At 45.3% G+C, this 57,671-nt stretch carries 42 protein-coding genes (2 of these 42 cut by a window edge); 33 read left to right on the forward strand and 9 right to left on the reverse strand.

Annotation, left to right across the window (positions count from 1 at the left end):
* Window positions 1–1,611: the 5' portion of a substrate-binding domain-containing protein gene (locus IEW69_RS06890; protein WP_188626110.1), read on the reverse strand. Its footprint begins 1,185 nt before the window's first position; the window shows 1,611 of its 2,796 coding nt (coding positions 1–1,611); its start codon is at window positions 1,609–1,611; its stop codon lies beyond the left edge, outside the window.
* A 307-nt stretch (window positions 1,612–1,918) separates the two neighbouring features.
* Here IEW69_RS06890 and IEW69_RS06895 point away from each other — a divergent pair, with 307 nt between their 5' ends.
* From IEW69_RS06895 to IEW69_RS06920, 6 genes are all read left to right on the forward strand, one after another.
* Complete coding sequence (locus IEW69_RS06895; RefSeq protein WP_188626111.1) at window positions 1,919–3,253, forward strand: sugar porter family MFS transporter; 1,335 nt, start codon at window positions 1,919–1,921, stop codon at window positions 3,251–3,253.
* Between the two features lie 30 nt (window positions 3,254–3,283).
* Window positions 3,284–4,204: a carbohydrate kinase family protein gene (locus IEW69_RS06900; RefSeq protein WP_188626112.1), complete on the forward strand. Its 921-nt coding sequence runs from the start codon at window positions 3,284–3,286 to the stop codon at window positions 4,202–4,204.
* Window positions 4,205–4,251: 47 nt separating this feature from the next.
* On the forward strand, window positions 4,252–7,332 hold the full coding sequence (locus IEW69_RS06905) for a SusC/RagA family TonB-linked outer membrane protein (protein ID WP_188626113.1): 3,081 nt from the start codon (window positions 4,252–4,254) through the stop codon (window positions 7,330–7,332).
* Between the two features lie 14 nt (window positions 7,333–7,346).
* Entirely contained in the window at window positions 7,347–9,065 is a 1,719-nt protein-coding gene (locus IEW69_RS06910; RefSeq protein ID WP_188626114.1) for a RagB/SusD family nutrient uptake outer membrane protein, read from the forward strand.
* 30 nt (window positions 9,066–9,095) lie between these two features.
* Window positions 9,096–10,610, forward strand: a complete 1,515-nt coding sequence (locus IEW69_RS06915; protein ID WP_188626115.1) for a glycoside hydrolase family 32 protein — start codon at window positions 9,096–9,098, stop codon at window positions 10,608–10,610.
* Window positions 10,611–10,758: 148 nt separating this feature from the next.
* The gene (locus IEW69_RS06920) at window positions 10,759–11,166 is read left to right on the forward strand and encodes an OsmC family protein (protein WP_188626116.1); all 408 of its coding nucleotides are present in this window, start codon (window positions 10,759–10,761) and stop codon (window positions 11,164–11,166) included.
* On the opposite strand, the gene ytxJ is transcribed toward IEW69_RS06920, so the two are convergent.
* From ytxJ to IEW69_RS06935, 4 genes are all read right to left on the reverse strand, one after another.
* The gene (gene ytxJ, locus IEW69_RS06925) at window positions 11,156–11,488 is read right to left on the reverse strand and encodes a bacillithiol system redox-active protein YtxJ (protein WP_188626117.1); all 333 of its coding nucleotides are present in this window, start codon (window positions 11,486–11,488) and stop codon (window positions 11,156–11,158) included. The two genes, IEW69_RS06920 and ytxJ, sit on opposite strands and share 11 nt — an antisense overlap.
* Window positions 11,489–11,521: 33 nt before the next feature.
* Entirely contained in the window at window positions 11,522–11,644 is a 123-nt protein-coding gene (locus IEW69_RS16970; RefSeq protein WP_262890746.1) for a hypothetical protein, read from the reverse strand.
* A 41-nt stretch (window positions 11,645–11,685) separates the two neighbouring features.
* Window positions 11,686–12,177 (reverse strand): 6,7-dimethyl-8-ribityllumazine synthase, encoded by a 492-nt coding sequence (ribH, locus tag IEW69_RS06930; RefSeq protein ID WP_188626118.1) that lies wholly within the window; start codon window positions 12,175–12,177, stop codon window positions 11,686–11,688.
* Between the two features lie 77 nt (window positions 12,178–12,254).
* A complete protein-coding gene (locus IEW69_RS06935) occupies window positions 12,255–12,923 on the reverse strand; it encodes a tetratricopeptide repeat protein (RefSeq protein ID WP_188626119.1) in 669 nt (222 codons plus the stop codon).
* Between the two features lie 203 nt (window positions 12,924–13,126).
* Between IEW69_RS06935 and recF the strand changes: the two genes are divergently transcribed.
* Together recF and IEW69_RS06945 are read left to right on the forward strand one after the other, a co-directional pair.
* Complete coding sequence (gene recF, locus IEW69_RS06940) at window positions 13,127–14,230, forward strand: DNA replication/repair protein RecF (RefSeq protein ID WP_188626120.1); 1,104 nt, start codon at window positions 13,127–13,129, stop codon at window positions 14,228–14,230.
* On the forward strand, window positions 14,223–14,513 hold the full coding sequence (locus IEW69_RS06945) for a DciA family protein (RefSeq protein ID WP_188626121.1): 291 nt from the start codon (window positions 14,223–14,225) through the stop codon (window positions 14,511–14,513). The genes recF and IEW69_RS06945 overlap by 8 nt, the downstream gene beginning before the upstream one ends.
* Here the strand turns inward: IEW69_RS06945 and IEW69_RS06950 are convergent.
* The 3 genes from IEW69_RS06950 to IEW69_RS06960 all read right to left on the reverse strand — a co-directional run bounded on the left by IEW69_RS06950 (window position 14,510) and on the right by IEW69_RS06960 (window position 16,001).
* Window positions 14,510–14,695 carry a hypothetical protein gene (locus IEW69_RS06950; RefSeq protein ID WP_229663545.1) on the reverse strand — a complete coding sequence of 62 codons (186 nt, stop codon included), beginning with the start codon at window positions 14,693–14,695 and terminating at the stop codon, window positions 14,510–14,512. The genes IEW69_RS06945 and IEW69_RS06950 overlap by 4 nt on opposite strands.
* 59 nt (window positions 14,696–14,754) lie before the next feature.
* Entirely contained in the window at window positions 14,755–15,477 is a 723-nt protein-coding gene (locus IEW69_RS06955; protein ID WP_188626122.1) for an FKBP-type peptidyl-prolyl cis-trans isomerase, read from the reverse strand.
* 104 nt (window positions 15,478–15,581) lie between these two features.
* Window positions 15,582–16,001 carry a nucleoside-diphosphate kinase gene (locus IEW69_RS06960; protein ID WP_188626123.1) on the reverse strand — a complete coding sequence of 140 codons (420 nt, stop codon included), beginning with the start codon at window positions 15,999–16,001 and terminating at the stop codon, window positions 15,582–15,584.
* 109 nt (window positions 16,002–16,110) lie between these two features.
* Between IEW69_RS06960 and IEW69_RS06965 the strand changes: the two genes are divergently transcribed.
* Together IEW69_RS06965 and IEW69_RS06970 are read left to right on the forward strand one after the other, a co-directional pair.
* Complete coding sequence (locus IEW69_RS06965; RefSeq protein ID WP_188626124.1) at window positions 16,111–17,121, forward strand: DHH family phosphoesterase; 1,011 nt, start codon at window positions 16,111–16,113, stop codon at window positions 17,119–17,121.
* A 138-nt stretch (window positions 17,122–17,259) separates the two neighbouring features.
* Window positions 17,260–18,207, forward strand: coding sequence for an FKBP-type peptidyl-prolyl cis-trans isomerase (locus tag IEW69_RS06970; RefSeq protein ID WP_188626125.1), 948 nt, complete (start codon window positions 17,260–17,262; stop codon window positions 18,205–18,207).
* An 89-nt stretch (window positions 18,208–18,296) separates the two neighbouring features.
* On the opposite strand, the gene IEW69_RS06975 is transcribed toward IEW69_RS06970, so the two are convergent.
* Window positions 18,297–20,477 (reverse strand): GH92 family glycosyl hydrolase, encoded by a 2,181-nt coding sequence (locus tag IEW69_RS06975; protein ID WP_188626126.1) that lies wholly within the window; start codon window positions 20,475–20,477, stop codon window positions 18,297–18,299.
* 437 nt (window positions 20,478–20,914) lie between these two features.
* Here IEW69_RS06975 and IEW69_RS06980 point away from each other — a divergent pair, with 437 nt between their 5' ends.
* From IEW69_RS06980 to IEW69_RS07090, 23 genes are all read left to right on the forward strand, one after another.
* Window positions 20,915–23,953 (forward strand): SusC/RagA family TonB-linked outer membrane protein, encoded by a 3,039-nt coding sequence (locus IEW69_RS06980; protein WP_188626127.1) that lies wholly within the window; start codon window positions 20,915–20,917, stop codon window positions 23,951–23,953.
* A gap of 11 nt (window positions 23,954–23,964) precedes the next feature.
* Window positions 23,965–25,608 (forward strand): RagB/SusD family nutrient uptake outer membrane protein, encoded by a 1,644-nt coding sequence (locus IEW69_RS06985; RefSeq protein WP_188626128.1) that lies wholly within the window; start codon window positions 23,965–23,967, stop codon window positions 25,606–25,608.
* A 309-nt stretch (window positions 25,609–25,917) separates the two neighbouring features.
* Window positions 25,918–26,928, forward strand: coding sequence for a LacI family DNA-binding transcriptional regulator (locus tag IEW69_RS06990; protein ID WP_188626129.1), 1,011 nt, complete (start codon window positions 25,918–25,920; stop codon window positions 26,926–26,928).
* 143 nt (window positions 26,929–27,071) lie between these two features.
* Window positions 27,072–28,490 (forward strand): glycoside hydrolase family 125 protein, encoded by a 1,419-nt coding sequence (locus IEW69_RS06995; protein ID WP_188626130.1) that lies wholly within the window; start codon window positions 27,072–27,074, stop codon window positions 28,488–28,490.
* Window positions 28,491–28,520: 30 nt separating this feature from the next.
* Window positions 28,521–29,393 (forward strand): ROK family protein, encoded by an 873-nt coding sequence (locus IEW69_RS07000; protein ID WP_188626131.1) that lies wholly within the window; start codon window positions 28,521–28,523, stop codon window positions 29,391–29,393.
* A gap of 17 nt (window positions 29,394–29,410) precedes the next feature.
* Window positions 29,411–31,684: a GH92 family glycosyl hydrolase gene (locus tag IEW69_RS07005; RefSeq protein ID WP_188626132.1), complete on the forward strand. Its 2,274-nt coding sequence runs from the start codon at window positions 29,411–29,413 to the stop codon at window positions 31,682–31,684.
* 51 nt (window positions 31,685–31,735) lie between these two features.
* Window positions 31,736–32,419, forward strand: coding sequence for a basic secretory protein-like protein (locus IEW69_RS07010; RefSeq protein WP_188626133.1), 684 nt, complete (start codon window positions 31,736–31,738; stop codon window positions 32,417–32,419).
* A gap of 35 nt (window positions 32,420–32,454) precedes the next feature.
* Complete coding sequence (locus IEW69_RS07015) at window positions 32,455–34,749, forward strand: GH92 family glycosyl hydrolase (RefSeq protein WP_188626134.1); 2,295 nt, start codon at window positions 32,455–32,457, stop codon at window positions 34,747–34,749.
* 80 nt (window positions 34,750–34,829) lie between these two features.
* Window positions 34,830–35,597: a TatD family hydrolase gene (locus IEW69_RS07020; protein ID WP_188626135.1), complete on the forward strand. Its 768-nt coding sequence runs from the start codon at window positions 34,830–34,832 to the stop codon at window positions 35,595–35,597.
* A gap of 6 nt (window positions 35,598–35,603) precedes the next feature.
* On the forward strand, window positions 35,604–36,632 hold the full coding sequence (locus IEW69_RS07025; protein WP_188626136.1) for an asparaginase: 1,029 nt from the start codon (window positions 35,604–35,606) through the stop codon (window positions 36,630–36,632).
* A gap of 57 nt (window positions 36,633–36,689) precedes the next feature.
* Window positions 36,690–38,105 (forward strand): MBL fold metallo-hydrolase, encoded by a 1,416-nt coding sequence (locus IEW69_RS07030; protein ID WP_188626137.1) that lies wholly within the window; start codon window positions 36,690–36,692, stop codon window positions 38,103–38,105.
* A gap of 7 nt (window positions 38,106–38,112) precedes the next feature.
* Window positions 38,113–39,084, forward strand: coding sequence for a YpdA family putative bacillithiol disulfide reductase (locus tag IEW69_RS07035; RefSeq protein ID WP_188626138.1), 972 nt, complete (start codon window positions 38,113–38,115; stop codon window positions 39,082–39,084).
* A 108-nt stretch (window positions 39,085–39,192) separates the two neighbouring features.
* Window positions 39,193–40,164, forward strand: coding sequence for a polyprenyl synthetase family protein (locus IEW69_RS07040; RefSeq protein ID WP_188626139.1), 972 nt, complete (start codon window positions 39,193–39,195; stop codon window positions 40,162–40,164).
* Window positions 40,165–40,179: 15 nt separating this feature from the next.
* A complete protein-coding gene (locus IEW69_RS07045) occupies window positions 40,180–41,196 on the forward strand; it encodes a LacI family DNA-binding transcriptional regulator (RefSeq protein ID WP_188626140.1) in 1,017 nt (338 codons plus the stop codon).
* Between the two features lie 424 nt (window positions 41,197–41,620).
* The gene (locus IEW69_RS07050) at window positions 41,621–44,569 is read left to right on the forward strand and encodes a SusC/RagA family TonB-linked outer membrane protein (RefSeq protein ID WP_188626141.1); all 2,949 of its coding nucleotides are present in this window, start codon (window positions 41,621–41,623) and stop codon (window positions 44,567–44,569) included.
* 13 nt (window positions 44,570–44,582) lie between these two features.
* The gene (locus IEW69_RS07055; RefSeq protein WP_188626142.1) at window positions 44,583–46,166 is read left to right on the forward strand and encodes a RagB/SusD family nutrient uptake outer membrane protein; all 1,584 of its coding nucleotides are present in this window, start codon (window positions 44,583–44,585) and stop codon (window positions 46,164–46,166) included.
* A gap of 20 nt (window positions 46,167–46,186) precedes the next feature.
* Window positions 46,187–47,197, forward strand: a complete 1,011-nt coding sequence (locus IEW69_RS07060) for a SusE domain-containing protein (RefSeq protein ID WP_188626143.1) — start codon at window positions 46,187–46,189, stop codon at window positions 47,195–47,197.
* Window positions 47,198–47,290: 93 nt separating this feature from the next.
* A complete protein-coding gene (locus IEW69_RS07065; protein ID WP_188626144.1) occupies window positions 47,291–49,141 on the forward strand; it encodes a glycoside hydrolase family 13 protein in 1,851 nt (616 codons plus the stop codon).
* Entirely contained in the window at window positions 49,141–49,815 is a 675-nt protein-coding gene (gene pgmB / locus IEW69_RS07070) for a beta-phosphoglucomutase (RefSeq protein WP_188626145.1), read from the forward strand. Before IEW69_RS07065 ends, pgmB begins: the two co-directional genes overlap by 1 nt.
* A 64-nt stretch (window positions 49,816–49,879) precedes the next feature.
* Window positions 49,880–52,198, forward strand: a complete 2,319-nt coding sequence (locus IEW69_RS07075) for a glycoside hydrolase family 65 protein (protein ID WP_188626146.1) — start codon at window positions 49,880–49,882, stop codon at window positions 52,196–52,198.
* A complete protein-coding gene (locus IEW69_RS07080) occupies window positions 52,195–53,937 on the forward strand; it encodes an alpha-amylase family glycosyl hydrolase (protein ID WP_229663546.1) in 1,743 nt (580 codons plus the stop codon). The genes IEW69_RS07075 and IEW69_RS07080 overlap by 4 nt, the downstream gene beginning before the upstream one ends.
* Before the next feature lie 8 nt (window positions 53,938–53,945).
* Entirely contained in the window at window positions 53,946–55,301 is a 1,356-nt protein-coding gene (locus tag IEW69_RS07085) for an MFS transporter (RefSeq protein ID WP_229663547.1), read from the forward strand.
* On the forward strand, window positions 55,301–57,671 hold the 5' portion of the coding sequence (locus IEW69_RS07090; protein WP_188626147.1) for an alpha-amylase family glycosyl hydrolase. It continues 230 nt past the right edge of the window; only the first 2,371 of its 2,601 coding nucleotides appear in the window; the start codon lies at window positions 55,301–55,303; its stop codon lies off the right edge, out of view. The genes IEW69_RS07085 and IEW69_RS07090 overlap by 1 nt, the downstream gene beginning before the upstream one ends.

The following is a 57,671-nucleotide window of genomic DNA, read 5'->3' on the forward strand; positions in this document are numbered from 1 at the left end:
TGATAGCAGGTTGAAGATCACTTTGTCCAGCATGTTCACATCAAACCAGACCAGGATGTCCTGCCTGGATGCTGTGAATTGAAGATTGATATTCAGCTTTTGTGCATTGAGCCTGAAGCTTTCGAGAATGTCCTTTATGAATTCAACAATGTTGTTGGGGGTAGCGCGGATTTGCACCTTTTCATATTCAATCTTCCGATAGGTGATCAGCTGGTTGACCAATCTAAGCAAGCGATAAACATTCTTATGGATGTGGTTCAGGTTTGTTCCAGCGAGTGTTCTGATTTTTTCATTGTTGAGCAAGTCCTGCAACGGTGACAGAATGAGGGTTAACGGTGTACGGAATTCATGGGATATGTTCGTGAAAAAATTGAGCTTTGCCTCCGTTGCCAGTTCGGCTTTAGCGGACATTTCCATCAACTGATTTCGCTGATCTAATATTTCCGCATTTTTCATGTTTAACCGCAGATTGATTTTCTTGTTTTCTAAAAGGGAGTAGAAGGCTAAGCCACCAAACACTACGGCCAGCACCAAAGCAATAACAGTGATGTTGAGGACCACCTGTTGGTTGCTGAAGAGTACTTCCTGATCTGCGAGCAAGCCTTGCTGGCGTTCTATATCCTGGTATTGACTCCGGACTTTCTCGACTTGTAGCTTCATCAACTCCACATTACTAGCGTCAATGACGATAGATTGAAGGATGTTTTCTTTGTTGAAAGGCTCCTTTTTTAAAATCTTTAAAGCGGTTGAAATTGCTTCTTTGCCTCCCGTGGGGTAGAGTAAGCTTGCGTCAAGGACCTTGTCGGACACCAGTTGTAATCCACCACCTTGACCAGGTAGCGCATCAATACCAAATACCTTTATGGATCGGGAAAGGTTAAGTTGTTTGATGACTTCCCTGGCACCACTAGCCATAACATCATTGTGTGCGAATATGGCATCGAGATCATTGAAGTCGCTTTTAATGCTTTTTAGTTGTTGTTCCGCATTATGCTTCAGCCAGTCCCCATACAGTTGATGTTTGATGTTTATGCCTTCAAATTGCTTGAGGCCTTCGGAAAATCCTCGTTGGCGCTCAATCGCAGGAGAGGAGCCAGGCAGGCCCATGATTTCGACGATATTTCCCTTCCCCTGTAAGGCGGTACCTACATAGGAACCCGCCATTTTGCCGATCTGGAAATTATCAGCGCCTACATAGGCTGTATAAGCATTGGAGGAGGTCTTTCGATCAAGGACAATAACTGGGATGCCTTTTTGGTAGGCCAGCTCGACCACGGGCGTGAGTGGCTGTGCTTCATTTGGGGAAATGATGAGCAAATCAATGTTCTGCTTTAACATCCATTTCACCTGTTCTACCTGTGTAGCACTGTTACCCTCCGCATCAGTATAAATCAGTTTAGCGCCAGGATGAAGGGAAAGCTCCATCTTCATCTCTGCAGACATGGCCTTACGCCACATATCTGCACCTGTGCATTGTGAAAAGCCAATGAGATATTCTGGGTGCTTTGTTTTAGAACCACATCCCTGAAAAATGAGGCTGATGAAGATGAAGGTAAAAAGCTTTACGGAGATCGATGATAATCGTCTCCAAGCCTTTTTTGGGTTATTCATTAGAAGTCCTTTATTGAAAATACAGATTGTGTTTATCTACAAACGCAATTAAAGATATGAAAATTTCAGTTTGCAACCAGTTGCACGAGCAAGGTGGAAATCTGCAGGCTAATAACCGTGAAATAATATTGAAGATTACCTGTAATAAAACTGTAAGTCAGCTTCAAAATTTATAATTCGTTGTTTTTAAATGCCTGAAATAGAGTTGGTTGAAAACTTTATGCTTTTCGAACCTATTTGAAACAAATCCGCAGGTCGAAAGCCTGTCTCCTGCATACTTTGCAGATGCTAACCAATATATATACTTATGAAAAATCAATCCGTCCTGGCCTGGTCCATGGTCGTAGCCCTCGGAGGCTTTTTGTTTGGGTTTGATACTGCTGTAATTTCCGGGGCAGAAAAGTCCATCCAACAATACTGGAACCTTTCAGTATTTGAGCATGGCTTTACAATATCCATCGCCTTAATTGGAACCGTAATCGGGTCCTTAGTTGGCTCTCGTCCTTCTGATCAATTTGGCCGCAAGAATACCTTATACTTTGTCGCTATTGCATACCTGCTGTCATCCCTCGGAACGGCGCTTGCAAACGATTGGTCGGTTTTCCTGATCTTCAGATTTCTGGGTGGCCTTGGCGTCGGCATTTCTTCTGTTACTGCACCAATATACATATCTGAAGTTTCACCAGCAGACCGTCGTGGCAGGCTGGTGGGCTTGTTTCAATTCAATGTTGTACTTGGAATTCTGATATCCTACCTGTCGAATTATCTAATTAGTCAGGGCGGTGAGTCATCATGGCGCTGGATGCTTGGTGTACAGGCATTTCCCTCCATTCTATTTTTAGTGTTGATCTACTTTATTCCTGAAAGTCCGAGATGGTTGATCCTTAAGAAAGGAAAGGATGCGGCCGCTTTGGAAATACTTCGCATTATCAATCCCCTTAATTGTGAGGACGAGTTAAAAGCGATCAAGGAATCGAAAGCCCTTGCGACCGATTCAAAAGGCATGCGCGCAGTTTTATTTTCAAAGAAATACAAAACGCCTGTCATTCTAGCGATGCTCTTTGCTTTTTTCAATCAGGTCTCCGGAATCAATGCCATTATCTATTACGCGCCGAGAATTTTTGAAATGGCCGGCTTGGGTGCACACTCATCTCTATTATCAACAGTTGGCATTGGTGTGATCAACTTCTCATTTACGCTACTCGCGATAAATGTCATTGACAAGGTCGGAAGGAAAGTGCTGATGCTTGTTGGGTCCATCGGTTTGATTATTTCTCTTGCACTGGTCAGCTATACTTTCTACCGTGGTGATTTAAGTGGTTTTGCCATACCGATCTACATGATGATCTTCATTGCCTTCTTCGCCTTCTCTCAAGGCGCGGTGATCTGGGTATTTATATCGGAAATTTTCCCGAATGAGGTACGTGCGAAAGGCCAGACACTTGGAAGTTCTACCCACTGGGTGATGGCTTCTTTAATCGCCTTTAGCTTTCCATATTTCGCCGAAAACCTCGGCGGTGGTACCACATTCCTGTTTTTCGCAAGCATGATGGTGCTCCAGTTAATTTTTGTATGGCGACTGATGCCAGAGACAAAGGGACGCTCGCTCGAACAAATCGGAACAAACATAGTGATGCATTAAGCTGCACGCAGCAATAAAACATAAATGGTGATGAAAACAAATCAATCGCAAATAGCAGTAGTGTGTTTTGGTGAAATTCTTTGGGACAATCTGCCAGGTGGAAGAAGGCCTGGCGGTGCCCCGATGAATGTTGCTTACCATCTGCATAGGCTTGGCCTGGAAAGTAAATTGGTCAGCAGCATAGGACAGGATGAGGCTGGCCGGGAATTGCTGGATTTTTTGAAAGCAATAGGCCTGGAAACTTCGTACGTTCAGGTGCATCCTGAACAGAAAACAAGTGAGGTACAGGCGAGTGTGAACCCGGAGAATCATGAAGTAACTTACGAAATACTAGCACCGGTGGCATGGGACTTTATTCGTCTTGAACCGGCATTAGCATCTGTTGTAGAAGACGCACAGGCATTTGTGTACGGCACCCTAAGTGCGCGGAACACCGCTTCAAAATCTACACTTCGCGCTTTAATTGAACAATCCCCTTACCGGATTTTTGATGTTAATCTACGTGCTCCTCATTATACAAAGGAAACCATAGAGCAGTTATTGCGCCCGGCACACCTTGCCAAGCTCAATAAAAGTGAATTGACATTAATTGCAGGCTGGTATAATCCCAATTGCCGTTCGGAAGCGGCATGTGTGGAGGTGCTGCTGAACAAGTTCAACCTTGAAGAAGTGCTCGTCACAAAGGGTGGCGACGGCGCATCTTATTACAGTCATACCCTACGCTATGATTATCCAGCTTACAATATTGATGTGAATGATACCATTGGCAGCGGCGACTCCTTTTTAGCGGCCTTTCTGGCCATGAAGCTCAGGAATGAACCGCTGGAATTGATGATGGACTACTCCGCTGCAATGGGCGCTTTTATTACCGCCCAGGCAGGTGCTTGTCCGCCTTATTCCAAGTCGGATTTTGAGCGCTTCATCTGGAAGAAAAAGCTCGGCATCAGCTAGGCTTGTAAACTGAAAAAAACCAAATAATAAACCTTAATTAAAAATGTATGAAAAGAATCCTCCTTTTCTTCACCCTGCTGCTTAGTGCAGTAGGATGGAGCTACGGGCAAGTCCGGCCGCTGAGTGGTACGGTAACCGACAAGGCTGCAGTAGCACTTGAAGGTGTAACTGTAAACGTTGTTGGTACAAAGACCACAACAATGACCGACCAGAATGGTCAATTCCGAATTGAAGCTGCAAGTGGCCAAACCCTTAAATTTTTCTACGTAGGCGCAGAGCCCGTGACTTTCCCTGTCGACGCCAACACCACTCGTGTGAGCGTACAGATGGATATCTCATCCAACAAACTGGATGAAGTGGTGGTCACCGGCTATCAAACGGAACGCAAAAAAGACATCACTGGAGCGGTGAACGTAGTGGATATTGCGGACATTAAAGATATTCCGGCCGGGAATCCTGTTAAAGCCTTACAGGGACGGGTACCTGGGGTGCTTATTACTACCGATGGATCGCCGACAGGTGGTGCGACAGTTCGGATTCGTGGTATTGGTACACTGGGCAACAATGACCCTTTGTATGTTATTGATGGCGTACCTACAAAGAATGGCTTAGAACAACTCAATCAAAACGATATTGAGTCTATCCAGGTGTTAAAAGACGCTTCATCTGCGACCATCTATGGTTCCAGGGCGGCCAATGGGGTGGTCATTATCACTACAAAAAAGGCAAAAGCCGGATTCTCAAAGGTAGATCTGAATGTTAGTACCTCCATCCAGAATTATGCAACAAAGTTAAATACGCTGAATGCAGACGAGCGTGGGCGTGCATATTGGACGGCTGCAGTGAATGACGGTGCGAACCCGAACAACAATCAAATTTACCAATACGACTGGAACAATGACTTCAGTAATCCAGTGCTAAACAAGGTGGTGCTACCACCTTTCATCGATGCCGCTAATACCATGCGACCTGCAGATACTTACTGGTATGATGAAATTTCGCAGCAATCCATTATTCAATCGTATGATCTTTCGTTGTCCAACGGCGGGGAGAAGGGCAATTCTTTGTTCTCATTAGGTTACTATGATAATAAAGGAATTGTTAAAGGCTCCCGGAGTCAGAAATATACTGCCCGGTTTAACTCTGACTATAAACTGCTGAACAACAAGCTAACGATAGGGGAGAACTTCTCTGTGAGTTATATTAAGAATGCATTGATTCCGGCAAGCGATATTTTGTTTGCGTCGCTTGTGCAGCAACCCATTGTACCGGTACGTACGGTAGATGGCGGCTGGGGCGGTCCAGCTGCGGGTATGACCGATAGACAAAATCCAGTGCGGTTAATTGAAGACAACATGGATAACAAATTCTACTTCTACCGACTTTTTGGTAATGCTTATGCAAACTATGAAGTTTTGCCAAACCTGACCTTCCGTACCAGCATTGGTGTTGATTACAATGGAACTTATCAAAGGACCCTTAAAAAGTCTTATACCTCAGGATTTCTTGCTGACCCTGCCAACCAGGTATTTAACAGTCAGGGTTACCAGGGGAACATCATCTGGCAGAACACTTTAAACTATAAAGTTGAGAAAGGCAAGCACAGTGTGGAGTTTCTTGCCGGTCATGAATACATCAGAAACATCAATCAGGAGTTTTCTGCAAGCAGACAAGGTCTTGCATTGGAGAGCATCAATTATGCTTATCTGAATGCAGGGTCAACAAACACGCTGAACGGCGGCTCGGGTGCTGCTTATGCATTGCTTTCTTACTTTGGTAAGGTAAATTATGTATTGGCTGATAAATATATTGCATCTGTAACCCTGAGAAGAGATGGCTCATCCAGATTTGGCGCGGAAAACCGCTATGGAACTTTCCCTGCTTTTTCTTTGGGCTGGAGACTTAGTGAAGAGGCATTTATTAAGCGTCTGGAGTTTATTTCTGATTTAAAGTTAAGATATGGATGGGGTAGATCTGGTAATCAGGATATTCCGAACAATGCCAGTCTATCGCTTTATTCTTCAATCTACGGCGTTGATCCAACTTGGGATTTTGATCGCGGCACAGCATACGATATTAATGGTGGTGGAACAGGGCAGTTACCTTCTGGTTTCACAATGATTCAACAAGGCAATGCGGCTCTAAAATGGGAGTCTTTACAGGAGTCGAATTTTGGAGTTGATTTTGGCTTATTCAACAATAAGCTTACTGGCTCGTTCGATTACTTCATCAAAAAGACTTCGGATATTTTAATCAGTCCGGCGTACCTGGCTGTATTGGGTGAGGGTGGCAACAGATTCATTAATGGGGCCTCGTTACAGAACAAAGGCTTTGATGCAATCCTATCTTATGACACGAAGCTCGGGGATGAGCTCTCGATCAATGTGACAGGAAATTTCTCTTTATACCGGAACAAGGTTACCTATTTGCCTAAAGATGTTCTGGCATCGTACCCGGGAAATGGAACGGACAAGACCATTTTGGGCAGACCTGTTAATTCTTATTTCGGGTATGTGGCTGATGGGCTGTTTGCATCTGAAGCTGAGGTGGAAGCTGCTGCGGAGCAGCCAGGTAAAGGTCTTGGCCGCATCAGGTACAGAGATCTTAATGGCGATGGCGTGATTAACGACCAGGATCGTGACTTCATTGGTCACAATAGTCCTCGTTATGCTGCCGGACTTAACGTTTCCCTAAATTATAGAAACTTTGATGTAAGCTTCTTTCTACAAGGTCTTAACGTAAATGTTGTGAATGACTTTAAGACGTACACCGACTTTTCTTCGCTTTGGACCGGCACAAACTGGGGTTCCAGAACGCTGGATGCCTGGTCGCCAAGCAATACGAGCTCGACCATTCCCGCACTTACCTTAGTGGACAGGAACAATGAAGGCCGGTTCTCAACCTACTTCATTGAGAACGGTTCTTACCTGAAGATGAGAAATCTGCAGATCGGTTACAACTTCAAAAAGGCATTTAACATGAAGATTCAAAATGCCCGGATGTTTGTGCAGGGCAGTAATCTCTTCACTATTAAAAGCAAGTCCTTTACCGGACCGGATCCAGAGATTCCAAACTACGGATTTCCTGTGCCTGTGGTTGGCACAATTGGTATAAACGTTACGCTATAAATAAATCTGTTGACATGAAAAATTTCAAATATATATTATTGATGATGTTCACGGTGCTTGTTTCCTGCAAGAAAGTACTGGATGAACCTGCGCAGGGTGTCGTGTCTTCCGAGGATCTCGGGACGCCCGAAAATATAGATAAGATGGTGATTGCCGCCTACTCCGCTTTAGGAAACGATCATTATACCTCTCCATATTCCAGTATGTGGCCCTATGGAAGTGTACGCGGTGGGGATACGTACAAAGGGGGTGATGGCCCTGGGGACCTCTCAGAATTCCATCTTTTTGAAACCTTCTCTTTGAACCGTGTGGATAATCCATTGCTTGATCAGGTATGGTTCAGGCTTTATGTTGGTATTGGCAGAGCTAATGATGCTTTGAAACGCGTGAATGAGATCTCTGATGCGGACTACCCTAAGAAGTCGGAGCGTCAGGCGGAACTTCGATTTCTACGTGGCCATTTTTACTTTCTGGCGAAGATCCTGTTTAAGTATGTTCCATATCTGGATGAGACCATGGACAAGACAACATACAACACCATTTCCAATAGAGCATTATCAGACGCGGAACTTTGGGCAAAGATTACGGACGACTTCAGAGCGGGTGCAGAGGCGTTACCGGAAAGTCAGGGAGAAGTGGGGAGAGTGACTAAGTTTGCAGCGAAAGCCTATCTGGCGAAAGTGTTGTTATACCAGGCCTATGAACAAGGGGAAGATCATCAGGTTACGTCCATAAATGCGGCTAAACTAACGGAAGTAAATGCGCTTGCGGATGAGATTATCGCTTCCGGAAAATATAGCTTAGCAACGGATTATGCCAACAACTTCCTGGGTTCAACGCAAAATGGATCAGAGTCTATCTTTGCCATCCAGTATTCTAAAGATGATGGAACGCCTAAAGGCAGGTTGGATTATGGCCATGCGCTTAATTATCCGATGAATCAGGAGTATGGTTGCTGTGGCTTCAACGTACCTAGCCATGATTTGATTAATGCCTACAAGACTGACCAGAGTGGATTGCCACAATTTACAACCTATAACAATACGGATGTGGCGGCAACGCTGGACTTCAAATCGGCAACATTTGATCCGCGCCTGGATCACACGGTAGCGAAACCAGGGGCGCCATATAAATATAAAAACAACTTTATCTATCAGCGTTCGTGGTCAAGAGCACCTGCAATTTACGATGCATTTGCAAGCATGAAGGAAGCGGTGTTGCCTGAGGATCCGTCCTTTCAGAAAGTTCCGCCATTTATCGGGAGTTCTAAAAACTGGGAGATTATACGTTATGCGGATGTGTTGCTCTGGAAAGCTGAAGCTTTGATTGAGCTAAACAGATCCCTTGAAGCTGTTCCGCTGATTAATCAGGTTCGTGCGAGAGCAAACAACAGTAAGAATCTATTGAAAATGGCTGATGGCAGCCCGGTATCGAACTATAATGTTCAATTGTATCAACCAGGGGTAAACAGCAACTGGACACAAGCCTATGCAAGGGAAGCATTGCGCTTTGAGCGCAGGCTTGAGTTTGCAACCGAAGGGTACCATTTCTTCGATCTTGTAAGATGGGGCGTTGCTGCACAAACCATGAATGCTTATTTTACCACGGAAAAACGTCGGGTAGCGCATTTGAATGACGCTCGTTTTACCAGGGGTCGCGACGAGTATTTTCCAATACCATTGAATCAGATCAACTTCAGCTCCGGGCTGTATCAACAAAATAACGGCTGGTAATGCAGCCATTACGAATCTAAAAATATGAATATGAGAAATCTTAAAAGCCTTATCGTACTTATCTGTCTGGCATTAAGTGTGAATACCTCCTTTGCGCAGCAGACCTTCAAAGAACAGCATCGACCACAATACCATTTTTCACCACCGGCCAACTGGATGAATGATCCAAACGGCATGGTGTACCATAAAGGGGTTTATCACTTCTTTTATCAGTATTACCCTGATGGAACGACATGGGGGCCTATGCACTGGGGACATGCCGTGAGCAAGGATCTTGTGAAATGGGAACACAAGCCTACGGCATTGTTTCCTGATAGTCTTGGGTACATCTTCTCTGGCAGTGCCGTGGTAGATGTGAAAAATACTGCTGGTTTTGCAAAGCCTGGACAAACAGCGCTGGTTGCAATATTCACTCACCATAATGCGAAGCTGGAACATGAGAAAGCGACGAACTATCAGACGCAGAGTCTTGCCTACAGTTTGGATGATGGTGAAACCTGGACTAAGTACGAGGGAAATCCGGTGTTGAAAAACCCAGGTATTGTGGATTTCCGTGATCCAAAGGTGATTTGGTACGAGCCACAGCAGAAGTGGATCATGACCCTGGCGACTAAAGACAGGATCACTTTCTACAGTTCAGCGGACTTAAAAACATGGGATAAAGAGAGTGAATTTGGTGCAACGATCGGTGCACATGGTGGCGTGTGGGAATGTCCGGATTTATTTCCAATCATGCACAAGGGCAAGCAGGTGTGGGTGCTGCTGGTGAGTATCAATCCGGGTGGGCCAAATGGTGGTTCTGCAACGCAATATTTCACGGGATCTTTCGATGGTAAAACCTTTATTCCTGAAGTGGAAAAGACGAAGTTCATTGACTACGGTACAGATAATTACGCTGGTGTAACCTGGGCTAATACAGGTGAACGTAAGGTGTTCATCGGCTGGATGAATAATTGGCAGTATGCCAATGTTGTGCCGACCAAAGGCTGGAGAGGTGCTGCAACAATTCCAAGGGATCTTGACATTACAGAAGTTAATGGCGAACGGTATCTGGTCTCAAAACCCGTAAAAGAGCTGGAAGCCATCCAGAAGGTTGGCTATAAAAAAGCTTCTTTAGCGCTTAAGAAGGAGGTTGACCTAAGTAATCAGATTAAGGATGCTAATGGTCAGTTTAGATTGGATATGAGCTTAGATGCGAGCAATGACTTTCATATCCTGCTGCATAATAAACTTGGACAGGAGCTTATGGTTGGTTATGACAGTCAAACACGGACATACTACATTGATAGAACAAAGGCTGGTAAGTCGGACTTTGAGGCTGGCTTTGCTAAAAAACATACTGCGCCAAGGATCAGTACGAGTAAAGAAATTAAGCTGTGTTTGTTTGCAGATGCGGCATCTGTTGAACTCTTCGCTGATGAAGGGTTGTCGGTGATGACGGATGTATTCTTTCCTGATGAAAACATAAGCAGTCTTAAAGTAGTAAGTGGTAAAACGAAGTTGCTTAAGGATGTGCGTGTAGCGACCATTCAATCTATACACTAAGATGTTCCAGCGCTAAACATGCTATTTTAAATTCATTTGATGTCTGTTTTAATGCCGCTCATTATGGGGCCGCATTGAACAGACATCAATGTTTAAGGGTTTGTTTAATACCCCAGGAATGCTAACTTGCCAGCAAAAAAAGTATCCAATGGCAACTTCAAAAATTACGTATAACGGTGGTTTAAGAACCACATCAGTTCATCTGCAGTCGGGCACCGAGATCATTACGGATGCGCCTGTGGACAATAAGGGGAAGGGTGAGGCATTCTCACCAACAGACCTGCTGGCGACTTCTTTGGGTAACTGCATGTTGACCATCATCGGCATTGCCGCAAATGAACATGGTTTTAACATTGATGGTACGACCTGTGAAATCACGAAGATCATGGCTAAAGAAGGGCCAAGAAGAGTGTCGGAGATTGTCGTGGAGTTCAACTTCCCAGCGAACGACTACTCAGATAAGGTGAAAACCATCATCGAGCGGTCGGCACATACATGTCCTGTTGCATATAGTATACATCCGGACATTACGAAAACGGTTTCTTTTAATTATTAATCACTTCAGCAACTTCATCCGCAGAGATGTCTCCATGGGAGGCATCCAGGATGCAGTCGCCATTTTTGATCAGTAAGATCTGAGGGGACTCATGATGCACCTCAAACGTTTCCGCGATATGCGAGGAAACATTGCGGTAGGCAATCAGGTCCAGGAAGTGGAGTGAAACATCTGAAGGGATAACATCCCAGTCCATTTCAAATCTCCGCTTTGCCATTGAACTAACCGGACAACGGGTACTGTGTTTAAAAATAAGGCTATAGCCTTCCTTCGATTTGATATCGTTGACTTGAGCGATATCTGTGATTATATTCCACTGCATTTATAAACGTGTTTAAATTAAAATGGAAGTGCGTTATGCTCTTCTTTTTTTGCCTTCCCGGTAGGAACTGTAAGCTGGACAGATCTTGTCTGAGCAGGCTTGTAACATCACGGTTGCAAAAAATACGCCAAGCAGGAGTAAAGCAATTTTTTTCATAAGAGGTGGATTAATGGATTTCTATTAATTAGGGGGATCTTTTAAAGTGTAGCAGCCATGTGAGCCATTTTGATGGCGGTGATAGCGGCTTCATCGCCTTTGTTGCCATGCTTGCCACCGGCACGGTCAATTGCTTGCTGCTGGTCATCTGTGGTGAGTACCCCAAAGATTACAGGTTTAGCATGTTTTATGCCAACTTGTGTAACACCATTTGCAACGGCATCGCAGATGAAATCGAAGTGACGGGTTTCACCCTGAATTACACAGCCCAGGCAAATGACAGCATCCAGTTCAGGATGTTTGTTCAGCAGGATCTCTGCAGCACCACTAAGCTCAAAACTTCCGGGTACAGCAACAGAAAGAATGTTGTCTTCTTTGGCGCCATAGGCAAGAAGTTTTTCCAGTGCGCCATTGTACAGGCTGCCGGTGATTTCAGCGTTCCATTCTGCAACAGCAATGGCAAATTTGTATGGACTGGCATCAGGCACAGTAGTATGAGAGAAGTCTGACAGGTTTTTTAATTGTGTAGCCATGGGATAAAGATAGGTATTGCCTATAAAAAAAGGCTAGCATCTTCATGCTAACCTTCAATATTGTGGGTTATCTGCAACTATTTTACTTGCGCATGAGCACGAGCGATGTAAGAATCGATCATTGATGCTTCTTCGCTTGCAGGATATTCAGTTTTGATTTTAGTGTAAGCATCTTCAGCAGCTTTGAAATCTTTCAATTGCTCCTGTACTAATCCAAGCTTTTTAAGGAACATTGGAGAAGTGAAGTTGTTACCTGTTTTATCAGCTGCTTTTTTGTAGTAGGTAGCAGCTTGTTTGTAGTCTTTCAACTCGCTGTAAGCGTCGCCTAATAGGCCTAAAGCCAATGGATCAGCTACCGGACTGCCGGTTTCTGAATATTTACCCAAAGCTTCAGTTGCTTTTTTGTACTCCCCTTTGCGTAAATAAATACCACCAAGGTAAAGGTTAGCAAGGTTTGCAGATTTTGTGTTTTCATACTCATCAGCAATCTTCTCAAATCCAGGGTATCCTGAATCACCTTTGATGGCTTTGTTTGCTAATGAATCTACACCGATGTACTGTTCTGCTTTGTACATTTTTGCAGAAGCTTCTTCTGCTCTGTTTTTTAAGTATACATTCTGATACCAGATGTAGATCGCGATTAATACGACTACCGCACCAGCAATGAACAACAAGCTTTTAGAATTTTCAATTAAAAATGATCCCTTTTTAACTTGAGGATTTATTTCGTTTTGTGTTGTAGACATTTCTTTTTATAAAAAATTAAGGATTGCAAAAATACATTTTTCGATTAAAGTATCAACCCTTTTGCGGTATTTACACAAACTTTAACCTTCTGAAACTGAACTGTCCACAAAAAAGTTTTTAAAACTATCCTTTTAATGCGGCAAAAGCATATTTAGAAATTAAGAAGCGCAATAGAATCTTATTGGTAACTTTGAAGCTTAATATGTGGTTAAAAAACATTACCCTCCTGAACTTCAAAAATTATGCGGATGCTGCTGTTGCTTTTTCCAGGACTGTAAATGCATTTGTTGGTAATAACGGTGCGGGGAAAACCAACCTGCTTGATGCCATACATTACCTCTGTCTTTGTAAAAGCTACTTCAACCCGATAGATACCCAGCAGATTAAAACCGGTCAGGACTTGTTTATGATTCAGGGTGATTTTGACCTGAAGGATAAGAATGAAAAGATCAGTTGTGGGGTAAAGCGGAACCAGAAGAAGCAGTTTAAGCGGAACAAAAAGGAGTATGATAAGCTGGCAGACCACATTGGCTTGTTTCCGCTGGTGATGATTTCACCTTACGATTCCAGCATCATCATGGAGGGCAGCGAAGAACGCCGCCGCTTTATGGACAACGTGATTTCGCAAACCAACGCGCAATACCTCGACGAGCTGATCACCTACAACAAACAACTTCAAAGTCGCAATGCCTTCTTAAAGCAGGTCGCCGCAACCAGACGTTTTGATCCGGCTTTGCTGGAGATTTATGATGAGCAACTTGCCCATTCCGGCAAGCGGATCTTCGAGAAGCGTAAGGAGTTTATGCTCGACTTTATTCCATTGTTCAATCAGCATTATGAGTTCCTGACCGACCAGCAGGAACAGGTGCAACTGGAATATGCATCGCAATTGAATGACACGCCTTTTGAAACCCTGTTGATACAATCTATAGAAAAGGATAAAACATTAGAGCGCACGACCACCGGTATTCATAAAGATGAATTGCTTTTTACCATCAGCGATATGCCGTTAAAGAAGTTTGGTTCTCAGGGGCAACAGAAGTCGTTTCTAATTGCCTTGAAGCTGGCGCAGTATAGCTATTTACAGAAGTATAAAGGTTTTAAGCCATTGCTGCTACTGGATGACATTTTTGATAAACTAGACGATAAGCGTATGCACAAGCTGATGGAGATGGTATCGCACCATGACTTCGGACAAATCTTCATCACCGATACTGGGAAGGAAAGGGTGCTTAACATCTTCAACAAGATAAATGTGCCAATAACTTTGTACGACGTCGATAACGGATCCATCAATCATGCGTAAGCCGAATGACATCACCCTGAAAGAGGGGATCGAGAAAATGCTGAAAGTTTACCGCCTTAAAGGTAAGCTGGATGAGACCTCTGTGGTGGCACTATGGCCGGAGGTGATGGGGAAGGCTGTCGCGAACCGCACGACACAAATTTATATTGCACATCAAAAACTGTTTGTGCGCATAGAATCTTCGGTGGTGAAGAATGATCTTTTGATGATCAGAACCGGCATCATTCAAAAGTTAAATGAACGCGCCGGCTCTGAAGTGATCACAGAGATTGTATTTCTTTAATTTCTGCTGCCGCCACCAAATATTTTACTGATTACCCAGATGATCAGGGCAAGAACTACAACAACCATGATTACGCCGGCCCACATACCAGCTTTGAAGATACCTTCAATGGCTGAGCAGCTAGCTAATGTTGTAGTAAGGAGCGCTACGAGGGCTAGGGGGAAATATTTTTTCGTCATCATAATGTTTGTTTTTATCTACTAACAACACATGATAAAAATGGTTTCCCCATTAAAGGGTATTATTTAACCTTCACCAGCTCTACTTCAAAGATCAGCGTGCTGTAAGGCATAATGTCCTGACCAGCGCCACGCTCGCCATAAGCAAGGTCGTAAGGGATGAAGAAGCGGTAGGTAGCACCTTCATTCATCAGCTGCAAGCCTTCTGTCCAACCAGGAATCACGCCGTTAACGGTGAGTTCGATCGGGTCGCGACCTTCATTGCTGTCGAACTGCTTTCCGCTCAACAAGCGACCTTTGTAGTTTACCAATACGGTCGCATCTGCACCAGGTTTAGGGCCAGTGCCCGCTTTAACCACGAAGTACTGCAAGCCACTTGCAGTGGTTTTTACGCCATCCACCTTCTTGTTATTCTCCAGAAAGGCTTTGCCTTCTTCGATGGCTGCGGCGAACTTCGCCTTACCTTTCGACATGAACAGCGTATTAATGACTTCCTGTGCTTCCATACGATCTAGCATAGGCTCTTTACCTGCAAAAGCATCCTTCAGACCTTTTAGCAATAGATCATAGTTCAGTGCGGTGATGCCATTCGACTTTAAACCTGTACCCATAGAGCTGCCGAAGCTGTAACTCGCGGAGTCGAGCGTGTTCTTTAAGGTGACCACAGGCGCCGCTGGTTTAGCCGCAACTTTCGCAACAGGCTTTTTCGGAGCTGGCTTTTTAGTTTGTGCAGTGGCAGAGAAAGCTGCAAGGCAGCAGGCCAGCGCGATATATGTTTTTTTCATCAGTTTATGGATGTTGGATGCGTACTTGGTGTTAGAAATGGCTGGTTAAAAAATAAGCACCCTTTTGAGGTGCTATATTTTGTATTTTGACCTGAAAAGGGTGCTTAGAAACGCTCGTCAGCTGTAAAAAAGAAGTTACCTTCGATTTCAGCATTTTCGTCAGAATCTGAACCATGAACAGCATTTGCATCAATTGATTTTGCATATTTCTGACGGATGGTACCTGCATCAGCTTTTGAAGGATCTGTTGCGCCGATCAATTTTCTGAATTCTTCAACAGCATTATCTTTCTCAAGGATAGCAGCAACGATTGGTCCTGAAGACATAAAGCCTACTAAATCATTGTAGAAAGGGCGTTCTTTGTGCACTTCATAGAAAGCACCAGCTTTTTCTGCAGTAAGTTTGGTGTATTTTAAAGCAACGATTTTGAAACCTGCAGTGGTGATGTCGTTGATAATCGCACCGATATGACCGTTTGCTACTGCATCAGGCTTAATCATTGTAAATGTTCTGTTTGTACTCATGGATTTTGTATTTTTTTCCAAAATTACGTTTTAAACATTAAATATTATAGCTTCAAAATAAATCGACATCAATTCACCTATTTAATTATTAGCTTTGCAGCTTTAAAATATGCTATCTCTTTCAGAATTAACCGATTTATTGGCTACGCCACAAAAAATTGTCATCACCACCCATCATAAACCTGATGGGGATGCAATGGGTTCTTCACTTGGATTGTACGCCTATCTGATTCAGAAAGGTCATCACGTAAAAGTGATTACGCCAACAGATTATCCTTACTTTCTACACTGGCTGCCTAACAATTCCGACGTTATTGTTTATACCGAAAATCAGCAGGATGCGGAAGTTTATGTCGCAGAAGCAGCATTGATCTTTTGCCTCGACTTTAATACGCTGAGCCGTATTAATGAGCTTGGTGAATTGATCCGCAATGCGGATGGCTACAAAGTGATGATTGATCACCACCTGGAGCCTGAGGATTTTGATGATTTCCGTCACTGGAACATCAATGCCTGTGCTGCAGCACAACTAGTGTACGACTTCATCGTGAACGTACTGAACGACGGCGCATCCATGACTAAGGACATCGCGACCTGTCTATATACCGGCATCATGACAGACTCCGGTTCATTCCGTTTTCCATCGGCAACTTCAACCGTTTACCGCATTGGTGCAGACCTGATTGACCTTGGTGCAGAGCACTGGAGAATTCACCAGCAGGTTTATGACAATGCAACAGAAAGCCGCTTGCGGTTTTTAGGACATTGCCTGACCAACAAGCTGGAAGTGATCCGCGAGTTTAACACCGCGATCATTACGGTAAATGCTGAAGAGTTAAAGCAGTTCGACATCGTTACTGGTGATACGGAAGGCATTGTGAATTACGCATTGTCTGTGAACGGCATCAAGCTGGCGGCGTTCATCATTGAGCGTGCAGACCGCGTGAAACTGTCGCTACGCTCTACTGGCGAGTTCCCTGCAAATGAGATCTGTAAGAAGTATTTCAACGGCGGTGGGCACCGTAATGCTGCTGGTGGCGCTTCGGATAAGCCTCTGGAGGAAACCGTTCAAATCTTTAAATCCTTGCTGAAGGACTATGAGCAGCAATTATTAGCGTAACTATTTACAAAAGAATATAAAACAGGATAATGGTCCTGTGCAGCTTATTAACCAAATCAAATAACAAATGAAGCATCATAAGTCTACAGTCAACAAGCTTTTGATTGCTTCATAACTTCTAAAAATCAATTTATATTAATGAAAAAAAGTTTAGTAATTCTTTGTGCAGCCGCTCTTGGATTGGGTGCATGTAACAACTACAAAGATGCGCCGGGAGGTACTCAGTATCTTGTACACAAGTCTGAAAGTAAAGAAAAAATCAAAGTAGGAGATATCGTGAAGTTGAACTTCATCCGCAAAAGCGAGAAAGATTCAATCATGAGCAGCACTTACGATACCGAGCAGCCTCAAATCTTCCCTGTAGCGGAAAAAATGTATGCTGGTGATATGAACGATATTCTTACCATGTTTGGAGAAGGCGATAGCGCAACTTTCAAACTAAACCTGGATACCATGGCAACCAGATCTGGTCAGCCGAAACCTCCGGGCACTAAGGACACCTACATGTTATTCACCGTGAAGGTTGAAAAAGTACTGGCAAGACCTAAAGGTGAACCAGACAGTGTGTTCTTCAAAAAAGCGCAGGAGTTCTTCGAAAAAGACTACCAGGCATCTGTTGCAACACGTAAGAAAACTGAAGAAAGTAAAATCAAGAAGTACATTGCCGATAACGACCTTAAAGTTAAAACCACTGCTTCTGGTTTACAGTATGTAATTACCGCGCCTGGTGATGCACAACGTGCTTTACCAACGGATACCATGATGGTTAACTACACTGGTCAGTTTACACACAAGAAAACTGATGGTAAGATCAATGTTTTTGATACCAACATCAAAGCTGACGCAGAAGCGAGTGGCAGAAAAGATAACCCGGGTATGGAATATCGTCCAGCTCCTTTCCAATTGGGTAGAGCAATCCCTGGATTTGATGAAGGCTTGAAAATGCTAGGTAAAGGTGGAAAAGCAACTTTCATCATTCCTTCAAGATTAGGCTATGGCGAAGCAGGTATGCAAGGTGGCATTCCTCCATTTACACCATTGGTGTTTAATGTTGAATTGGTAGACATCAAGAAACCAGTACAATAATTTACCGTTAAGGTATAGCATAAAAAAAGGGCGCCAATTGGCGCCCTTTTTTTATTAAATAGCTATTCAGAGATGTGTAACTGACAAGACTACTTTGTTATAATTTCTATGTTGCCGCCGTTAAGGAACACTTCATGTGGCACGAAATAACCTTTGATGGCTTTGCCATTCACTTTAATGGATGTGATTGCGCGGCCTTTACCTGGTTTCTTGATGGTCACCAGCTTGCCATTGCTGCTGCGCCATTTTACTTCGTCAAAAAGCGGTGCCGTAACAATGTACTCCGGGTCGGTTGCGGAAAAAGGATATAGGCCAAGCGAACTAAACACATACCAGGCCGACATTTCTCCGGCATCATCCATACCGCTAAGGGCTAGGCCCTCATCGCCAATCCCGTAAAGCGTATTCAGAATAGTGTCCAGAATCTTTTGCGACTTTTCTGGCTTTCCAATGAAATGGTACGAGAACGGTGCTTCGTGGTCTGGCTGATTACCGTGGCAATACTGACCAATGAACGTCTCTACGTTCCTGGCAATGTGCTTCGGGTTCCATGGCACGGTAAACAGGGAGTCCAGTTTCGATTCAAAACCCTTTTCACCACCGTAAAGTGCAATTAACCCTTTCATGTCGTGTGGGGCGAAAAAAGACATCTGCCACGCATTTGCTTCCCGGTACATGTATTCGTAGTACGGGTACTGCGGATCAAAAGGAGTGATCCAGTCGCCATTTGCCAGTCGGCCGCGCATGAACCTGGTACCAGGATCGAACATGTTTTTGTAGTTATTGGACCTGGCCATCAGGATGCGGTAATTTGCGGTGTCCCCAAGTTTCTTGGCCATCTGCGCCAAAGAATAATCATCATAGGAGTATTCAAGCGTTTTGGAAACGCCGGCACTCGCCTTTGTTTCAACATGCGGATTCTTGATGTCAGGATCAGAAATGAAGCCTTTCTGTATGTATTCTGCGATATGCGGACGGGCGCCGCCAGATACATTCGCATTTTTCAGCAGTATCTCATAGGTGCCTTTAACGTCGAAGCCATCAATGCCACGCAGGTATGCGCCAGTAATCGACGAAGCGCCATGGTCGCCATGGAAGAAGGTCGGGATAAAACCTGTTTTGTCGCCCACGTCTTTCATGGATTTAATAACATCCAGCGTAACCTTGGGACTAATCATGCCCAGTAAAACGTCCTTATTCCGGTAGGTGTCCCATAAAGAGGGTTCTGTGTAGTAGTTGTAATCTGCTTTCACCACGTTTTTCTTGGCGTCGGTAAATTCGCCATTCACGTCGCTACGCAATGCAGGCCACAGGAAGGAGCGGTACAGTGAAGAATAAAGCATCTGCTTCTGCTTCTCGGTGCCACCCTTCACCTGGATGTTGGAGAGCAGTCCTTCCCACTTCTTTGTGCCCTCAGCCACAATTTGCTTGAAGGTCTTGTTGCCGATTTCCGCTTCCAGGTTCTGCTTTGCATTTGCTGCACTTACAAAGGAGATTCCGATCTTCATTTCTACAGGACCGCTGCTGCCATTCGCTAAATGTACAATCGCATAGCCGCTCTGCTTACCCTCTTCCTGCTTCTCCAGTCGTTCAATGCCCGTATTCAGCTCTGCATAGAAAAAGATCTTCTCTCCGGTTTGCTGAAAACCTTGAACGGCATGCTGACCAACCTGTTCTATGCTCCAGTTGGAAATCCTGTTGTTCGCTCTCGCGAGATCAAAAAGAATCTGACGACCTGTATTGTCCTTAAATTCATATTTATGGTAGCCGCTGCGCAGGGTAGAAGTAAGGCTAACATTAACATTGTAGTCGTCCAGGTAAACCTGATAAAAACCAGGGGCAGCGCTTTCCTTTGTATGCGAGAAGCTGGAGCCAAACTTAAAGCCTTTGCCGAGTGTCGCCAGGTTTTTTCCTGGGGCGGAAAGCGGAAGTACCGGAATGTTACACAGGTTCCAGTGCCCTTTATTGGTGTGGGTGAAGCTGTAGATCACCTTGTCTTCATACTCGTAACCGGCGCCGGAGCCGTATTCCGTCATGGGGCTGAGTTGCACCATTGCATTTGGCAGGGAGCTTCCGGGGAAGGTTAGTCCGGCCCAGGAGCGCCAGCCATCGGGCAGTTCATAGCCCAGGATCTTAGGATCCGTTAAGGGCGCGGTGCCGATGAAGGTGTTCACATATTTGGTATATGCAGTGCTTTGGCCTTTGCCAGGGGTGGATGCTGTTAGCAGTACCGTAGCAGCAAATAAGCTTTGTTTGAGAAAGTTCTTCATGTTAGGTAATATTTAAGGAATGGGGTGCTTTGCGGGTATGTAAAAAGTACACTTAGTGTATACATAACCGGGTGGTCGTGAGACAAAAAAAATAGTTTTACTGACAACCTTCAATCTACGCGCGGACGAGATGTGAAAAGGAAGCTTTGCTCAAATATGGTATTTTCCTGGAAATAATCAGCAGTTATAGAAGCATTTGTACTGAAAACACAGTCCGTTGATATGAAGAGCATGTTGGTACAGGATGGACAATTGCATTGTCATTGAATTGTTACGAACTAAAAGCTTTGTGTCTCTTGTGGATCACATTTAAAATTCGCTACTTTATCCTTAGTAAAACGTTTTATCTCTACTGTATGATAACTTTAACGCGGAGTATGGTTTTAAGTACAGGAGTAACAACGTTTATAAAAAGGTCAACCAAATAAATTAACGGTATGAAAAAAAGTTTTATCAAACTTATTAAGCCAGGACCAGTATTAATCGCAGGTAGCGTATTATTCGGTCTGGGCTTCAATTATTCTGGCGTTTTTGCTGCTCATATCAACATTGAGCGCAGTACAATGCTTAGCAGTAAAAAAGGAATGTCAGACATTCAGGTACAAGGTGTTGTACGTGACGAAACCGGTCAGCCAGTTCCGGGGGTAAGTGTAAGAGTCAAAGGAACGAGCACTGTCGTAGCGACAGATGCGAATGGACGTTTCAGCCTTTCTGCACCAGCCACAACATCTGTATTGACGTTTTCTTTTATCGGATACGACACGCAGGAAGTAACAGTAGGTAACCGCACCAACATTACAGTTAATTTAAAGCCTAATTCTACGAATCTGGAAACTGTAGAGGTTGTTTCAGTAGGTTATGGTACGCTCGACAAAAAAGAGGTAACCTCTTCTGTGAGCCACGTTGACGCTTCTGAATTCCGTCAAAGTGGATCAAGAAACCCGCTTGACCTTATCCAGGGTAAAGTACCGGGTTTGGTATTAACCAGAACTGGAGGCTCCAACCCGAATAGTGGTGTTTCTGTTCAATTAAGGGGTGCCATTACGGTAACTGGTAGTTCAAGCCCTTTATTCGTAATTGATGGTATTCCTGATGCAAACCCAGATCTTCTACAACAAGACGACATCGAGTCGATCGACGTATTGAAGGATGGTTCTGGTGCTGCGATTTATGGTACACGTGGTAACGCCGGTGTAATCATCATCACCACGAAAAAAGGTAAATCAGGGCCGCCGCAATTCAACTACAACTCTTATTTCAGAAAAGAGTACCTGAACAATAAACCTGACTTCTTGAGCCCTGACGAATTTGCATCAAGGGTTGCCGCAGGAGACATCAAACAACAGGATTTCGGCAATAGAACCGATTTCTATGATGCTTTGATCAATAAAGACAACTTCTCTCAAAACCATAACTTATCACTATCAGGTGGTACTGACAAAAGCAGCTACCGTGCAAGTTTAAACTACAGAGATCTGCAGGGTATTGCTTTGCAGAACGGTAGAAAAGAATATACGGTTCGTTTGAATGTGAATCAAAAAGGTTTCAATGACCGCTTAAGTGCACAGTTTAACCTTGCATCCAACTTCAACAATGCAAATACGCTTGGTGGTGGTGGATGGGAGAGTGAAGCTGCTAAGAACCCAACTTTGAGCAACTTCAACCCGGATGGTACATACCGTTACGACCTAACCAGTACGAATGAGTATGCACGTTTATTCATGGAGACCAACAGACGTAAGCAGCAAACAACTTCAGCAGATGCTAAGTTCGACTTAGACATTATTGAAGGTTTGAAAGCTTCCGTTTTCGGGTCGGTAACGAGAAACAACAACAATGACGGTTCTTACCGCTTCAAAGGCAGTGAGGATTCTATGGAGAACTCTGATTTCCGTGGTGGCGCTTATGCTTCCAGAGGTACAGATTTGAACCAAAGATTTGCAGTTGAGCCAACCTTACAGTTCAATAAACTGATCCAGGAAAGACACAGCATTAATGCCGTTGCAGGTTACAGTTACAGATACGAGATCAACGAAGGATCTTCAGCATCTAACCGTGGCTTCATCAATGACCTTTTCCATGAGGATAACCTAGGACAAGGAAGTGCTTTGGGTGTAGGTAAAGCAAGCATGAGCAGTTACAAAAATGCAAACAGTCTTGTTGCATTCTTTGGACGTGTGAACTATGCATTAGATAACAAGTACCTTTTACAGTTCATCATGAGAAGAGAAGGTGCTTCCAGATTTGGAGATAACAACAAGTGGGGTAACTTCCCAGCAGTATCTGCAGGATGGAACATCTCTGAAGAAGGCTTCCTTAAAGATAACAGAACCATCAACTACTTGAAATTTAGGATTGGTTACGGTATCACTGGTAACAGCGGATTTTCTAACAATGCTTCAAGGGTAACCTTAGGTGGCGGTGGTAAATACCTTTTCCCTGATGGTAACTACTATGAGACTTACGGTCCAAGCAGAAACCCGAATCCAAACTTGAAGTGGGAAACCAAACGCGAGCTTAACTTAGGTTTAGACTTCCGTGTGGTTAACAACAAACTTTCTGGTTCGATTGATGTGTTCAAACGTACAACCAAAGATTTGTTGGATACTTATACTACACCACAACCTCCATTCGTACAATCTAGTATCTATGCAAACGTAGGTCAGATCTCTTCAAAAGGTATCGAACTTGCATTAAGTTATGCAGCAGTTGATCATGAAGATTTCAAATGGAACATGGATGTAACCGCAAGTACATTGAAAAACACACTTGATTCATACTCAAATGCGCAGTTCAATGTGAAATACAAAACCTTCGGAGGCATTGGCGGTGCAGGTGCTTTAGGTGATGCGATTACGACTTATGAAGGATCAAGAGTAGGTGAGTTCTGGGGTAAGAAATTTGCAGGTTTCAATGAAGAAGGCAAATGGTTATTCTACAACAGAAATGGTGAAGCGGTTAGAAATGATCAGATCAACAACTCTAAAGATCTTAATCAAACCGATCTTCAAAACCTGGGTAACGCGATTCCAAAATACTACGCTTCATGGACCAACAACTTTGCTTACAAGCAATTTGACTTGAGAATCTTTGTTCGTGGTAAATTTGATTACCAAATTCTAAATACTACTGCACTTACCTATGGTAACAAAACATGGAGCGGTAACTTGTTAAGAGAAACTTTTGGCAAATTCAGAGATATCAATGATACCTACATGTACTCAGACTACTATTTGGAAAGCGGTACAAACGTTAAAATCGATGAGGTTACCTTGGGATACAACTTCAAGTTGAACACCAAATGGGCTAGAAGTGCAAGAATTTATGCATCTGGACAAAACCTTGCAACCATCACTGGTTACTCTGGAAATGATCCAGACTTCGTACAAGATACAGGCTTAGGTCCTGGTATCGATGGCCGTGGTGCATATCCAAGTACCCGTTCCTTCTTAATTGGATTAAATGTTGGATTTTAAGCAATCAAAAAATGAAAAGTAAATCAATTATATACTTAGGCCTTGCCGCTGCACTGAGCTTTACAAGTTCTTGTAAGAAGCAGCTTGAAGAAAAAGCATACGATCAGTTACTAACTGATAATTTCTACAACAACGAAACCGAGGTCGTTTCAGCAGTATTAAGACCATATACCCACGCAAATGCATGGGTAACACCTTCCGGTCAGGATGGCTGGTGGAGAGCTGCAGAGCTTTCCGGAGATCAACTGGCATGGCCTACTAAAGGTCGCCATGGTGAAGATGGTGGTAAATGGAAACGTTTACATTACCATACCTGGACTACAGATGAAGGTGGATTGAACAACGCCTGGTCACTAATGTACTGGGGAATGGGCTTGTGTAACGATGCTATCGAAAACATCAGCAGCCGTGAAGTTAGTGCAATGGGTATCACGGAAGAGAAAAAAGCCTCTTTTGTAGCAGAGCTTAAACTTCTGCGTGCTTTCCATTACCTGAAACTAATGGACCTGTTTGGAAATATTCCAATCGTTACCAAAGTTGGTGAGCCTCTGAAGCCTGAAACGGCATCTCGCCAGGAAGTGTTCAATTTCATCGAGAAAGAAATCACTGAAAACATCAACGCTGCGCCTAAACATTCAAGAGCAATGATGGGTCGTATGAGTCAGGCTGGTGCTTATGCCATGTTGGTTGAGCTATACCTGAACGCTGAAGCCTGGACAGGTACCCCACGTTGGGATGATTGTATTGCAGCAGCAAATAAGCTGATCAATAACGAAGCTGGTGGTCAAAATGGCGCGATGGCTTTGGATCCAAACATCATCGATCAGTTCAAACCAACTAACGACTTGTCTAAAGAGGTGATCTTCTCGATCGCTTACGATTACAAGGTTGCGAACTTCGAGCCATCATGGCCAAGTGAATTCTATCACTTCCAGCAACGTGAAATCTATGGCGGTGGTCGTAATGGTAACGACGGTATTGTGGTTGTACCTGGTGTGTTTACCACTTACCCGAACAATGACATGAGAAAAAGAGGTTGGTTATTACAAGGACCAATGGTTAAATTCTCTGATGGTAAAAGCCCTGTGCTTGCCTCTGAAGAATACAATGGCCAGCAATTGGTTTTCGTGGATAGCATCCAGAAAGTTAAAGCTGGTTCTACCGTTTCCAACATGAGTGAAGGTGAAGAAAACAGCGGTGTACGTTTCAATAAATACAAACTGGGTAACCAGCAACCTGGACCTGGCATTGACGCAGACCCGAACTATAACAACACGGACTGGAACATCTACCGTTTAACATGGGTGTATTTCGCTAAAGCGGAAGCAGTCATGCGCAAAAATGGTGGCGTTGCAACACAGGAAGCAGTTGACTTGATCAATACTTGTAAAAAACGTGCGTATACTGCTGAAGACTGGGCTTTACCAGGTGTAGCATACACACCAGCTACGCTAACAATGGATGAGTTCCTTGCTGAACGTGGTCGTGAATTCATCTTCGAAGGATTTAGAAGAGATGACTTGATCCGCTTTGGTAAATTCACCACAGCATCATGGTGGGATCACCAGCCTTCAAATCCAACCAAAGCTTTGTATCCTATTCCACAAAGACAAATTGACTTAAACAGTGCCCTGAAACAAAACCCAGGTTACTAATTCGAATAACACAATGCTTAAGCGGCTGTTCATGTAAAAATGAACAGCCGCTTTTTTTTATTGCAACAATTGCAGTTCAAAGCATAACTAAACAGATAGCAAACAGATGGCAAACAGATAGCAAACAAAGACCAGACAGAGACCAAACCCACAGCAAACCCACACTAGTGTGCGTCTGGTGTGCGTCTTGTGTGCGTGTCCTGTGCGTTTGGTCTGCGCTTGACTCGAAGCTTTTAACCGCATAACTCAGCTTCGCTTCGTTCCCGCCCATGCGTTATATTCTTTCAATTATTTTTTTAGATTTGTTTTATGTCCACAAAAGTGCTCTCCATAAGAGATATCGCCGCCAAAGCAAACGTCTCCATTACCACTGTCTCCTTTATCCTGAATGGAAAAGCCGTAGAACGAAACATCAGCAAAGCCGTAATTGAGCGCGTTGAAGAGATCGTAAAAGCGGATGGCTACAAGCCCAATCAGATTGCCAGGAGCCTCAGGACCGGAAACTCACAAATCATCGGACTTATTGTAGAGGACATCTCAAACCCCTTTTTCGCTGGTATTGCACGCCTTTTAGAGGATAAAGCTTACAAGAAGGGTTATAAAATCATTTACTCCAGTACAGAAAATCAAGCAGGGAAAACCCGCGAGCTCATCAACCTTTTCAAATCAAGACAGGTGGATGCCTACATCATTGCACCGGCGCAAGGTGCGGAGAAGGATATCGAAAGCATCATCTCTGATGGAAAACCTGTGGTGCTGTTCGACCGTTACCTGCCCGAATTGGATGTGAACTACGTCGGGATCGACAACTACGATGCGAGTTATCAGGCCGTGAAGCACTTTATTGGCGAAGGGAAGCGTCATCCTGCACTAGTTACGGTAGACCTCGATATCCAACAGATTCAGGAGCGTGAGGATGGCTTTACCGCTGGCCTTCGTGAAGCTGGCATTGAAGATACCGCCGCAGTGGTGCTCAAAGTCCCATTTGCCAACACCCGGGAGCAGACCATCGTGCTGCTGGAGGAGCTGTTCAAGCAACGTCCGGATGTAGATTCGGTGCTCTTTGCAACCAACTACCTGGCTATTTCCGGCCTGCTTGCCATTAAGAATACCAACAAAATTATCAATAAAGATCTTTCCGTAATCGCTTATGATGATGGAGACATCTTTAAACTACATACCCCACAAATTTCAGCACTTGCACAACCTGTAGAAGAGATCGCTGATGCAATCATTCGCAAGATCTTTCAGGAACTTTCCGCAACAACAGAAAAGACCATTGAACGTACCATTCTTCCGGTGCAGTTGATTGTGAGATAAGGCGGTGAACATGTATCTTTTTTTTTACATGTACTTCGTGTACGTGTTTTGTGAATAGAAATTATATTGCCTATTATTGGAAAAGGTAAAACGTTTTACCACCAATAATTAATACCATATACCACCATTTATAAGCATTCTGTATGAGAAGAAGAAATTTTATCAAGAACACCGGCTTGCTGGGTGCAGGGGTACTAGCATCTAAAGTATCTTTCGCAGCAGCACCAGACTTCCCGGTTGTTCGGGTTGCAGCTTCAGAACGTCACTTCAGAAGTAAAGCTGTAGACGCAGCAATTAAAACTTTCCAATCTAAAGTTAAAAATCCTGAACTCACCTGGTTATTTGAGAACTGCTTCCCAAATACCCTGGATACCACCGTTTACTACAAAGAGGTCGCAGGTCGCCCAGATACCTACGTGATTACCGGCGATATCGATGCCATGTGGTTGCGCGACAGTTCTGCGCAGGTTTGGCCGTACCTTCAGTTTGTAAATGAAGACAAGCCATTGAAGAATCTGATTGCAGGGGTAATCAATCACCAGACTAAAAGCATTCTGAAAGATCCTTATGCAAATGCCTTCTACGGTGATCCGCAAAAAGTGGGTGAGTGGAAGACAGATCATACACAGATGAGCCCGGGTGTGCATGAGCGCAAATGGGAGATCGATTCCCTGTGCTACCCAATCCGCCTGGCTTTCCATTACTGGAAAAAGACCGGCGATAAAGCGCCTTTTGATGTAGAGTGGAAGAAGTCCATCGCTGCAATTCTCAAGACCTTCAAAGAGCAACAAAGAAAAGAAAACAGAGGTCCTTACAAGTTCCAACGTCAGACACCACATCCAACAGATACCCTGCCAATGGGTGGTTATGGCTTCCCGGTTAAGCCCGTTGGGCTAATCGTATCTTCATTCAGACCGAGTGATGATGCAACGATTTTCCCATTCCTGATCCCTTCAAACTTCTTCGCGGTGGTTTCCCTGAAACAAGCTGCAGAAATGGTTACCGCATTACACAACGACAATGCGTTGTCAACTGAACTGCTTGCATTAGCGAAAGAAGTAGAAACGGCAATCCAACAGCATGGTGTGGTTACGCATCCAAAATATGGTAAGATCTATGCCTTTGAAGTTGATGGATTCGGTGGCGCTTACATGATGGATGATTCGAACGTGCCAAGCTTATTATCGTTGCCATACCTTGGCGCGGTAGATAAAAATGATCCGATTTATCAGAACACCCGGAAATTCGTGCTTTCTGCAGACAACCCTTACTACTTCATCGGAAAAGCAGCTGAAGGTATCGGTGGGCCACATGCCGGACAGGATATGATCTGGCCAATGAGTTTGAGCATCCGTGCTTTAACTTCAACAGATAAAGACGAGATCAAATATTGCATTGACACTTTAAAAAAGACACATGGTGGCAAGGGCTTCATGCATGAATCTTTCCATAAAGATGATCCGAATAACTTCACCAGAGCATGGTTCGCATGGTCGAACACCTTGTTTGGGGAGCTTTTATGGAGAACTTATCATGAAATGCCTGAATTACTTAAAGCATAACAAAGGAGACATCATAACATTGAATAACATATGGTTGCATTAGGCATTGATATAGGAGGGTCGCACATTACAGCGGCCATGGTAGACCTGGAAAGTAGAAGTATCATAGCGGGATCAACCTTACGAACGGCGGTAGACGCCAACCTGAATGCAGAAGAAATTTTAAATACCTGGTGTGCCTTGATTGATTCGGTACAGGGTCGCGCCCAGGGGACAGAAGCACACCTTGGGATTGCCATGCCGGGCCCTTTCGATTACGACCATGGCATATCGCTGATCAAAGACCAGCCGAAATTCCAGAACTTATACCAGGTAAATATAAAAGATGAGCTGGCGAAGCGCCTGCAGGTTGAACCGGGAAACATCCGGTTCATCAATGACGCAGCCAGCTTCCTACAGGGCGAAGTCTTTGGCGGAGCGGCCAGAGACAAACAAAAGGTTATCGGATTAACACTGGGCACTGGGTTAGGTGCTTCTTATTGTGCGGATGGGGTTGCAGTTGATGCTGCACTCTGGGACTCACCATTCAAGGGAGGCATTGCTGAAGATTACCTGTCTACCCGCTGGTTTGTTTCGCGGTATCAGGAGCTGACTGGAAAGACCATCTCGGGCGTGAAGGATCTTGCCGATCTGCGTACCGAGGCAATGGTTAAACGTCAGATCTTTCAGGAATTTGGAAAGCATTTGGGCGAGTTCCTGCTTCCTTTTCTGGAGGCACAGCAGCTGGAAACGGTGGTGTTGGGGGGTAACATCTCCAATGCACATGCTTTGTTCATGCCGGCATTGCTTGAGCAGCTGCAGGGAAGTGCAAGGCCAGTGGTAATAAAGATTGCGGAATTAAAAGAAGATGCATCGCTGATTGGTGCCGCGAGCTGTTGGGCTTCGCTGGTGCAGGCGAGTTGAATTTAAGATAAACGCGTATGAAATTGAAGTCTGTTTTTGTTGCTTTGCTTCTTGGATTATCTGCTGCGGGCTATGCGCAGCAGCAGGACTTAGTGCGGTATGTAAATACTTTGCAAGGCACCAACTCCAAACATGAGCTCACGCGTGGGAACACTTATCCAACTACGGCATTGCCTTTTGGCATGCACACCTGGACCCCGCAAACGGGGCGCAACGGGGATGGCTGGAAGTACCAGTACTTCAAAGACAAAATCCGCGGCTTTCAGCAGGCACACCAGTGCAGCAGTTGGACCAACGATTACGCCGTTTTCTCTTTAATGCCGGGCATAGACCAATTGCAGGTGGATGAAAATGCAAGAGAACTTGCTTTCAGCCATGCCGATGAAGTTGCCCGCCCGGACTACTACAAAGTGAAATTTCAGAATCAGATCAGTACCGAGATCGCGCCCACCGAGCGTGGTGCACATTTGCGCTTCAGCTATCCTAAGGGGCGTAAGGGTTTTCTGGTGCTTGATGGCTATACGAACATCAGTGGTGTGACCATTGATGCGAAAAAAAGAAAGATCAGCGGCTACGTGAATAATGGCCGTGGCTTCAAACCAGGTTTTAAGAGTTTTTTTGTCATGTTTTTTGATCAGCCGATCAAAAAGTTTGGCACCTGGGAGAACCGGAAGCAAACCGTACATGCAGATTCCACAACTGCGGAAGGTCTTGGTAAAGGCGCATGGCTTGAATTTGCAGCGGGTAGTACCGTGCAAGTGAAAGTCGCCTCCTCTTACATCAGTGCGGCACAGGCCGAGCTTAACCTTTCCAGAGAACTTGGCGCAGCAAAAAAGCTTGAACAAACGCAGGCAAAAGCAGCGGCAGTTTGGAATGCGTCCTTAGGTAAAATACAAGTGGAAGGTGGAACAGAAGCCGACAAGGCGACTTTCTACTCCTGCTTCTTTCGTGCAAGTCTCTTCTCCAGGAAGTTCTATGAACTGGATGAAAAAGGGCAGCCATACTATTTCAGTCCTTACGACGGCAAAGTACACCAGGGTTATATGTTTACGGACACCGGTTTCTGGGATACCTTCCGTGCGCAGTTTCCGCTGAATGCCATGCTGCACCCGGAAATGCATGGGCGCTACATGAATGCCATGCTTGATGCTTACGATCAGTGTGGCTGGTTGCCGTCCTGGTCCTTTCCGAGCGAAGCCGGCAGTATGATCGGCAACCATGCCATCAGTCTTTTTGCGGATGCTTGGGTGAAAGGCATCAGAACCTTCGATCCGGAACGCGCCTTGAAGGCTTATCAGCATGAGGCCAATAATAAAGGTCCTTGGGGCCCGGCAAATGGGCGCGATGGCTGGAAAGAATATTATCAAATTGGCTATGTGCCTTACCCGAAATACCGGGAGGCAACCGCCAAAACGCTGGAGTATGCCTATGATGATTTCTGTGGCTACCAGCTGGCAACACAAACCAATAACTCGTTTTTTGCTGATGTTTTCAGTCGCAACATGTACAACTACCGCAACGTTTACGATAAATCGTCGGGTTTTATGCGTGGCCGCGATGTTGACGGGCAATGGACGAAGAATTTCGATCCTGTAGAGTGGGGTGGCCCGTTTACCGAAGGTAATGCGTGGCATTACCAATGGTCCGTTTTTCAGGATACGGAGGGTTTAATCAACCTCATGGGTGGTAACAAGGCTTTCACCAACAAACTGGATTCCGTATTCAGTGGGCCGAACACCGTGAAAACGGGCACTTACGGCGGCATGATCCATGAAATGACAGAGATGGTAATGGCCAACATGGGGCAGTATGCACATGGGAACCAGCCGATCCAACACATGGTTTATCTGTACAACTACGCCAATGAGCCTTGGAAGGCACAATACCATGCCCGCAATGTGATGGCGAAATTATACGACGCGACAGAAAATGGCTACCCGGGAGATGAAGACCAGGGGCAGACTTCTTCCTGGTACGTGTTAAGCGCGCTGGGTTTTTACAGCGTAACACCGGGCGTGGATGAGTATGTGTTTGGCAGTCCCGCTTTTGAAAAAACCAGCATCAAGCTGGAGAACGGAAAAACCTTTACAGTGCTGGCCAATGGCAATAACAAGGAGAATGTGTACATCCAATCGGCGACCTTGAATGGAAAGCCTTATACAAAGAACTTCATCCGCCATGCGGACATTGTGAATGGAGGAACCCTGATCTTCGAGATGGGTCCGAAGCCAAATACCGGCAGAGGAATGCTTAGCGAAGACAAGCCCTTCTCCTTAACTGCAGTCAAATAATCCCCCAAATAAAATAACAACAACCAGCATGCTGGTTAAATTAAAAACAGAATGAACAAAGTAGCAAAACAGCTTAGCTTACTTGCCCTTGGCACACTGATGGGCGCAATTTCCCTGCATGCGCAGCAAAAACCGGAGGTAATTAAGAAGAAGGGCTATGAATTAACCTTCGAGAGTAACTACGCCGCGTTGGACCCAGCTTTGAAGCAAAGGCTGATCAGCACGTTCTTTGAAGTGTACCCGAAATTAGCACAGGCATACAATCCGAAGACCCTGAAGAAGGTAAGTTTCCTTGTGGATACTGCTTATAAGGGTGTAGCAGCAACATCGAACGGCCAGGTGGTGTACAGCTCCATTTGGATGGACAAACATCCGGAAGATATTGATGTGGTTACCCACGAGGTGATGCACATTGTGCAGGACTATGGCAATAGCGTTGGTCCGGGATGGCTTACCGAAGGTATTGCAGATTATGCAAGATTTAAATTCGGTATTGACAATGCTGGTGCAAAATGGGCATTGCCGGAGCTGAAACCAGAACATCATTATAAAAACAGTTACCGCATTACGGCAAGGTTCTTCCATTGGATAGAGCAGCATGTGAAAGCAGGGGTAATCAAAACGGTGGATGCGAGTTTACGCGACCACAGCTATACACCGGAAATCTGGAAGAAGCTGACCGGAAAAGATCTTGATGGACTTTGGGCAGACTATGTAAAGAACCCAAAGATCTAACGTAATATTAAAAATGAAATCCTAATATCAATTGTATGAAAAAAGTATTTACAGCCTTGCTGTTACTGGGCGCAAGTTTTACCCAGGCACAGACCACGGGTAAAATCACAAGCCCGGTAGATTACGTGAACCCATTGATGGGTACGCAATCAAAACCTTCTTTGTCTAACGGAAATACCTATCCGGCAGTAGCCGTACCATGGGGCATGAACTTCTGGACACCACAAACCGGTAAAATGGGGGATGGCTGGACCTACACCTATGATGCTGACAAAATCCGCGGCTTTAAACAAACGCACCAGCCATCACCATGGATGAATGACTATGGTCAGTTTGCAATTATGCCGGTAACCGGAAAATTGAGATTTGATCAGGACGAACGCGCAAGCTGGTTTAGCCATAAAGCAGAGAAATCTACACCTTACTACTACAGCGTATATCTTGCAGATGCGGATGTAACCACTGAAATCACGCCAACAGAACGTGCGGCACAATTCAGGTTTACTTTCCCAAAAACAGATAGTGCTTATATCGTTATCGATGCACTTGATAAGGGATCTTACATCAAGATTATCCCTTCTGAAAGAAAGATCATCGGTTATACCAAGAAGTTTGCCAGAGGACCACTTCCGGAAAACTTCAAGAACTACTTTGTGATGTACTTCGACAAAGATTTCAAGTTGTCGAAAACATGGAGCAAGAAAGATCTTAAAGACGGACTGGAGATTGAAAGTGATCACGTTGGTGCCGTTGTTGGTTTTAACACCAAAAAAGGTGAGCAGGTGGTTGCAAGAATCGCTTCTTCATTCATCAGCTTTGAGCAGGCAGACATCAGCTTAAAGCGTGAGTTGGCGAACGACAACTTTGATGCAACGAAAGCAAAGGCTAAAGCCATCTGGAACAAAACCTTAAGCAGAATTAATGTTGAAGGTGGTACCATTGACCAGACACGTACTTTCTACTCGACCTTATACCGTACTGTGTTCTTCCCGAACAAACTGTATGAGATTGATGCAAACAATAAGATTGTACACTGGAGCCCATACAATGGTAAAGTGCTTCCGGGATATATGTTCGCCGGTACTGGCTTCTGGGATACTTTCCGTGCCTTATACCCATTCCTGAACCTGGTTTATCCTTCCATCAACAAAGAGATGCAGGAAGGTCTGATCAATGATTACAAAGAAGGTGGTTGGTTGCCTGAATGGAGCAGTCCATCTTATGCCAACATTATGGTTGGTAACAACTCCGCTTCCGTAGTGAGTGATGCTTACATCAAAGGACTTCGCGGTTATGACATCGAGACCTTATGGGAAGCCTTGAAAAAAGGCGCGAACAATACAGGTCCGATGGCTGCGGTTGGTCGTGATGGCGTGAAGTTCTACAACGAGCTTGGCTACGTGCCATTTGATGCTGGAATTCATGAGAATGCAGCAAAAACGCTGGAGTATGCATACGATGACTTCGCGATCTACAACCTTGGTCGTGCATTGGGCAAACCAGAAAGTGAAATCGGCATCTATGCTAAACGCAGTATGAACTACAAAAACCTGTTTGATCCATCATCTGGTTTAATGCGTGGTAAAAATAAAGACGGTAGTTTCCAGTCGCCATTCAGTCCATTTAAATGGGGTGGTGCATTTACCGAAGGTAACAGCTGGCACTATACCTGGTCTGTATTCCATGACGTAGCAGGATTGTCGAAACTTATGGGTGGCAAGGACAAGTTTGTGATGAAACTGGATTCTGTATTCTCTTTACCACCGGTATTTGATGAGAGTGCTTACGGTGGGGTGATCCATGAGATTCGTGAAATGCAGATCGCAAACATGGGTCAGTATGCACACGGTAACCAGCCGATCCAGCACATGATTTACCTGTACAACTACGGTGGTGCACCATGGAAAACGCAATATTGGGTTAGAGAGACCATGAACAGAATGTATGCTGCAACACCTGATGGTTATTGTGGTGATGAGGATAACGGACAAACCTCTGCATGGTATGTATTCTCATCCATGGGCTTCTATCCGGTAACGCCTGCTGTTAACGAGTATGTACTGGGTGCGCCATTGTTTAAGAAGGTTACGCTGACACTGGAAAACGGTAAGACCGTGGTGATCAATGCGCCGAAGAACAGTGACGATAACCGTTATGTAGAATCGCTGAAAGTTAATGGTAAGCCATACTCGAAAAACTGGTTAAACCACACCGATCTGCTGAAAGGTGCGGTACTTGATTTCAACATGACGGCAACGCCAAACAAGAAAAGAGGTACTAACGAGGCAGATTTCCCTTATTCGTTCTCGACTGAAAAAACACATAAATAGCATGTAATATCTGAATCATTTTTACGGTGATTAGAAGAGGGCCCTGAAAAGTGGCCCTCTTTTTTTGTTAGCTTTGTTTCATGCTTTTAACAGATACGCATACCCATTTATATTATGAAACGGATGAAGTAAAGCAGGCGGCATTGCTTCAACGTTGTTTTGATCAGGGCATACACCGCCTTTTTCTGCCAAATGTAGATGTTGCATCCATCAGCAGGATTGATGAGTTGGTAAGCCGCTACCCGGAGAATTGTTTCGCCATGTCGGGTTTACACCCTTGTGAGGTTTCTGAAGATTATGCTACGGTACTGGCGGAGATTAAAGCCAGCATCCCTGCAAGGAAGATCTATGCAATCGGGGAAATCGGGATTGATCTGCACTGGGATAAAAGCACTTTGAAATATCAGCAGGAGGCATTTGCCGAACAGATAGGCTGGGCGAAGGAGATGGGCTTACCCATTGTGATCCATTGCCGCGAAGCATTTGATGAAGTGTTTGAAGTGCTGGAGCAGCATAAAGATGAAAAGTTATTCGGCATCCTACATTGCTTTACCGGGAATCTGGAGCAGGCAAAACGCTGTATAGACCTGGGTTTTTACCTGGGTATTGGGGGCGTGCTGACCTACAAAAAGGCAGGCCTGGATCTGGTGTTATATGACGTTCCGCTGGAACACCTGGTGCTGGAAACTGACAGCCCGTATCTGGCACCGGTACCCTTTAGAGGTAAACCGAATGAGAGCAGCTACCTGATCCATATTGCAAAGAAAGTAGCAGAGATTTATCAGCGCCCGCTTGAAGAAGTTGCCGAAATAACAACAGCGAATTCACGTAAAATATTTAACGTTTAACCACAGATGACGAAAATTCTGATCATCTATACCGGCGGTACCATTGGAATGGTTAATGATCCGCATAGCGGGACTTTAATACCTTTTGATTTTGGACAGATCCAGCAGAACGTACCCGAGCTTGCGCGTCTGAACTACGACCTGGAGGTTCATTCTTTTGATCCCATTCTGGACTCCTCCAATATGGACGCTTCCGTTTGGGTTGAACTGGTTCGTATCATTGAAAAGAACTACCATGCATTTGACGGCTTTGTCGTTCTACATGGCTCCGATACCATGGCTTACACGGCTTCCGCATTGAGTTTTATGCTGGAGAATCTGGCGAAGCCTGTGGTGTTGACCGGCTCGCAGCTACCGATTGGGGAGATTCGTACCGATGCGAAGGAGAACCTGATTACCGCACTTGAAATTGCCGCCACCAAGAAAAATGGGGCAGCAAGGGTGCCGGAGGTTTGTATTTGTTTCGACTACCAGCTCTTCCGCGGAAACCGCGCGATCAAATACAACTCTGAGAAGTTTGAAGCATTCCGTTCGCCCAACTACCCGAAACTCGCGGAAGCTGGCGTGCAGCTCACGTTTTTTAACAATTACATACAGAAGCCTTCAAAAGCAGAACTGCGGATTAACGATAAACTGAATACAAATATCGGTGTACTGAAATTGTACCCCGGGATTAGCAAGCAAGCGGTGGAGGCCATTACGACCTCTACGCTGGATGCCATTGTACTGGAGACTTTTGGCTCTGGAAATACGAGTACGGCACCGTGGTTTTTGAATTGCCTGCAGGAAGCTGCAGATCACGGCAAGATCATAGTCGACATTTCGCAGTGCCAGGGTGGGTCTGTGGAGCTTGGAAAATATGAAACAAGCAGGCGGCTGCAGCAGATGGGCATCTTGTGCGGGTATGACATGACATTCGAGGCCACCATAACTAAGCTGATGTTCTTGCTGGGCAAAGACCTGGATAAAGCAGAACTACGCACATTGATGGAGCAATCGCTGCGCGGAGAACTGAGCAGAACGGGTGTGATCTAGGTATCTATAGACTAAATGAGCAATAATCAGGGACATTATTATAATAAAGAAACAACCATGAAAATAGAACAGATTTATACCGGATGTCTTGCAGAGGCGGCTTACTACATTGAGAGCAATGGGGAAGCTGCGATCATCGATCCGCTGCGGGAAGTTGATGCTTATCTGCAGCGCGCAGAGAAAGACAACGCGAAGATCAAGTATATTTTCGAAACGCATTTTCATGCCGACTTCGTGTCCGGGCATGTGGATCTGGCGCTGCGCGCAAATGCAGCTATTGTTTACGGCCCGACTGCAGAGACGAACTTTAAAGCACATATCGCGGAAGACGGCGAGGTGTTTCAAATTGGAGACATTACCATTTCTGTACTGCATACGCCGGGGCATACCCCGGAATCGACCACTTATCTTTTGAAGGATGCATCGGGAAAACCATATTGCATCTTCACTGGTGATACTTTGTTTATCGGTGACGTTGGCAGGCCCGATCTTGCGCAGCAAGGGGAACTTACTGCAGCAGATATGGCAGGTACCTTATACGATTCTTTGCACAGTAAAATATTGGTGCTGCCAGATGACGTATTGGTGTATCCGGCACATGGTGCAGGTTCTGCCTGTGGTAAAAACATGAGCAAGGAAACCTTTGATACTTTGGGTAACCAGAAGCAGGTGAACTATGCCTTAAAAGCTGCCGATAAGGAAAGCTTTATACGCGAGGTAACGGATGGCATTTTGCCGCCGCCACAATACTTTGCTAAGAACGCGGCAATTAACAAGCAAGGTTACGCGCGTTTTGAACAAGTGATGGAAAAAGGACTGCAGGCACTTACACCGGAGGTGTTTGAAATGATGGCCAATGAAACTGGCGCACTGATTCTTGACGTACGCGATCCGCAGGTGTTTGCTAAAGGTTTTATACCTTCTGCTATAAACATTGGCCTGGGTGGGCAGTTTGCGCCCTGGGTGGGCAGTCTGATCACGGACCTTCAGCAGCCGATTCTCCTGGTTACGGAGGCAGACAAAGCGGAAGAAGCAATTACGCGCCTGAGCCGGGTAGGTTACGACAATACAATTGGTTACCTGGAAGGCGGTATGGATGCGTGGAAGGCTAGCGGTCGCGATGTGGATACCATTACGTCCATTTCGGCTACGGAATTTGAAAGCATTGCTGCATCTGATCCTTCGGTTAACGTACTGGACGTGCGCAAGCCTGGGGAGTACGCTTCGGAACACCTGGAGATGACACTGGCACGGCCATTGGACTACATCAACGACTGGACCCATGAAGTGAAGCCAGGAGCGCAATATTTCATCCACTGTGCAGGTGGTTACCGTTCGATGATTGCCGCTTCCATTCTGAAAGCAAGAGGTGTGGAGGATGTGATTGATATCGCCGGTGGCTATGCTGCTTTAAAAAATACAGGCTTACAGCGGACAGATTTTGCTTGTCCCTCTAAAGCCATGAACAGTTAAAAAACATATGGTAGATTACGATGTCCTGATTATAGGTGCCGGTCCGATTGGGATGGCATGTGCGATAGAAGCGAAGAAAGCAGGTTTAAGTTACGTGATTGTCGAGAAAGGGGCACTGGTGAATAGTTTGTACAACTATCCCGTGTTCATGACCTTCTTTTCCACTTCCCAGCGCCTGGAGATCGGTGATGTGCCATTTGTAAGTATCAATCCCAAGCCAAACCGGAATGAGGCGGTAGAATATTATCGCCGGGTGGCGGAAAAGTTCTCGCTGAACATCCATCTGTTTGAGCGCGTGGAGAAAGTTGAAAAAGCCGCAGATGGCTTGTTTGACATCCAGACCGCGAAGCGGAACTACCGTACCAAGTACGTAATTGTATCAACAGGCTTCTATGATGTGCCCGTATTGATGAACATCCCCGGAGAAGATTTACCTAAGGTTACCCATTATTATAAAGATCCGCACCTGTATGCATTTCAGCGCGTGGTGGTGGTCGGTGCAAATAACTCCTCCATTGATGCCGCACTGGAGACTTACCGGAAGGGGGCACAGGTCACGCTGGTGATCCGTGGAAAGGAGATTGGGTCTTATGTTAAATACTGGGTGCGTCCGGATATTGAGAACCGGATCAAAGAAGGCGAGATTAAAGTTTACTACGAATCTACGCTGCGATCGATAGAACCGGAATCGGTACACATCGATACGCCGGAGGGACCGGTGGTGCTGGAGAATGATTTCGTGATAGCCACCACAGGTTATACGCCTGATTTCAAACTGCTGAAGAATCTTGGCCTGGAGCTATCGGGAGATGCGGCGAATTGTCCGGTTTACAACCCAGAGACCATGGAAAGCAGTACGAAAGGTTTTTACCTTGCCGGTGTGGTTTGCGGCGGTATGGACACCCATAAGTGGTTTATCGAAAACTCGAGGGTGCATGCGGTGCAGATCTTCGAGCACATCAGGAGCCTGCAAAGCTAAAATCCGGCTGGGCACTGCTTAAATCCTGCGCGCTACGGCGGTTGTCGGGAATTAAGGCGGGCATATAAATGATTTTAGCTAAGTTTGCACAAACATTTCAACACCTGAATGCCGGGAATAAATCAAATTAAACAACCTATAGCTGCGGATATCAGTGCCTTTGAAGAGAAATTCAAAGCTTCCATGCACAGTGATGCCCCGCTTTTAGATCGCATTACCCATTATATTGTTAAGCGCAAAGGGAAGCAGATCAGGCCTATGTTTGTTTTTTTTGCCGCCAAACTTTGCGGCGGGATCCTGGAATCTACCCATCGGGGTGCAGCGCTAGTGGAGTTGTTGCATACCGCTACACTCGTGCATGATGATGTGGTGGATAACGCTTATGAGCGCCGGGGCTTTTTCTCTATCAACGCTTTGTGGAAGAATAAAATTGCAGTACTGGTGGGCGACTACCTGCTGGCGAAAGGTTTATTGCTATCCGTGAACAACAATGAGTTCAGATTGCTTCAGATCGTTTCAGAAGCTGTGAAGCAGATGAGCGAAGGGGAGTTGCTGCAGATTGAAAAGGTGCGGAAGATGGATATCAGTGAAAGCCTGTACTTCGACGTCATCCGGCAGAAGACGGCATCACTTATCGCTTCATGCTGTGCATGCGGTGCAGCATCGGCCGGCGCGGACGAGGCGACAGTTGAAAAAATGCGGTTATTTGGTGAAAAAGTGGGTATTGCCTTTCAGATAAAAGATGATACTTTTGACTTCGGTACCGACAATGTAGGGAAACCTCTTGGCATTGACATCAAAGAAAAGAAGGTGACACTTCCACTGATCTATGCACTGAACCGTGCAGACCGGTCTGAGAAGAAGCGGATCATTAACCTGGTGAAGAACCATCAGGATGATCCGAAGAAGATTGCGGAGATCATCGACTTTGTAAATGCCAAGGAAGGGGTGCACTATGCGAATCAGAAAATGCTGGAATACCAGCAGGAAGCCTTCGACATCCTTTACACCTTTGAAGCAGGTGAGGCCCGTACGGGTTTGGAGCAGCTGGTTCGCTACACTACAGAGCGAAAAAAATAACAGCCTTTATGGACCATGCATAACATCAATATAAAAGAACTTGCTAAGTCGTTAAACCTATCTACATCTACCGTTTCCAGGGCGTTCAGAGATAACAGCGATATCAACAAGGCTACAAAAGAGCGTATTCTGGCGAAGGCAAAGGAATTAAACTACCAGCCCAACCATTATGCGAGTAATCTGCGCGAGCAGCGTAGCAGAACCATCGCCGTTATCGTTCCGGAACTTGCCAATAACTTCTTCTCACAAGCCATTCATGGTATTGAGCGCGTTGCGCGCGAAAAAGGCTACCATATCCTGATCTTCGCTACCGAAGATGAATATGAAAAAGAGGTGTCTTTTATCCGCCACTTGCATAACGGCCGGGCAGATGGCATCATCATGTCGGTTTCTGGCGAAGCGAACGACCATACCTACCTGGACGAGCTTGCGGAAAAACGCTTGCCACTGGTGTTCTTCGACAGGGTGTATGAAGATATCATTACGCCGAGGGTAATCACCAATGACTACAACAGCAGCTTCTCTGCAGCAAAGCACCTGATTAAGCAGGGTTGTACCCGTATTGCTTACCTGGTGATCAACAAGAACCTTTCTATTGGTAAAACCAGGATGCAGGGTTACCTGGATGCACTGGAGGAATTTAACATCCCTTATGATGATAAGCTGGTTATTGATTGCACCAACAGCTACCGTAAGAACAACACCATTCTGAAGAATATGCTAAGCAAGGTTAAACCCGACGGTGTATTTACATCGGTAGAACGTCTGGCTTTTGCAACCTACTATGCCTGTTACGACCTCAACATTTCCATTCCTAATGATCTGAAGGTTATCGGCTTCTCCAGTCTGGAGATTGCACCACTTCTGAATCCATCACTTACGACCATTACACAGCCTGCAACCAAGATCGGAATTGAAGCAGCACTGCTTTTGTTCAAGCTGCTTGAAGCACCTGAAACGGTCGACCTGAACTGCCAGATTGTGCTGGACTCAACGCTGGTGAAAAGGAACTCTACAGCACTTAAATCCTGATTAAGAAATTGGTCTTTTTAGGTTAAGAAATCGACAAACTTTATTGCCGAAAATCGGAAAACGCGCAGAATTTCGGGGCTGAAAATCCCGGGTTCAGAAATATGTCGCCTATTCTTCGGGAACGATCCCGGTAACGTTCCCGAAATTTCACGTGCTTTAGCCTTAGTGTACGTTTAACACCATGTATTGCTTATTTATTTTGTAAGGCTTTGACGGTCAAACAAATGCAGGTTTGTTTGTGTGATTTTAAAATTTGACAATAAGTACATCTGCTCAAAATTTCCCGGTTTTGACGTATAAAATATTGCGTAGAAATAATTTCTAGTATAAAATTTTGAATTCTGATGCTTGAATGTAAATTTACTGCGATTGTATACACACTAAGTGTTAACTAAATATATCACCATAAAAACGAGTCCAAAATATGAAAGTATTTTACGTCATGAAGTCTTGCTTACTGTTGCTGTTTCTTTTTGCAGCAGTTACAGTACAAGCACAAACCGGTACACTTTCCGGTAAAGTTTTAGATGAAACCGGTCAGGGTTTGCCAGGTGCTTCGGTTCAGATCAAGAGTCTGAATAAAAGTACCTCTACAGATCCGGACGGTAATTTCCGTATCACCGGATTGGCGAACGGCGCGGTGACCATCACCGTAAGTTACATCGGTTATACCCCTTTTGATCAGGCGGTAACCATTTCTGGTAACACAACGACAAACATTAACCTTAAGCCTGACGCGCAGAACCTGAATGAGGTTGTAGTAATCGGTTACGGTACTGCTGAGAAAAAGAACCTTACTGGTTCAATCACAACAGTAGGGGCTAAGGATTTCCAAAAAGGTACAGTTACCACACCTGAGCAGTTGATTCAGGGTAAAGTAGCTGGTGTAAACATCGTGAACAACGGCGGTACACCAGGTGGTGGTAGCGTGATCCGTATTCGTGGTGGTGCATCCTTAAATGCAAGTAATGATCCATTGATCGTTATTGACGGTGTACCATTGAGTGGCAACTCTATTGGTAACGCTGCAAATCCGCTTGCATTGATCAACCCGAATGACATTGAAACTTTCACCGTGTTAAAAGATGCGAATGCAACTGCAATTTACGGTTCACGAGCTTCAAACGGTGTTATCTTGATTACCACTAAGAAAGGTGGTTCAGGTGCACCAGAGATTAACTTCGTAACCAACAACTCTATTGCAACCGTTGCGAAGAAAGTAGATGTACTTTCTCCTGCACAGTTCCGCGAATATGTGAACGCAAATGGTAATGACACGCAGAAAGCTTTACTTGGTGCTTCGAACACCGATTGGCAGGATGAGATTTACCAGAATGCTTTTACTACAGATAACAACTTAAGTATTGCTGGTAAATTCCAGGGTGTGCCTTACCGCGTATCCGGTGGTTACCTGGATCAGCAAGGTACTTTGATCACAGACCGTTTAAAACGTGCTACTGGTGCAATTACCATCAGCCCAACTTTATTTGATAACCACTTAAAGGTAGATTTAAACTTAAAAGGATCATTAACAAACAGTCACTTCGCAAATAGCGGTGCTATTGCTGCAGCAATCCAGTTTGATCCAACACAACCTGTTTACGCTGACAACCAATTTGGTAACTACTTCGAGTGGACACAAGGTGCAGTACCAAATCCAAATGCGCCAAGAAACCCGGTTTCTTTAATCCGTTTGAACAACAATAACGGTAAAACAGAAAGAAGTATCGGTAACATCCGTTTAGACTACTCTTTCCATTTCTTGCCTGAACTACACGCGAACTTAAACTTAGGTTATGATGTGTCTAAAGGTTACGGCAGAATCAGCATCCCTACATTTGCAGCACAGTCGTTTGCAACGGAAGGATCAAGATCTCAGTCTTTGAGCGAAGAAACCAACAAAATTGCCGAGTTCTACTTGAACTATGCAAAGAACGTAGGCATCAGCCGTATTGATGCGACTGCAGGTTACGGTTACTATGACAATGCAACGACTGGTTACAATTTTCCAAGCTACCGTGCAACTGGTGCTGTTCAAACCACTCCGGTTTTCCCATTCGGTGTTGAGCAGAACAAATTGCTTTCTTACTATGGAAGGTTAGTTTATACTTTGAATGATAAGTATATCTTATCAGGTACCATGCGTGCGGATGCTTCTTCGAAGTTCTCGCAGGATAACCGTTGGGGTTATTTCCCTTCTGTAGGTTTAACCTGGAGAGTGATCGGTGAAAACTTCCTTAAAGACAGCAAAGTGCTTTCGGACTTGAAACTTAGATTAAGCTACGGTCAGACGGGTAACAAAGACGGTATCGGAAACTACGATTACCTTGCTAAATACTACGCGAACAGCAACACTGGTCAGTACCAATTGGGTAATGTTTTCTATAACTACTACACACCAGCGGCATACGATCCTGACTTGAGATGGGAATCGACAACCACTTACAATGCTGGTATCGACTATGGTTTTGCTGGTGGCAGAATCTCTGGTAGCGTAGATGCTTACTATAAAGAAACCAAAGATCTTTTAAGCACCATCAACATTCCGGTAGGAACAAACTTCAGTAACTTGTTGACTACAAACGTAGGTAACATGGAAGTAAAAGGTATTGAGGCGAACATTAACTTCGCAGCAATCCAGTCAGAAAACCTGAACTGGGACTTCGGATTCAACCTTGCTTATAACAAGAGAAAAGTAACCAACCTGACGCTTAACCCAGATCCGGGATCTAAAATCGGAGCAGGTAACATCGCAGGTGGTACCGGTACGACCTTAAAATACAATGCTGTTAACCAGGTTCCAGGCGCATTCTTCGTTTACCAACAAGTTTATGACTCAAATGGTCTTCCTTTAGAAGGTGTTTACGCAGACCGTAATGAAGATGGTGTGATCAACACCAGCGATCAATACTTCTACCAGTCACCTGATCCAAGACTTACATTAGGTTTCAACACCGCATTGAGCTACAAAAAATGGACAGTGAGCACTGTTTTGAGAGCAAACTTCGGCAACTATGTATATGATAACGTAAGCTCTAACTTAGGTATCAGAAGCAATGTTTTGAGTCCAAGTGGCATTCTGAACAACACTGGTTCAGACTTCCTGAACACAGGCTTTACCCAGGTACAGTATTTGAGCGATTACTACATTAAAAATGCCTCTTTCCTGAAAATGGATAACGTAGGACTTTCATACAATGTAGGTAAGCTATCTGCAAACAGAAACACTACTTTACGTATTTCTGCAAACGTTCAGAATGTATTCGTGATCAGCGATTACGAAGGTTTAGATCCAGAATTACCTTCAGGTATTGACTACAATTTATATCCAAGACCAAGAACGTACACCTTAGGTTTAAATGTTGGTTTTTAATCAGAAATTAGAAATGAAAAATTTATATAAAATAGCAGTGCTATCGGGCTTGTTCCTCATGTCACTAAATGCTTGCAAGAAAGAAGACTTCAACTTAACGCCAACCAATGATGTAACTTCTAAAGAAGTTTACAACACTCCGGAAGGCTATAAAAATGGACTTGCTAAACTTTACGCAGGTTACGCATTAACCAGTGCGCAAGGGTCTGACGCGAGTGATATCGGTGGATTGGATGCAGGTTTTGCAGATTTCCTTAGACTTTACTGGACAGCGCAGGAATTACCAACAGACGAGGCGATTTGTTCCTGGGGTGATGTTGGTATTCCGGAACTTGATAACTCAACCTGGGCAGCGGATAACGTTTTCCTTAGAGGTTTGTATTCAAGAAGCGTAATCCACATTACTTTCATCAACGAGTTTTTACGTGAAAGCACGCCTGAGAAATTAGCGGAGCGTGGTATTACTGGTCAGCAAGCGACTGATATTCAAAGATACCGTGCTGAAGGTCGTTTCTTAAGAGCGTTCCAGTACTGGGTATTGATGGATAATTTTGGAAATCCACCATTTGTGACCGAAGCAGATGCGATAGGTAAAACGCCACCTAAACAAATCACCAGACCGGAATTGTTCAAATTCGTAGAGTCTGAGTTGTTGGCGATAGAAGCAGATCTGGCTGAGCCACGTGCAAACGAATACGGTCGTGCAGACAAAGGCGCTGCATGGGCTTTACTTGCGAGAGTATATCTGAATGCTGAAGTATATGCGGGTACTCCAAAATTCACGGAAGCAATCACGTATTCCAGCAAAGTAATAAATGCAGGTTATGCTTTAAAAGCAGAATACAAAGACCTGTTTAACTATGCGAACGAGACAAACAACCCAGAATTAATTTTATCCATCAACTATGATGGTTTAAGAGGAACAAACTTCGGTGGTACCACTTACCTGATCAACGCAGCGGTAAACCCCGCAATGGATCCTGCATCATTTGGCGTGCCGAATGGCGGATGGGCTGGTAACAGATCACGTCAGAATCTTCCCGCGTTGTTCCCGGATACTAAAGGAACTGCAGATAAAAGAGCAATGTTCTTCGGTACGAAAGCTACGGTAGATGAGATCGGCACGTTTACAGACGGTCTTGCAGTAACTAAGTTCAGAAACGTAGATGCGCAAGGTAAAGCAGCACCATCTTTAAACGGCACATTCAGTTCAGTGGATTTCCCATTGTTCCGTCTTGCGGAGCAGTACCTGATCTACGGTGAAGCGGTTGCCCGCGGTGGTAACGGCGGTACAACTGCACAAGCCATCACATACGTGAATGCGCTTCGTACCCGTGCTTATGGCAATACTTCTGGTAATGTAAACAGCATCTCGACAAACTTCTTCATCGATGAGCGTGCGAGAGAACTATACTGGGAAGGTCACCGTCGTACTGACCTGGTACGTTACGGCAGATTTACTGGTGGCAACTATTTATGGCCATACAAAGGCGGTGATAAGTCAGGTAAAGCAATCGCTGAAACCCGTAACATCTATCCGATTCCTACTGCGGATTTAATTGCAAATCCAAACTTAGTTCAGAACCCAGGTTATTAATTATAAGATCTTAAAAATATATGAAAGCAAATATCTTAAAATCTGTAGCAGTGGGCCTGATGGTGCTCTCGCTATGGTCTTGTAAAAAAGATGAAGATAGAATCATTTCCGACGCTACGCCGGCGGGAACACTTAGCGCATCTGCAACAAGCGTAAACTTGAACATCGCAGGTGCTGCAAATACAGCAGTAACCTTCACGTTCCCTGCAGCAACCGTTACCGGCTATCAAATTCCGGTGACCAGTACCCTGCAGTTTGCCCTTAAAGGTGCCAACTTCGTGAATGCGAAAGAAACGGTGCTGTCGACAACCACATACAGTGCTACGGTTGCGGAATTGAACAAGATGCTACTGAGCCTTGGCGCAACCATCGGCGCACCTGCAGAGATGGAAGTGCGTTTGAAATCTGCTCCAGCTGCAAACGCTGCAACTTACTCCAATGTGGTTACCATTAGCGGAACGCCATACTTAGCTTCTGCATGGGTTTATGCACCGGGTGCATACCACGGATGGAGCTTTGATACGGTAGATAGCTTAGTTTCTTTAACCGGTAACGGCATTTACGAAGCGGTGATCAATATGCCTGCAGACAAGCTGATGTTTAAAATCACGCCTAAGAAAGCCTGGGATGTTGCATACGGTGATGGTGGCGGCGATGCGCTGAGCACGACCGGTGGAGACATCAATGCTGGAACGCCTGGGTTGAAGAAAATCACGGTTGACCTAAACAAGAACACTTACAAGATTGAAAAAGCGGATTCATGGGGTCTTATCGGTGATGCTACTCCAGGTGGCTGGGATAACGATACCGACCTGAAGTTCATCAACGACGGAAAAGGTCTTTGGAAACTTACGGTAAACCTTAAAGTAGGTGAAATTAAGTTCCGTTTGAATGATGCCTGGGATACTAACCTTGGCGGTGCAGACGGCAAGTTAACCAATGGTGGTGACAACATTAAAGTTGCTACAGCTGGAAACTACACCATCACATTGGATACGGTAGAAAAAACCTATACCATCGTGAAAAACTAAAAAATACCTGCCCTGCAAATGATCCATTTGCAGGGCTTATTTTCTTCAAACAACGCTCATTACACAAGAATTCAACATCAATAAAACTGCTAAATGAGAAATCTTTTTACCTCGTTACTATTAGTCGCTTCGCTCCAGGTTTTTTCCCAGGTTCCTAAACTCGAAAGGGTAGAACCCATGTCATGGTGGGTAGGCATGCACAACCCGAAATTACAGCTGCTGGTACACGGCGATCAAATTGCCGATGCCACCGTACAGCTCAACTACCCTGGTGTGTCGCTCGTTAAAGTTAACAAGGTAGAAAATCCAAACTACTTGTTCCTGGACCTGGAGATCAGTTCAGCAGCGAAAGCGGGCAAGTTCCCCATTACTTTTACGCAAAAAGGGAAGAAAACCCTTAGCTATACTTACGTGCTGAACAACCGGGATCAAACGCCTGGGCGTATTCAGCCGGTGACCAGCAAAGACCTTATTTACCTGCTTATGCCTGACCGTTTCGCCAATGGCGATCCATCTAACGATGTGGTTAAAGGCCTACAGGAAACCAAACTAAACCGCGACTCCATGTATTACCGCCATGGGGGCGATATTCAGGGTGTAATCAACAACCTTGACTATTTTAATGATCTTGGCGTTACCGCCATCTGGATGACTCCAGAAATTGAAAATGACATGAAGCAAGCCTCTTACCACGGCTATGCTGCTACCGATAACTATAAGATCGATCCGCGATACGGCACCAATGCGCTGTACAAAACCTATGTGGAAAAAGCACATGCAAAAGGATTGAAAGTTATTAAAGACATCGTACATAACCATATCGGCACGGGTCACTACACCTATAAAGATATGCCCATGAAAGATTGGTTAAATCAATGGCCAGCCTATACACAAACCAACTACCGCGATCAGCCGGTAATGGATATACATGCTTCAGAGGCAGACAAGAAGCGCATGCTTGATGGCTGGTTCGTGCCATCCATGCCCGATCTGAACCACAGAAATCCATATGTTCAGAACTACCTTACACAGAACCACATCTGGTGGATCGAGTATGCTGGAATCGATGGACTGCGCTTAGATACTTACCCGTACAACGACGGCGAATACATGGCCGACTGGGCACTGAAAGTTAAAGCAGAATTCCCAACCTTGTCGATCTTCGGCGAGACCCTGGTGAATTCAGCAGCTTCACAATCCTACTTCACTGGCGGCAACACCAGCAACCGCGGTATGGATACCAACCTGCCAGGCATCACAGATGCGGTATTAAAAGATGCCATCTATGAAGCGCTAAATGGCAAACCAGGATGGACCGACGGCATCTTCCGTTTATATTCAACCCTTGCGCAAGACTTCCTTTATAAAGATCCATCAAGCAATGTTGTGTTTATGGACAACCATGATATGAGTCGTTTTTACTCCATGGTAAACGAAGACCTCAACAAATACAAAAGTGGGATGGCCATGTTGTTAACTTTGCGGGGTATCCCTCAAATCTACTACGGTACAGAGATTCTGATGAAGAACTACTCTAATCCGGACGGCCTTGTCCGTTCTGATTTTCCGGGTGGATGGAAAGCTGATAAAGTCAACAAATTCACAAAGGCAGGTAGAACTGAAAATGAAAATCAGGCCTTTGATTTTGTAAGCACCCTTGCAAAATACCGTAAAAGCAGTGCGGCCCTAACCACGGGTAAGCTCATGCAGTTTATTCCTGAAGATGGTTTGTTCGTGTACTTCAGATATGCGGAAGACAACAAGAAAACAGTTATGGTGATCGTGAATTCAGAAGACAAAGCTAAATCGCTGAAAACTGCACGATTTGCAGAGCGCATCCAAACGGCAACTGCTGTAACCAACATCATCACAGGAGAGAAAATCGATAACATCAACACCATAAATATCCCAGCCAGCAATACCCTGGTTTTAGAACTTAATTAATGAATATCCACACTGATAAAATAGGATGCCTTTTCGATCTTGATGGCGTCCTTGTAGATACCGCTGTATACCATTACAAAGCCTGGAAAGCACTGGCAAACCGTCTGGGTTTCGACTTTACCGAAGCACAAAATGAACACCTTAAAGGTGTGAACCGCATGCGCTCCCTGGAGATGATCCTCGATTGGGGCGGCGTTTCCAAAAACGAAGAAGAGCAACTGGAACTTGCAGCAGGTAAAAACGAAGAGTACGTAGAAATGATCAGCAAGATGACCGCTGAAGAGGTGTTGCCAGGCACGCTACAACTGCTGGAGCAGTTGAAAGCCGCAGGCATCAAAATCGCCTTAGGCTCTGCGAGCAAAAACTCAGGACTGATCCTGGAAAGAACAAACCTTGCACATTACTTCGATGCCATCGTAGATGGTAATCATGTTACCGCTTCCAAGCCTGATCCGGAAGTCTTCCTGAAAGGCGCAGCAGCAATAGGCCTCGAGCCTGCACACTGCATCGTGTTTGAAGATGCACAGGCGGGCGTGCAAGCCGCGATAAACGGTGGGATGAAAGTAGTCGGCGTAGGCCAGCAGAACAACCTGCAAGGGGCGAACATCGTCGTAAAAGACCTTTCAGAAATCTCCGTAACACAAATCATTGACCTGGTAAACGACAAAGTATAAGAACTGCGCCGAAGCACAGCTTGCATTTAAAGCAGCGGCTCAGGGCTAAACATATTAAATACGAATGAAAAATTACATCAAACCAAGCGAGTGGAATATAGTAGAGGAAGGTTTTGATCCTCATTTAAATAAAATATCAGAAAGCTTATTCAGCATCGGCAACGGCCGCATGGGCCAGCGCGCCAATTTTGAAGAGGCTTATACTGGAGATACCCTTCAGGGCAATTACGTTGCCGGCGTTTACTACCCGGATAAAACCAGGGTAGGCTGGTGGAAAAATGGTTACCCGGATTACTTTGCTAAAGTTTTAAATGCAGCAAACTGGATCGGCATCGACATCAAAGCCGATGGCGAAACACTGGACCTGAACACCGCTAAAGTGCGCGATTTTAAGCGTGTGCTGAACATGAAAGCCGGTTACCTGGAACGTTCATTTACAGCAGAGCTGCAATCAGGTAAGGTGCTGCGTGTAATTTCTAAACGTTTCTGCAGCATCGCTGATGATGAGTTGGCAGCAATTCGTTACGAGGTTGTTGCGCAGAACTTCAGCGGTACTTTAACCATCACCACGGCCATAGACGGCGATGTAAAGAACCAGGATTCCAACTATGATGAAAAGTTCTGGGAAGAAGTAAGCAAGGGCTTCCAGGCAGAGACCGCCTACATCACTTTAAGAACAAAAAAGACAAACTTTGAAGTTTGCACGGCAACCAACACGCAGATACAGCTGAACAACAAAGCGGTAGGAGCGAAGGCAGCGCCAATAGAAAAAGAAAAATACATTGCTTCAGCGATTGAACTGCCAGTTGAAGCTGGTGACACCGTTACCATCTATAAATACGCAGCCAACGTTTCTTCACAGAACTACGATAAAGCAGCACTTCAGGGCGCCGCAACTGCGGCTATTGCGCGAGCAGTAGAAGCTGGTTTCGATGCTTTGTTCGAAGCACAAGTTGCAGCCTGGGCAAACAAATGGGAAGAGGGTGATATCCTGATTGAAGGTGACGTTGCTGCACAGCAAGCCATCCGCTTCAACATCTTCCAATTGAACCAGACCTATACTGGTAAAGATGCCAGATTGAACATCGGGCCGAAAGGTTTTACCGGCGAGAAGTACGGGGGTTCCACTTACTGGGATACCGAAGCTTATTGCATTCCTTTCTACCTGGCCACAGCGCCACAGGAAGTTGCGAAGAACCTGCTTGTTTACCGCCACAATCAACTGCAGAAAGCCATTGAGAACGCAGAGAAGTTAGGCTTCAAAGATGGTGCAGCGCTTTACCCGATGGTAACCATGAACGGTGAGGAGTGCCACAACGAGTGGGAGATTACTTTTGAAGAGATCCACAGAAACGGAGCCATCGCTTTCGCGATCTACAACTACATCCGCTACACAGGTGATGCAAGTTACCTGGCATCCCACGGACTGGAAGTGCTGATCGGCATTGCACGCTTCTGGAAACAACGTGTGAACTGGAGCGCTGAGAAAAACAAATTTGTAATTCTTGGGGTAACCGGTCCAAACGAATACGAAAACAACATCAACAACAACTGGTACACCAACAAACTTGCGGCTTGGTGCATGCGCTATGCGAAAGAAGCTGCAGAATTGGTGAAAGCAGAAGACGCATCAAGATATGAAGCGATCCTTAAGCAAGTGAACTTCAACACTCAGGAGTTTGAAGACTGGACCAGCATTGCAGACCAGATGTACTATCCATATGATGAAAAAGCAGGGGTGTTCCTGCAGCAGGATGGCTACATGGACAAGGAGCAGATGCTTGTTTCTGAACTACCAGCAGCAGACCGTCCATTGAACCAGAAATGGAGCTGGGACAGGATCTTAAGGTCGTGTTTCATCAAGCAGGCAGACGTACTTCAGGGTATGTACTTCTTCGAAGATGAGTTCGACACGGAAACCCTTGAACGCAACTTCAAGTTCTACGAATCCCGTACCGTTCATGAAAGCTCACTTTCGCCATGTGTACACAGTATTCTTGCTGCCCGCTTAAGTGACGAAGAAAAAGCGTACGAGTTCTACCTGCGTACAGCACGCCTGGATCTGGACGATTACAACAACGATACCGAAGACGGCTTGCACATTACTTCTATGGCAGGTACCTGGATGAGCATTGTGGAAGGATTTGCCGGCATGAAAGTGCGCGATAATAAACTTCAGTTTAATCCATTTTTACCGAGTCAATGGCAATCGTTCTCCTTTAACATTGGTTTCAGAGGTACACAACTGAAAATCAAAATCAGCAGTGCCGAGCTTTCCATCACCAACAACAGCAGCGAAACTGTTGCCGTAAGTGTATTTAATGAAACATTTGACATCGCGCAGGGCGAGAAAAAGATATCTTTAAAAGCACTAAGCCTGTGAGGAAATTAAAATATTTAGTACTTATGACCATGATGTCTGCAACTGGCCTTGAATATGCAAACGCACAAAGCAAGGACAAACTGATGATCTACCAAATGTTGCCAAGGGTATTCAGCAACACCAATTCGCAGAATATCCCCTTCGGTACCATTGAACAGAATGGTAGTGGTAAATTTAACGACATCAATCAAAAAGCAATCGACGGGATCAAAGAGCTGGGCATTACCCACGTCTGGTATACCGGCGTCATTGCCCATGCAAGTCTTACTGATTACAGCAAGTACGGCATTCCAACAGCTGATGCCGATGTGGTTAAAGGCAGGGCAGGTTCTCCGTACGCCATCCGCGACTACTATGATGTAGACCCGGACCTGGCCGTGGACGTGAAAAACCGCATGAAGGAATTCGAAGCTTTATTGCAAAGGACCCACAAGAACGGCCTGAAAGTAATCATCGACTTTGTGCCGAATCATGTGGCCAGAAGTTATAAATCCATCGCCAAGCCGGCGAAGGTGATCGACTTCGGAGCGCAGGATGATAAATCCGTTGCTTACCACCCGCGTAATGACTATTACTATGTGCCGGGGAAAGATTTCGTGGTGCCAACAGACAGCAATACCAACGATGGATTAGCCAGCCTTAAAGACGGTAAATTTGCGGAAAGCCCTGCGAAAGCAACTGGAAACAACGTTTTCTCTGAAGCACCAAGCAAGAATGATTGGTATGAAACGGTAAAACTGAACTACGGGGTAGATAATCAGAACAGCAGCAAAACCTACTTTGATCCCATTCCACCCGTGTGGAACAAAATGCGTGACATCCTGGTTTACTGGAGCAATAAAGGTGTAGATGGTTTCCGTTGCGATGTTGCCGAGATGGTACCTGTTGAATTCTGGAACTGGGTAATCCCGGAGTTGAAGAAAGTAAAACCTTCATTGGTGTTCATTGGTGAAGCTTATGACCCTACTGCATACGAAACCTACCTGACAAAAGGCAAGTTCGATTACCTATATGATAAAGTAGGCCTGTATGATGGTTTAAAGCGCTTAATGCGCAATGAGCAAGATGCTAAAACTGCAGACATTGATCATGTGTGGCAAGTGGAAAGCGCAAATTTTGGCAACAAGATGCTGCGTTTCCTGGAGAACCACGATGAAGAGCGCATTGCCTCGAAGGCTTTTGCCGGCGATCCGATGTTAGCTGTTCCGGCGATGGTTGTATCTGCTACCTTATCCGGCGGCCCGGTGATGTTATATTCCGGACAGGAAGTTGGGGAGAAAGCAGAAGGCATTTCCGGTTTCAGCGGTGATGACGGACGTACCACCATCTTCGATTACTGGGGCGTACCTGCATTGCAGCAATGGGTAAATAACGGCAAGTATGATGGCGCTTTATTAAGCGACAGTCAGAAAGCACTGCGTGCATTTTACAGCAAACTCTTTAAAATTGCAGGTAAGTCTGATGCCATCATCAATGGTAAGCACTATAACTTCCCGTTAGGGCACGACAGTCGTGGTTATGCATACCTAAGGTACACGGAAAAAGAGCGTATGCTTATCGTGGTGAACTTCGACCGGGCGCAAAGCCTGGAGCGCGAGATCAACATTCCTGCGGAGTTGTTGTCGGGTACAAAACCTGCTTCAGCAACAGAACTGCTGAACGGTGCCGCCGTTCAAATCAATGATCAAACAATTCGTGTGAAGGTAGCACCTTCCGCGGCTCAAATTATCAAATTCTAACATCTTATATGGAACAAGTTAGCCAAAAACAAGTATCCTCAAAACCCCGCCTAAGTAAGCTACAGATCTTTAACATGAGTATGGGCTTTTTCGGAATCCAGTTCGGTTTTGCATTGCAGAACGGAAATGCTTCCAGAATCCTCCAGACCTTCGGTGCGGATGTTGAGCATTTATCTTTGTTTTGGCTAGCTGCCCCATTAACAGGCATGATCGTGCAGCCCATCATCGGGCATTATAGCGATCGTACCTGGAACCGGTTCGGCAGAAGACGTCCGTATTTCATGATCGGTGCCCTGCTTACGGCAATTGCACTGATCTTGATGCCCAACTCGGCGGTACTTGCCGGACTCCTCCCCCCAATTATTATTGGTGCAGGTATGCTGATGATTATGGATGCTTCCATAAATGTGGCAATGGAGCCCTTCCGTGCGCTGGTAGGTGATAAGCTTCCTGAAAGTCAGCGGAGCTATGGCTTCTCCACGCAAACCTTCCTGATTGGATCAGGTGCCATTGTGGGTTCCTGGCTGCCGTACATCCTTTCGGAGTATGTCGGCGTATCTAAAGTGGCTGTAGAAGGGCAAATCCCCAACAACGTCATCTACTCCTTTTACGTCGGTGCCGCAGTGCTTATTGCCACTATCCTTTGGACCGTGATCACCACCAGAGAATATTCACCGGAAGAAATGGAAAGTCACCACGCGACCCCTATACAGGAAGAGCAACACGGCTTAATCACCATCTTCAAGGACTTCAAAAACATGCCACTTACCATGAAACAACTTGGTGTCGTGCAGTTTTTCTCCTGGTTTGCATTGTTCTCCATGTGGGTTTTCACCACACCAGCAGTCGCCCAACACATCTATAAGGTTACCCCGGGTGATACGACTTCTGCGCAATTCGCAGATGCAGCAAACTGGGTGGCATTCCTGTTCGGAATTTACAACGGGATTTCTGCCGTTTACGCACTGATCTTACCCTGGATTGCAGACAAAACCAGTCGCAAGATTGCCCACGCTTTCTCCCTGGTTTGTGGCGGTGCCGGACTCCTGTCCATCTACTTCATCACCAATCCGGATCATTTGATCTTTTCCATGATCGGAATCGGCCTGGCCTGGGGAAGTATCCTCTCGATGCCTTACGCCATCCTTTCCAGCTCTATTCCGGCGCGGAAGATGGGTGTGTACATGGGGATCTTTAACTTCTTCATCACCATGCCGCAGATTGTGAATGGCTTTTTCGGTGGTATGATTGTAAAGCGTTTCTACAATGGCGAAGCGATTTACGCGATTGTACTTGCCGGTATCTTCATGATTTTAGGTGCCATTTCTGTACTCTACATCCAAAATAATAAAGAAAAGATTTAATGAAAAAACTTTCCTGTTCGCTGCTTATCCTCTGGATAATGGCTTCCGCATGCCGTAAAAGTAATCCTGAGGAGCAAGTGATTGATCCTGTGCAAGAGCCAGTTACCGCTTCTGCGGGATTGATTTCAACATCAGCAACCTTCCCGAAATCCGATGAGGCATTCGTGTTAACTTTCGATGCTGCGAAGGGGAACAAAGCCCTTCAGGGTAAATCCACGGAGGTCTACCTTTATGCCGGATTGATTACCGACAAGAGTGCTAACCTTAGCGACTGGAAGTATGTGAAAAGCCCTGCTTTTAACACTGCGGATCCGGCGGTCAAAATGAAAGCTGCAGGTCCAGATAAATACGAGATCAGCATCAGTCCGCGGACCTTCTTTGGCGTGCCTGCGGCAGAAAAGATCCTGGGTATGGTGATGCTGTTTAAAACCGCGGATGGGCAGCTGGTTAGTAGAAACGCCGATGGCTCAGATATCTACCTTCCACTGTACAACAATGGGCAATTTGCCTTGAAGCTAACTTCACCGGAGCTGAGTGCCACAGCGGTGCCGGTGCCAGTGGTGAATGTTACCGCGATCGGACAGGAGTTGTACGTTTCTGGTGCGGCTTCTATGGCGGCCGACCTGCGTTTGCTGCTCAACAATGAGGCTTTTGCTACCGCTCCAAATGCCACTGCAATTGCGGGCAGAGTTAAGGTAACAAAGGGCGGCGTACAGAAAATTACCCTGGAGGGCAACGCAAATGGAATAAAACTTACAACAACAATTGAACTGATTGCCACAGAGACAGCTCAGGTAGCAGCACTACCCGCAGGTGCTAAAGACGGCGTAGTCTTCCTGAATGGCGGCACTTCTGCAATATTAACCCTCACTGCTCCGGAAAAAAGTAATGTGTATGCCCTTGGCAGCTTCAACGGCTGGCAAGCAGGCGCAAGCATGATGAAGAAAACGCCTGACGGCAAGAAGTGGTGGTTGCAGCTAGATGGTTTGGATGCAAACAAAGCCTACACTTACCAGTTTCTGGTAGATGGAAACCTCAAAGTTGCCGATCCATATTCGGAAGTCGTACTCGATCCTGACAACGACCAGTACCTTTCCGGTGCGCAGCTTTCCGGACTTCCAGACTATCCGGCAGGGCAAACAAGCGGTATCGTCAGCGTGATGCAGGCAAACCGGCCATCATATACCTTTAAGAACAAAGCTTTCAACAGACCGGAAAAGAACAAGCTGGTTATTTATGAACTGCACCTGCGTGATTTCCTGAAAAGCAACAATTACAATACACTTACCGATACCTTGGATTACCTGACGAAACTGGGTGTAAACGCCATTGAGCTGATGCCCGTGAACGAGTTTGAAGGCAACTCCAGCTGGGGTTACAATACATCTTTTCACTTTGCGCCAGATAAGTACTACGGTAGCAAGCAGATGTTGCAGCGTTTCATAGATGAATGTCACGGCAGGGGTATAGCCGTAATCCTTGATATGGTGTTGAACCATGCCTTCGGCCAATCGCCTATGGTGCAGCTGTACTTTGATAAAGGCGCGAGCAAGCCTGCGGCAAACAGTCCATGGTTCAACGCAGATCCCACACATCCCTACAACGTGGGGTACGACTTCAATCACGAAAGTGCAGCTACAAAAAGCTACGTGAAGGATGTAATGCGCTTCTGGATGGAAGAATACAAGATTGACGGGTACCGTTTCGACCTTTCGAAAGGCTTCACGCAAAAGAATTCCGGTACCTCCGACGCGAGTGTTAATGCCTGGAACGCTTATGACGCCAGCAGGATTGCCATCTGGAACGACTACAACAACTACATCAAAAGTATAGATGCCAACAACTTCTACGTGATTCTGGAGCATTTCGCTGCGGACAATGAGGAGAAGGAACTTTCAGATAAGGGCATGATGCTTTGGAACAACCTCAATGGCAGCTTCAATGAAGCGACCATGGGCTATCTGGATGGATCAGATTTTTCAAGAGGCTTTTTCGGTACACACGGCTTCAGCGGTTCCAATAATCTGATAAGCTACATGCAGAGCCATGACGAAGAACGCACCATGACTAAAAACCTTGCCTATGGAAATGTTTCGGGGAGCTACTCGGTGAAAGACCTGAATACGGCACTAAAGCGTGAAGAGCTTGCAGCAGCATTCTTCTTTACCATTCCAGGGCCGAAGATGCTGTGGCAGTTCCAGGAGCTGGGCTACGATGTTAGCATCAATACCAACGGTAGAACAGGAGAGAAGCCTGTTTATTGGAACTATTATCAGCAGCCGGCACGTAAAGCATTGTACAACGCCTACTCCAAGTTCATCAACCTGAAAAAGAAGAACCCGGTGTTCAACACTACGAACCTGCAGTTTG

This window comes from Pedobacter quisquiliarum (assembly GCF_014642175.1).
Lineage (GTDB): Bacteria > Bacteroidota > Bacteroidia > Sphingobacteriales > Sphingobacteriaceae > Pedobacter > Pedobacter quisquiliarum.

Bases quoted from the DNA above. Each gene is read 5' to 3' on its own strand.
- IEW69_RS07050 (WP_188626141.1), top strand. From the start codon at position 41,621: ATGAAAGTATTTTACGTCATGAAGTCTTGCTTACTGTTGCTGTTTCTT.
- IEW69_RS07030 (WP_188626137.1), top strand. From the start codon at position 36,690: ATGAAAATAGAACAGATTTATACCGGATGTCTTGCAGAGGCGGCTTAC.
- IEW69_RS16970 (WP_262890746.1), bottom strand. From the start codon at position 11,644: ATGAAAAAAATTGCTTTACTCCTGCTTGGCGTATTTTTTGCAACCGTG.
- IEW69_RS06900 (WP_188626112.1), top strand. From the start codon at position 3,284: ATGAAAACAAATCAATCGCAAATAGCAGTAGTGTGTTTTGGTGAAATT.
- IEW69_RS07085 (WP_229663547.1), top strand. From the start codon at position 53,946: ATGGAACAAGTTAGCCAAAAACAAGTATCCTCAAAACCCCGCCTAAGT.
- IEW69_RS07015 (WP_188626134.1), top strand. From the start codon at position 32,455: ATGAAAAAAGTATTTACAGCCTTGCTGTTACTGGGCGCAAGTTTTACC.
- IEW69_RS07060 (WP_188626143.1), top strand. From the start codon at position 46,187: ATGAAAGCAAATATCTTAAAATCTGTAGCAGTGGGCCTGATGGTGCTC.
- IEW69_RS07020 (WP_188626135.1), top strand. From the start codon at position 34,830: ATGCTTTTAACAGATACGCATACCCATTTATATTATGAAACGGATGAA.
- IEW69_RS07010 (WP_188626133.1), top strand. From the start codon at position 31,736: ATGAACAAAGTAGCAAAACAGCTTAGCTTACTTGCCCTTGGCACACTG.
- IEW69_RS06955 (WP_188626122.1), bottom strand. From the start codon at position 15,477: ATGAAAAAAACATATATCGCGCTGGCCTGCTGCCTTGCAGCTTTCTCT.
- IEW69_RS07025 (WP_188626136.1), top strand. From the start codon at position 35,604: ATGACGAAAATTCTGATCATCTATACCGGCGGTACCATTGGAATGGTT.
- IEW69_RS06970 (WP_188626125.1), top strand. From the start codon at position 17,260: ATGAAAAAAAGTTTAGTAATTCTTTGTGCAGCCGCTCTTGGATTGGGT.
- IEW69_RS07000 (WP_188626131.1), top strand. From the start codon at position 28,521: ATGGTTGCATTAGGCATTGATATAGGAGGGTCGCACATTACAGCGGCC.
- IEW69_RS06915 (WP_188626115.1), top strand. From the start codon at position 9,096: ATGAGAAATCTTAAAAGCCTTATCGTACTTATCTGTCTGGCATTAAGT.
- IEW69_RS07055 (WP_188626142.1), top strand. From the start codon at position 44,583: ATGAAAAATTTATATAAAATAGCAGTGCTATCGGGCTTGTTCCTCATG.
- ytxJ (WP_188626117.1), bottom strand. From the start codon at position 11,488: ATGCAGTGGAATATAATCACAGATATCGCTCAAGTCAACGATATCAAA.
- IEW69_RS06960 (WP_188626123.1), bottom strand. From the start codon at position 16,001: ATGAGTACAAACAGAACATTTACAATGATTAAGCCTGATGCAGTAGCA.
- IEW69_RS07005 (WP_188626132.1), top strand. From the start codon at position 29,411: ATGAAATTGAAGTCTGTTTTTGTTGCTTTGCTTCTTGGATTATCTGCT.
- IEW69_RS06965 (WP_188626124.1), top strand. From the start codon at position 16,111: ATGCTATCTCTTTCAGAATTAACCGATTTATTGGCTACGCCACAAAAA.
- IEW69_RS06980 (WP_188626127.1), top strand. From the start codon at position 20,915: ATGAAAAAAAGTTTTATCAAACTTATTAAGCCAGGACCAGTATTAATC.
- IEW69_RS07035 (WP_188626138.1), top strand. From the start codon at position 38,113: ATGGTAGATTACGATGTCCTGATTATAGGTGCCGGTCCGATTGGGATG.
- IEW69_RS06945 (WP_188626121.1), top strand. From the start codon at position 14,223: ATGCGTAAGCCGAATGACATCACCCTGAAAGAGGGGATCGAGAAAATG.
- IEW69_RS06990 (WP_188626129.1), top strand. From the start codon at position 25,918: ATGTCCACAAAAGTGCTCTCCATAAGAGATATCGCCGCCAAAGCAAAC.
- IEW69_RS06950 (WP_229663545.1), bottom strand. From the start codon at position 14,695: ATGATGACGAAAAAATATTTCCCCCTAGCCCTCGTAGCGCTCCTTACT.
- recF (WP_188626120.1), top strand. From the start codon at position 13,127: ATGTGGTTAAAAAACATTACCCTCCTGAACTTCAAAAATTATGCGGAT.
- IEW69_RS06985 (WP_188626128.1), top strand. From the start codon at position 23,965: ATGAAAAGTAAATCAATTATATACTTAGGCCTTGCCGCTGCACTGAGC.
- IEW69_RS06895 (WP_188626111.1), top strand. From the start codon at position 1,919: ATGAAAAATCAATCCGTCCTGGCCTGGTCCATGGTCGTAGCCCTCGGA.
- IEW69_RS07045 (WP_188626140.1), top strand. From the start codon at position 40,180: ATGCATAACATCAATATAAAAGAACTTGCTAAGTCGTTAAACCTATCT.
- ribH (WP_188626118.1), bottom strand. From the start codon at position 12,177: ATGGCTACACAATTAAAAAACCTGTCAGACTTCTCTCATACTACTGTG.
- IEW69_RS06920 (WP_188626116.1), top strand. From the start codon at position 10,759: ATGGCAACTTCAAAAATTACGTATAACGGTGGTTTAAGAACCACATCA.
- IEW69_RS06905 (WP_188626113.1), top strand. From the start codon at position 4,252: ATGAAAAGAATCCTCCTTTTCTTCACCCTGCTGCTTAGTGCAGTAGGA.
- pgmB (WP_188626145.1), top strand. From the start codon at position 49,141: ATGAATATCCACACTGATAAAATAGGATGCCTTTTCGATCTTGATGGC.
- IEW69_RS07040 (WP_188626139.1), top strand. From the start codon at position 39,193: ATGCCGGGAATAAATCAAATTAAACAACCTATAGCTGCGGATATCAGT.
- IEW69_RS06975 (WP_188626126.1), bottom strand. From the start codon at position 20,477: ATGAAGAACTTTCTCAAACAAAGCTTATTTGCTGCTACGGTACTGCTA.
- IEW69_RS06995 (WP_188626130.1), top strand. From the start codon at position 27,072: ATGAGAAGAAGAAATTTTATCAAGAACACCGGCTTGCTGGGTGCAGGG.
- IEW69_RS06935 (WP_188626119.1), bottom strand. From the start codon at position 12,923: ATGTCTACAACACAAAACGAAATAAATCCTCAAGTTAAAAAGGGATCA.
- IEW69_RS07075 (WP_188626146.1), top strand. From the start codon at position 49,880: ATGAAAAATTACATCAAACCAAGCGAGTGGAATATAGTAGAGGAAGGT.
- IEW69_RS07065 (WP_188626144.1), top strand. From the start codon at position 47,291: ATGAGAAATCTTTTTACCTCGTTACTATTAGTCGCTTCGCTCCAGGTT.
- IEW69_RS06910 (WP_188626114.1), top strand. From the start codon at position 7,347: ATGAAAAATTTCAAATATATATTATTGATGATGTTCACGGTGCTTGTT.